This window comes from Microbulbifer sp. (assembly GCF_036563125.1).
GTDB lineage: Bacteria > Pseudomonadota > Gammaproteobacteria > Pseudomonadales > Cellvibrionaceae > Microbulbifer.
The window spans coordinates 1-41,828 of sequence record NZ_DATCMV010000060.1; the positions used below are offsets into that span (position 1 = coordinate 1).

30 protein-coding genes and 1 pseudogene are annotated in these 41,828 nt (G+C 59.8%); 17 read left to right on the forward strand and 14 right to left on the reverse strand.

Going from position 1 to position 41,828, the window contains the following annotated elements; genetic code table 11:
• Positions 1 to 435: 3-isopropylmalate dehydratase small subunit (locus VIL80_RS04490; protein ID WP_527250104.1), on the forward strand; the 435-nt coding region annotated here is incomplete at its 5' end.
• A 231-nt stretch (positions 436 to 666) separates the two neighbouring features.
• Positions 667 to 1,833, forward strand: coding sequence for a PI-PLC domain-containing protein (locus VIL80_RS04495; protein WP_332034954.1), 1,167 nt, complete (start codon positions 667 to 669; stop codon positions 1,831 to 1,833).
• Between the two features lie 219 nt (positions 1,834 to 2,052).
• On the opposite strand, the gene VIL80_RS04500 is transcribed toward VIL80_RS04495, so the two are convergent.
• The 4 genes from VIL80_RS04500 to VIL80_RS04515 are packed head-to-tail and all read right to left on the reverse strand — an operon-like array spanning position 2,053 to position 5,602.
• Positions 2,053 to 3,726 (reverse strand): phytoene desaturase family protein, encoded by a 1,674-nt coding sequence (locus tag VIL80_RS04500; protein ID WP_332034981.1) that lies wholly within the window; start codon positions 3,724 to 3,726, stop codon positions 2,053 to 2,055.
• Entirely contained in the window at positions 3,687 to 4,493 is an 807-nt protein-coding gene (locus tag VIL80_RS04505) for an ABC transporter permease (protein ID WP_332034955.1), read from the reverse strand. Before VIL80_RS04505 ends, VIL80_RS04500 begins: the two co-directional genes overlap by 40 nt.
• Entirely contained in the window at positions 4,490 to 5,110 is a 621-nt protein-coding gene (locus tag VIL80_RS04510) for an ABC transporter ATP-binding protein (RefSeq protein ID WP_332034956.1), read from the reverse strand. The genes VIL80_RS04505 and VIL80_RS04510 overlap by 4 nt, the downstream gene beginning before the upstream one ends.
• A gap of 39 nt (positions 5,111 to 5,149) precedes the next feature.
• Positions 5,150 to 5,602: a DUF2214 family protein gene (locus tag VIL80_RS04515; RefSeq protein ID WP_332034957.1), complete on the reverse strand. Its 453-nt coding sequence runs from the start codon at positions 5,600 to 5,602 to the stop codon at positions 5,150 to 5,152.
• A gap of 191 nt (positions 5,603 to 5,793) precedes the next feature.
• Here VIL80_RS04515 and parC point away from each other — a divergent pair, with 191 nt between their 5' ends.
• Entirely contained in the window at positions 5,794 to 8,043 is a 2,250-nt protein-coding gene (parC, locus tag VIL80_RS04520; RefSeq protein WP_332034958.1) for a DNA topoisomerase IV subunit A, read from the forward strand.
• Between the two features lie 89 nt (positions 8,044 to 8,132).
• Here the strand turns inward: parC and VIL80_RS04525 are convergent, their stop codons facing one another.
• Positions 8,133 to 10,583: an efflux RND transporter permease subunit gene (locus VIL80_RS04525; RefSeq protein ID WP_332034959.1), complete on the reverse strand. Its 2,451-nt coding sequence runs from the start codon at positions 10,581 to 10,583 to the stop codon at positions 8,133 to 8,135.
• A gap of 14 nt (positions 10,584 to 10,597) precedes the next feature.
• Positions 10,598 to 11,707 (reverse strand): WD40/YVTN/BNR-like repeat-containing protein, encoded by a 1,110-nt coding sequence (locus VIL80_RS04530; RefSeq protein WP_332034960.1) that lies wholly within the window; start codon positions 11,705 to 11,707, stop codon positions 10,598 to 10,600.
• Between the two features lie 275 nt (positions 11,708 to 11,982).
• On the opposite strand from VIL80_RS04530, the gene VIL80_RS04535 reads away from it, so the two are divergent.
• The 6 genes from VIL80_RS04535 to VIL80_RS04560 all read left to right on the forward strand — a co-directional run bounded on the left by VIL80_RS04535 (position 11,983) and on the right by VIL80_RS04560 (position 19,684).
• A complete protein-coding gene (locus VIL80_RS04535; protein WP_332034961.1) occupies positions 11,983 to 13,020 on the forward strand; it encodes an AraC family transcriptional regulator in 1,038 nt (345 codons plus the stop codon).
• A 193-nt stretch (positions 13,021 to 13,213) separates the two neighbouring features.
• The gene (locus VIL80_RS04540) at positions 13,214 to 15,070 is read left to right on the forward strand and encodes a DUF1302 domain-containing protein (RefSeq protein WP_332034962.1); all 1,857 of its coding nucleotides are present in this window, start codon (positions 13,214 to 13,216) and stop codon (positions 15,068 to 15,070) included.
• A 12-nt stretch (positions 15,071 to 15,082) separates the two neighbouring features.
• Positions 15,083 to 16,456 carry a DUF1329 domain-containing protein gene (locus VIL80_RS04545; protein ID WP_332034963.1) on the forward strand — a complete coding sequence of 458 codons (1,374 nt, stop codon included), beginning with the start codon at positions 15,083 to 15,085 and terminating at the stop codon, positions 16,454 to 16,456.
• Between the two features lie 166 nt (positions 16,457 to 16,622).
• A complete protein-coding gene (locus VIL80_RS04550; protein WP_332034964.1) occupies positions 16,623 to 17,069 on the forward strand; it encodes a MarR family winged helix-turn-helix transcriptional regulator in 447 nt (148 codons plus the stop codon).
• Positions 17,066 to 18,145 carry an HlyD family secretion protein gene (locus VIL80_RS04555; protein ID WP_332034965.1) on the forward strand — a complete coding sequence of 360 codons (1,080 nt, stop codon included), beginning with the start codon at positions 17,066 to 17,068 and terminating at the stop codon, positions 18,143 to 18,145. Before VIL80_RS04550 ends, VIL80_RS04555 begins: the two co-directional genes overlap by 4 nt.
• Before the next feature lie 15 nt (positions 18,146 to 18,160).
• Positions 18,161 to 19,684 (forward strand): DHA2 family efflux MFS transporter permease subunit, encoded by a 1,524-nt coding sequence (locus VIL80_RS04560; RefSeq protein WP_332034966.1) that lies wholly within the window; start codon positions 18,161 to 18,163, stop codon positions 19,682 to 19,684.
• A 195-nt stretch (positions 19,685 to 19,879) separates the two neighbouring features.
• Here VIL80_RS04560 and VIL80_RS04565 read toward each other — a convergent pair whose 3' ends face one another.
• The 3 genes from VIL80_RS04565 to VIL80_RS04575 form a co-directional block, all read right to left on the reverse strand.
• Positions 19,880 to 20,302 (reverse strand): DUF2147 domain-containing protein, encoded by a 423-nt coding sequence (locus VIL80_RS04565; protein ID WP_332034967.1) that lies wholly within the window; start codon positions 20,300 to 20,302, stop codon positions 19,880 to 19,882.
• A 146-nt stretch (positions 20,303 to 20,448) separates the two neighbouring features.
• A complete protein-coding gene (locus VIL80_RS04570; protein WP_332034968.1) occupies positions 20,449 to 21,933 on the reverse strand; it encodes a protein adenylyltransferase SelO in 1,485 nt (494 codons plus the stop codon).
• A complete protein-coding gene (locus VIL80_RS04575; protein ID WP_332034969.1) occupies positions 21,930 to 23,420 on the reverse strand; it encodes a Ppx/GppA phosphatase family protein in 1,491 nt (496 codons plus the stop codon). Before VIL80_RS04575 ends, VIL80_RS04570 begins: the two co-directional genes overlap by 4 nt.
• A 174-nt stretch (positions 23,421 to 23,594) precedes the next feature.
• Between VIL80_RS04575 and ppk1 the strand changes: the two genes are divergently transcribed.
• The gene (gene ppk1, locus VIL80_RS04580) at positions 23,595 to 25,643 is read left to right on the forward strand and encodes a polyphosphate kinase 1 (protein ID WP_332034970.1); all 2,049 of its coding nucleotides are present in this window, start codon (positions 23,595 to 23,597) and stop codon (positions 25,641 to 25,643) included.
• Between the two features lie 25 nt (positions 25,644 to 25,668).
• On the opposite strand, the gene VIL80_RS04585 is transcribed toward ppk1, so the two are convergent.
• Entirely contained in the window at positions 25,669 to 26,178 is a 510-nt protein-coding gene (locus VIL80_RS04585; protein WP_332034971.1) for a hypothetical protein, read from the reverse strand.
• 100 nt (positions 26,179 to 26,278) lie between these two features.
• Positions 26,279 to 28,042 (reverse strand): bifunctional isocitrate dehydrogenase kinase/phosphatase, encoded by a 1,764-nt coding sequence (aceK, locus tag VIL80_RS04590; protein WP_332034972.1) that lies wholly within the window; start codon positions 28,040 to 28,042, stop codon positions 26,279 to 26,281.
• Positions 28,043 to 28,111: 69 nt separating this feature from the next.
• Here aceK and VIL80_RS04595 point away from each other — a divergent pair, with 69 nt between their 5' ends.
• Together VIL80_RS04595 and VIL80_RS04600 are read left to right on the forward strand one after the other, a co-directional pair.
• Positions 28,112 to 28,720, forward strand: coding sequence for a MarC family protein (locus tag VIL80_RS04595; protein ID WP_332034973.1), 609 nt, complete (start codon positions 28,112 to 28,114; stop codon positions 28,718 to 28,720).
• A 126-nt stretch (positions 28,721 to 28,846) separates the two neighbouring features.
• Positions 28,847 to 30,589: a cation:proton antiporter domain-containing protein gene (locus VIL80_RS04600; protein ID WP_332034974.1), complete on the forward strand. Its 1,743-nt coding sequence runs from the start codon at positions 28,847 to 28,849 to the stop codon at positions 30,587 to 30,589.
• A gap of 211 nt (positions 30,590 to 30,800) precedes the next feature.
• Here the strand turns inward: VIL80_RS04600 and VIL80_RS04605 are convergent, their stop codons facing one another.
• Positions 30,801 to 30,947, reverse strand: a complete 147-nt coding sequence (locus VIL80_RS04605; RefSeq protein ID WP_160154582.1) for a lmo0937 family membrane protein — start codon at positions 30,945 to 30,947, stop codon at positions 30,801 to 30,803.
• A gap of 225 nt (positions 30,948 to 31,172) precedes the next feature.
• Here VIL80_RS04605 and msrP point away from each other — a divergent pair, with 225 nt between their 5' ends.
• Together msrP and msrQ are read left to right on the forward strand one after the other, a co-directional pair.
• The gene (gene msrP / locus VIL80_RS04610; protein ID WP_332034975.1) at positions 31,173 to 32,183 is read left to right on the forward strand and encodes a protein-methionine-sulfoxide reductase catalytic subunit MsrP; all 1,011 of its coding nucleotides are present in this window, start codon (positions 31,173 to 31,175) and stop codon (positions 32,181 to 32,183) included.
• Positions 32,183 to 32,797 carry a protein-methionine-sulfoxide reductase heme-binding subunit MsrQ gene (gene msrQ / locus VIL80_RS04615; protein ID WP_332034976.1) on the forward strand — a complete coding sequence of 205 codons (615 nt, stop codon included), beginning with the start codon at positions 32,183 to 32,185 and terminating at the stop codon, positions 32,795 to 32,797. Before msrP ends, msrQ begins: the two co-directional genes overlap by 1 nt.
• Before the next feature lie 149 nt (positions 32,798 to 32,946).
• Here the strand turns inward: msrQ and VIL80_RS04620 are convergent, their stop codons facing one another.
• Complete coding sequence (locus VIL80_RS04620) at positions 32,947 to 34,908, reverse strand: PhoX family protein (RefSeq protein ID WP_332034977.1); 1,962 nt, start codon at positions 34,906 to 34,908, stop codon at positions 32,947 to 32,949.
• A 208-nt stretch (positions 34,909 to 35,116) separates the two neighbouring features.
• Here VIL80_RS04620 and VIL80_RS04625 point away from each other — a divergent pair, with 208 nt between their 5' ends.
• From VIL80_RS04625 to VIL80_RS04635, 3 genes are all read left to right on the forward strand, one after another.
• On the forward strand, positions 35,117 to 37,705 hold the full coding sequence (locus tag VIL80_RS04625; protein ID WP_332034978.1) for a TonB-dependent receptor: 2,589 nt from the start codon (positions 35,117 to 35,119) through the stop codon (positions 37,703 to 37,705).
• 174 nt (positions 37,706 to 37,879) lie between these two features.
• Positions 37,880 to 39,811 carry a phytase gene (locus VIL80_RS04630; RefSeq protein ID WP_332034979.1) on the forward strand — a complete coding sequence of 644 codons (1,932 nt, stop codon included), beginning with the start codon at positions 37,880 to 37,882 and terminating at the stop codon, positions 39,809 to 39,811.
• Between the two features lie 96 nt (positions 39,812 to 39,907).
• A complete protein-coding gene (locus VIL80_RS04635) occupies positions 39,908 to 40,822 on the forward strand; it encodes an aldo/keto reductase (RefSeq protein WP_332034980.1) in 915 nt (304 codons plus the stop codon).
• A gap of 384 nt (positions 40,823 to 41,206) precedes the next feature.
• Here VIL80_RS04635 and VIL80_RS04640 read toward each other — a convergent pair.
• Positions 41,207 to 41,828, reverse strand: a pseudogene (locus VIL80_RS04640) (hypothetical protein); the annotation flags it as partial.

A 41,828-nucleotide genomic window follows, 5' to 3' on the forward strand; every position in this document is an offset into this window, starting at 1 on the left:
GCCATCAGCCGCTACACCTTCTCGCGCATCGACGACACCTTCTACAAGCGGGCAAAGCAACTCGATGGCGACAGCTTCGTGATTGGCGGGGAAAACTACGGCCAGGGCTCCAGCCGCGAGCACGCCGCAATCGCGCCGCGCTATCTCGGTGTGCGCGCGGTAATTGCAGTTTCCATGGCCCGCATCCATCGCCGCAACCTGATCAACTTTGGCATCGTGCCGTTGCTGTTCCAGAAGGCAGAAGATCTGGCGCGCCTTAACCAGGGCGACTCGCTTGCGTTGGAAAATTTCCCCGGCCAACTGCAACTGGGAAGAGAGGTAGACGTGCGGCTCGCCGACGGCAAAACCCTGCAAGTGACTCATGACATGAGTGAGGAGGAAGTGGCGACTGTGCTTGCAGGTGGATTGATCAATCAGGTAAAAAAACAGATTTGAGCGGAATAAGTTGGTACATCTGCACCACTTGCGCCTTCCTTGCCATGTGACTTTTCCCATCGCAAATGGGATTCCCGCCTGAGCGCCCTGTTGGCGTATTTTATAACGTGACCCCGTTGGTTATATGTGGCTAGATTGCGTCACATCGACGCCGTGTTTGTCAAAAAATCCTGCACGAATGGCGCCTGGAGATGGGGAATCGGAAATCGTTTTTGCTCAGGGAGAGAACAAATGGAAATCAATTATTACCGGCTTGGGCCGCATCGCCGTCTGCATGAAATCATCTTCGCCGGTAGTCATGACGCCTCAATTACCTCCGGGAAAAGCCATGTGCAGACTCAGGACCTGGATATCTATGGTCAGGCGAAAGTCGGTGTGAGGCTGTTTGACCTGCGCATTCTCGCATTGGGGGACAAGCATGGCGCGTCACTGCTGGGATATCACGGTAAAGGCGAAAAAGCGAAAAAATTGCACATGCACAGTGATCATACCGGCAGGAATCACGATGTTTCTGTGAGTCCCGGGATGAAAATGGGGTCGGCCGGGTTGAAGCTTTCGAACATGCTCAATCAGGCGAAACGTTTTGTTTCGGAACCGGATACCCGAAACGAATTTCTGATATTGAAGTTCGACAAGTGTAAAAACTGGCAGTTGATCGCTGAAACCTGCATTTCCATTCTGGGAGATAAAATTTATATCAAGAATAATGAAAAGGAATTCGGGAAGTTAACCCTTGGTGAGATTGCGGGCAAAGTCATTTGTGTGTTTAGTGAGGCTGCATTTGCAGAAATGAACATCGCTTCCTTTTATCCAAAGGGTATCCTCAGTTTCCGTTCCGTGAAGGCGAACTCGGGTGAGGGTTCGGCCTATAAAGCGAATTACCCGGGTATGCAGTACTGCGGCAAGGGCGGCACCAGGTGGTGGGCCGCATGGAAGACCAATCAGGGCAAACTCAAGGAGAACTACTCCAAACAGGAAATGATGATGCTGGATATGGCCTGTGCCAATGACATCAACTCACCCAATGTACTGGGGATGATGTACTGGACCGCAACCGGTTCTACCAGCAGTATCCGCACGCGGGATGAACACCTATGGAGCCAGACCGGGGTATTCAAGATGCACGAGCTGTGGCGCAATGGCCTGGAGCAATCCATTGGCCATCAGCTGCAGCAGGAGCGCATAAAGTACCTAACCCGCGGCGGCGTCATGCGGATGAAGGCTTTCTTTCCCAATATCATCATGATCGATTTTGCCAGCTACGATAAATGCAAAACCATTTATGGCCTGAATGCGGTCAAAGACAACCTGCTGGCGGCGGCGTTCAACAAGTATGTGGAAAACAACACCGACTTTACGGTGAAGGGGAAGAAATTCGGTAGCACGGCACTGGGGTGATGGTGATTGAAATGTCCGATACCGGAAACTGAAACTTGTCTGATTTGTTTGATCATGGTCCCCGCAGTCTCCTGTCTGCGGGGACCATGTCTTTTGGGGGTAGCGAGTAAACCGTGATGGAGGGCGAGAGCAATATGCCCGGGCTTGGCGCTGATTCCTGGCCCCCGCAGGGCCCTCCGTTCGCGGCTACAGGTTTCGGTTCCTTATCGAACCGCTCTCTCAATCCTTCAAAATTTCCCGCGCCGCATTATGTCCAGGAACACCGGTAACGCCGCCCCCGGGATGGGTGCCGGAGCCGCAGATATACAATCCTTTTATGGGCGTGCGGTAATCACTCATGCCCATAAACGGCCGGTTGCTCCAGAGCTGATCCAGCCCCAGCGCACCATGGAAAATATCCCCGCCCATGAGTCCGAACTTGCGCTCCAGATCCAGCGGTGAATGAATCTGGCGCGCGATGATGGAATCGCGGAAGTTCGGCGCGTACTCGGTGACGGTGTCGATGATGGCATCGGCGGCCTGCTCGCGCTCTTCATCCCAGCTCCTGCCGTCCGGCAGCTGCGGCGCAAACTGCTGGCAGAACAGGCTGGCGACGTGTTGCCCTGCCGGTGCCAGGGAATCATCCACGGTGGATGGAATCAGGATTTCCACAATCGGTTTTTTCGACCAGCCAAACTGCTTGGCATCCAGGTAGGCCTGTTCCAGGTATTGCATGCTGGGGCCGATCACAATGCCGGACTGGTGGTGCGGTTGCAGTTCCTTGCCGGGGCGGCAGGTGAAGTCGGGCAGCTCTTTCAGGGCGACGTTCATGCGGAAGGTGCCGGAACCGACCTTGAAGCCGCGCACCCGCCGCTGGAATTCCGGGTCCAGGTGTTGTTCGTCGATCAGCTTGCCGAACAGCAGCTTCGGGCCCACGTTGGCGATCACCTTGTGCGCGCGGTGGGTGTCGCCATTGGCAAGGCGCGCACCCTTGGCCTGGCCGTTTTCAATCAATACTTCTTCCACCTCGGCACCGGTAATTACCTCGACGCCCAGTTGTTCGGCTTCTTTCAGCATGGCCTGGGTAATCGCGCCCATACCGCCGATGGCATGGCCCCATGCCCCCTTCTCGCCGTTGACCTCGCCGAATACGTGGTGGAGGAGCACATAGGCGGAGCCCGGTGTGCTGGGGCCGGCATAGTTACCGACGATGGAATCAAACGCAAAGGCGGCCTTTACATGGTCGTTTTCAAACCACGCGTCCAGCACATCGGTGGCGCTTTTGGTGAACAGGTCCAGGGTATCGCGACGCTGTGCCATGGTGAGCTTTCTGGCGCGCATGCCGAAACTGCCGGCGCGGATCAGGTCCGTGAAGCCACCGCCCACATTCGGCGGTGTGCGCAGCAGTTCCTCCCGCAGTACATCGGCCACGGTTTCCAGCATTTCATAAAAGGCGGGCAGGGCGGCGGCGTCTTTTTCCGAGAAGCGTGCAATTTCTGCCAGGGTCTCCTGCGGATTCTTATAGAACGACAGGCTGCCGTTGTTGGAGTGTGGAAAGAAATTGTTCTGCGGGCGCAGCTTAACCTTGAGGCCGTGCTTGTGCAGGTTCAGGTCCTGGATAATCTTGGGATTTAACAGGCTGACGGTATAGCTGGCAACGGAGTTGCGAAACCCGGGGTGGAACTCTTCGGTAACCGCGGCACCGCCGACGATATCCCGGCGCTCCAGGATGGTGACTTTTTTGCCAGCCTTTGCCAGGTAACAGGCGCACACCAGGCCATTGTGGCCGCCGCCAATGATCAAGCAATCGTTCATTATTATCTTCTCTACTTCACTGGTTTCTATTTTTTTTCTGGTCTCGTTTTGTTGCCGATTCAGGTGCTTCCGTCGCTGCGCAATCGGTCCAGTCGCAATCGTTCGCGTCCGTCAAATAATCTGTGTGCACAAATCGTCACCGCCGCAAACGTGCCAAAACCGGTGCCGGCGGCAATGGTGAACATAATCAGTATCTGGTATTTCACTGCCAGCGCCGGTGCCGTGCCGGCGAGTATCTGACCGGTCATCATACCCGGTAGTGAGACGATGCCGGCGGCGGCCATGGCGTTGATGATTGGGGTCAGGCCTGCACGCATGGCCTCGCGGCGGAATTCACTCAGTGCCTGTTGCGCGGTTTCCCCAAGCATCAGCCGGTTTTCGATGACAGCGCGGGAGCGTCGGGCGCTCTCCGTCAGGCGATCGAGCGCGAGGGCGATGCCGGTCATGGTGTTACCGAGCAGCATGCCCAGCAGCGGAATCGCATACTGCGGTGTATACCAGGGCGTCGGGCCGATGACGGTGGTCAGGGTCAGTACCGTAACCGCAAATGCGGAAATAAACATCGACAGGGTGCCAATGCCAAAACTCCAGCCGCCGCGCAGGCGAAATTTCTGCCGCGCGACGACTTCGCGCCCCGCCAGCAGCAACATGACCAGCCCCATCAATGCCACCCAGTGCAGACTTCCCACGGAGAACAGCGCCTCCAGTACCAGTCCCACGAGAGTGAGCTGGATGGCGGTGCGCGCGGCCGCAATCAGCAGGGATTTACCCACGCCCAGGTGTGCGAGGAAAGTACACACCGCCAGGGCAATCACCAGCGACGCCGCCAGTGCCAGCTGCCACCAGGAGAGTTCGATCACGCTCACGACGTCACCTGCCGTTCTTCGATGCCGGAGTCGACAATGCGAAAGTGGCGATCGGCCACACGCTGGATCTGGTCTTCATGGTGGGCGACCCACAGGGTAGGGATTTGCTGCTGGCGAATGTATTCGCACAGCCAGGTTTCCACGCGCTGGGTGTTGTCCTTGTCCAGGTTTGCGGTCGGCTCGTCCAGCAGCAATGCCACTGGCTTGCGGGACAGGGCTCGGGCCAGCGCGAGTCGTTGTTTTTCACCGGAGGAGAGGCGGGCAACCTGCCAGTCAAACGCTTCTGCCGGCAGGTCCAGCTGCTGCAGTGTTTGCTCCCGGAACTGGCGGTTCAAGGTTTCGGAAAAGTGCTCACCCACGGTGTCGTGCCACCAGGCACTTTCCGCCGGCACCAGCATCACCGCACTGCGCCAGCGGTGGCCGGGCAGGGTGCTCTGTTCGGTATTGCCCAGCACGACTTCGCCGGCATGGGGTTCGAGATCGGCGATGGCGCGCAGCAGCCGGGTTTTGCCGCTACCGGAAGCGCCCGACAGGCAGACGATTTCCCCGGGCGACATCGTCAGGTCGACGGCGTTTAGTTGCCCGATCGCCACGCGGTGAAGTTGCAGCTTTGCCAAGGACAGTACCGTTTTTCTAATTATTCATTGGCATCGGGATCAGTGAATAACCCCGATACCCTTTGCCATCAATGCCGCACATAGTGCCATACCCACCAGCGCGGTGAGCTCCGCATGCACGATAAGCCGCATCCGGCGCCGCTGTTGCTCCGCCAGCTGCGGTACTTGCCCCTGCTTGAGTGACTTGCGCCAGTGCAAAAATTGCACGGTCGGGTAAATGGAGAGCAGGGCGGCGATCGCAAACAGCGTGAGCTTCGCGTGAAACGCGGCATTGTGAAAATAGTAGGCCGCACCTTTCTCAAAGTAGAAAACCCGCAGAAAGCCCACGATCAACAATGCTACCGCGGCAATGCCCAGAACCCGGTCGACGATCTGCAGTTTGCGCGCGCTCTGCAGTGTCAGGGGCTGGCCAAGTACCACCAGCTGGATGGTCAGCACCGTCGTCATGGTGAGAAAAGCCAGGTGATGCAGGAAGGCAAACAGGGCGGACATTTTCTGTACATCCATTGCTAATGGGGACGGGTAGATACCTTTACTACCGGGACGGCAGGCCGGAACGGTTGTAACAGGAAATTGCCGTTATCCGCAATCTTGCGGGGGCTGGCTCCGGGCAGCCCTTTGAACCCGCCGCGTGTTCCCGCCATAATCCCCCTCTTTACGCAGAATAACGAGACTCTCGCAGTATGACCGAGCCCTCCGTCTACGACGCCTCCGAGCGCCAGCATCTTGCGGCCTACACCGAGAAGGCGTACCTGGACTACTCCATGTACGTGATTCTCGACCGCGCCCTGCCCAATATCGGCGATGGCCTGAAGCCGGTACAGCGCCGTATTGTTTATGCCATGAGCGAGCTGGGGCTGAAGAACAGCGCCAAGCACAAGAAATCTGCCCGCACTGTGGGTGACGTGATCGGTAAGTACCACCCGCACGGCGACAGCGCCGTGTACGAGGCGATGGTGCTTATGGCGCAGCCGTTCAGCTACCGCTATCCGCTGGTGGACGGCCAGGGCAACTGGGGCTCGCCGGACGATCCCAAGTCCTTCGCCGCCATGCGTTACACCGAATCTCGTATGGGCAAGTACGCCGAGGTGCTGCTCTCGGAACTGGGGCAGGGCACCGTGGACTGGCAGCCGAACTTCGACGGCACCATGGACGAGCCGTCAGTGCTGCCGGCGCGGGTACCCAACATCCTGCTGAACGGCACCACCGGTATCGCGGTGGGTATGGCCACCGACATTCTGCCGCACAACCTGCGCGAGGTGGTGAATGCCACAGTGCATATGCTGGAGAACCCCAAGGCGACGGTATCCGAGCTGTGCGAGTACATCCTCGGCCCGGATATGCCCACCGAGGCGGAGATCATCACGCCGCGCGCGGATATGCAGAAGATGTACGAGACCGGCAAGGGCTCGGTGAAGATGCGCGCAGTGTGGACCAAGGAGGATGGCGATATCGTCATCACCGCGCTGCCATACCAGGCCAGCGGCTCCAAGGTGCTGGAGCAGATCGCCGCGCAGATGCAGGCGAAAAAACTGCCGATGGTCGCCGACCTGCGGGACGAATCTGACCACGAGAATCCCACCCGCCTGGTGATCGTGCCCAAGTCCAACCGCGTGGATCTGGACCAGGTGATGAACCACCTGTTCGCCACTACCGACCTGGAGAAGAGCTACCGGGTCAACATGAACATGATCGGTATCGACGGTCGCCCGCAGGTGAAGTCTTTGGACAAGATCCTGTCCGAGTGGCTGAGCTTCCGCACGGTTACCACACGCCGGCGTCTGCAGTTCCGCCTCGACAAGGTCGAGAAGCGCCTGCACCTGTTGGCCGGTTTGTTGATCGCGTTCCTCAATATCGACGAGGTGATCGAGATCATCCGCACCCACGACGAGCCGAAGCAGGAGCTGATGCGCCGCTTCGAGCTGTCCGACGTGCAGGCGGAATACGTGCTCGAAACCAAGTTGCGCCAGTTGGCGCGACTTGAGGAAATGAAGATCCGCGGCGAGCAGGCGGAGCTGGAGAAAGAGCGCGAAACCCTCACCAAAACCCTGGAGAGCGAGCGCCGTCTCAAGACCCTGATCAAGAAAGAGCTGCTGGAAGCGGCGGACGAGTTCGGCGATGACCGCCGCGCGCCCATCGTCGAGCGCGAGGAGGCCAAGGCCTTCAGCGAAACCGACCTGCTCACCAGCGACCCGATCACCGTGGTGCTGTCCGACAAAGGCTGGATCCGCCAGGCCAAGGGTCACGATATCGATCCCACCTCGCTGAGCTACAAGGCCGGCGACAGCTTCAAGTTCGCTGCCCACGGCAAGGGCAACCAGATGGCACTGCTGCTCGACAGTACCGGGCGCAGTTACTCCATCGCCTCCCACACTCTGCCGTCGGCGCGCGGCCAGGGTGAGCCGCTGTCCGGGCGCATCAACCCGCCCTCCGGTGCCACCTTCGAAGGCCTGCTGATGGGCAACGACGACCAGAAGGTGCTGTTGGCGAGTGATGCCGGTTATGGCTTTATCGCCACCTTCGCCGACCTGCAGTCGCGCAACAAGGCCGGTAAGGCCATGCTGAGCCTGCCGCAGAACGCGCGAGTGCTGCCGCCGCAGGAAATCAAGAATCCGGACGCCGCACTGCTGGCGGCGGTGTCCAGCGAGGGCCGCATGCTGGTGTTCCCGGTGTCGGAACTGCCGGAACTGGCCAAGGGCAAGGGCAACAAGATCATCAACATCCCGTCGGCCCGTGCCGCCAGCCGCGAGGAAATCCTCGTGGGTATCGCGGTATTGGAGGGCGACGACCAACTGATCATCCACGCCGGCAAGCGCCACACCAAGATCAAGGTCTCGGAACTGGAGCACTATCAGGGCGAACGCGGCCGTCGTGGCAACAAGTTGCCGCGTGGTTTCCAGAAAGTGGATAAAGTGGAAGTGCAGAGAAAGTAGTGGAGCACCCCATTGCTGCCGGCAGATGTCAGTCTGCCGGCCAATAAAAAAGGCAGCCAATTGGCTGCCTTTTTTATTTATTCAGGTATTCAGGCCGGTTCTGCTTCTTTTTTGTTGTCCGTGGCGGCCGGTTGGCGCTGCACAGCAGCAGCGACAGTGTTGTCCTGTGCCTGCTCCAACACCGGTTTGGCTGCGAGATTGTCGATTCGCAGCAACCAGGCGATGGCCGGTACCAGCACCAGTGCGCCGAGCATGTTCCACAGGAACATGAAGGTCAGCAGCAGGCCCATATCCGCCTGGAACTTGATCGGCGAGAAGGCCCAGGTAGCCACACCGATGGCCAGGGTCACACCGGTAAACGCGACCGCCTTGCCGGTCTGATGCAGGGTGTAGGCGTAGGACTCGATCAGGTTCTTACCGTCCGCCAGCGCCTCGCGCACCTTGGTGAAAATGTAGATGCCGTAATCCACACCGATACCGACGCCGAGGGCGATCACCGGCAGGGTGGCCACCTTCACGCCGATGCCCATCAGCGCCATCAGCGCCTGGCCGAGCAGCGAGGTGAGCATCAGCGGCAGTACTACCGCCAGCACGATACGCGGCGAGCGGAAAGTTAGCAGACACAGGGCAATGACCACACCGTAAACCCAGATCAGCATCTTGATCTGCGCCTGCTGGATCACGTCGTTGGTGGCCGCTTCGATACCCGCGTTACCCGCGGCCAGCAGGAATTCCACCGAGTCCGGGGCGCGCTCGGCGTTGAACTCGCGCATCGCTGCGACTACGCGATCCAGGGTTTCTGCCTTGTGGTCGTTGAGGAACACCAGCACCGGTGCCATGGTGCACTCGGCGTTGATCAGGCCCTCCGGCGCCTTGGCAACCGAGGCGTTGGTGATGAACTGGTTGCGGTTGAGGCCGTACCATTTCAGCGAGCCCTCGTTCATGCCGAAGTTGCCGAACTTGGATACGTCCGCCACCGAGGAAACTTTCTGCACGCCGGGCACATTGCTCAGATGCGCGGAGAGCTGATCCATCCACACCAGGTTGCCATAGGCAACGCATTGTTCTGCTTCGGTCTGCGCCATCACCACAAATACGTCGGTGCTGGTGCTGTAGTTTTCCACCAGATAGGCGTTGTCGCGGTTGTAGCGGGAGTCCGGGCGCAGTTCCGGGGCACCGGCGTCGAGGTCGCCGATTTTCATGAACTGCGAGTAATAGGCACCGGCGCCGCACAGTACCAGTGCGATGGCCAGCACCGCCTTGGCCTGAGCGGGACGCGCGAAGCGGGCGAACAGGCGCTCCACCAGCGACGCCTTGTCCTGGTTGGCACGCGCATAGGCCAGGCCGCCCTTGGACACACCCACATAGCTGGCGATGATCGGCAGCGCCACCAGATTGGTGACGATAATCACCGCCACCCCGATACTCGCGGCGATCGCCAGCTCGCGGATCACGCCGATGTCGATCACCATCAGGGTGGTGAAACCGATGGCATCACTCACCAGCGCGGTGATACCGGCCAGGTACAGGGAGCGGAATGCGAGGCGCGCGGCAGTGATCTTGTCGGCGCCCTGCACGGTGTTGTGCAGCACCGCACTGATGATCTGCACCCCGTGGCTGACGCCGATAGCGAACACCAGGAACGGCACCAGCATGGAGTAGGGGTTGATGCCGTAGCCCAGCAGATTGAGCACGCCGAGCTGGCAGAACACCGCGAAAATGGAGCAGGCGAGCACCGCAAAGGTGCTGCGCAGGCAGCGGGAGTAGAGCCACAGCAGTACGAAGGTAATGACTACCGCCAGCACGAAGAACAGCACCACCTGTACGGCGCCGTCGATCAGGTCGCCGATGACCTTGGCAAACCCGACAATGCGGATCTGTACCTGGTCACTGCTGTATTTGTCGCGCACATTCTGCTCGAGGAAATCCGACAGTTCTCGGTAATCCAGCGGCTTTCCGGTTTCCGGATTCACGTCCTGCAGCGGGGCGAGAATGATCGCGGAGTGGAAGTCATTGCCCACCAGCACGCCGACCTGGCCGGACTTGAACACGTTGGCCTTGAGGCGCGCGATCATCGCTTCACTGCCGTCGTAGCCGTTGGGAATCACGGCACCGCCGACAAATCCTTCCTCGGTGACTTCCTGCCAGCGCACGTTGGGTGTCCACAGGGACTTCATGCCGTCACGGCTGACACCCGGCACATAGAACACCTCGTCGGTGACCTGCTTCAGCACTTCCTGGAATTCCGGGGTGAAGATGTCACCGTCCTTGCTCTCGACCACGATACGCACCACGTTGCCGAGGTCCGCGAGCTCCTGGCGGTAGTCCATGTAGTTGTTGATGAACTCGTGGTTGCCGGGAATCATCTTGGTGAAGCTGGCTTCGGGGCGCACCTGCAGTCCCTGCCAGGTCAGCACCATCAGCAGGGCGGCGAGTACTGCGAGTACTGCGGCGCGGTGGCCGAACACCAGAGATTCGAAAAAGGCCTCGGTCCGCGACCCATGTGCGGCGGACTGGGGTTTTGGGATTGGATTGTTCATGACTTGCCGCTACCTCAGTTCATCTTCCATGCGGTTACGCCGAATTGGCCCGCCAGAATCAGTTGTTCTCCCTGTACCGCGACCGCCGAGAAGGCGGCACCGGAGGGGTGTTTGCGTACGGTTACGGTATCCGGTTGTGCAACCGGGAAACTGGCGACGATGCCGCCGTGTCCCACCAGCACCACATTGCCCTGGGCGTCGATGGTGCCGCCGAGCAGGCTGGCGCCGGCTTCGATCTTGTGGTGCTGCCAGCTCTCGCCGCCATCCTCGGAAATGAGCACATGTCCCTGCAGGCCGAAGGCCACAAGGTTGGCTGAACCGGGCTGGGCGATAATGCCGAACAGACTGCCGTCGTAGGGCAGGTCCATGGCCTGCCAGCTGTCGCCGTTATCGCGGGATACAAAGCCGAGGCCACTTTCACCAACCACATACAGGCTGCCGTCATCGCTGCGAATGAGCGCGTTCAGGTGGAAGCGATCGGGGTTGTCGAGGCTCGCGCTTTGCAGTTCCCAGTGCTTGCCGCCGTTGTCACTGCGTAGCAGGGTGCCATAGGCACCGCAGGCAAACAGTCGCTCGCCGCCGGCGGCGACAATGCTGAGCAGGGGCTTGTTGGGGCCGGACTCCAGTTCAGCCTGAGTGTCTTCCAGGTTGAATCCGGTCTCTTCCAGTTGGAATTCCAGCTCCTCCACATCGGCATCCTGCGCAGGGTTGTCCACGGCGTCCTGGAGTTCTGCGTGGCGGCGTTCCAGCGCGGCGATTTGCAGGCGGGTCAGGTCGTATCCGTCAAAGGCCTTTTGCCACTCACCACCCGCCTCGCGGCGCAGGATGGCGGCGTCGTGGCCCACGGCTACCGCGCTGCCATCGGCAAGGGTGGCAATGGCGGTGAGGCCTACGCTCACCGGGGTCTGCAGCTGTTGCCATTGACCATCTGGCTGCCACTGCAGCATTAGGCCGCGCTCGCCGGTAAGCAGGTAGCCATCGGCGTGTGGGTACAGATTGGTGATGACATTGCGGGTGGCGTGGGTGCTCTGGGGCGCCGGTGTCTGCAGTAATTCGACGTTGGCGCTGGCGGCCAGCGCATGGGATGCCACCAGGGTCGACAGCAGAATTCGGGAAAGTCTCATAGGTCGCGTAACTGGTTATTATTCGGTCGCCTGATTATCTGGCAGCTGTTAAAGTGCCCGATATGTCATTCGCGCCAATTTGTTATCCCGTCCCGCATCTAGGCGCCCCGAAAACTGTGACCTTAATTTCTCCTGCGGTCATAGTCTTGCATGCCGAGCCCGCGGAGAATGGTAGATTAGACGCCCAATTCCGGCGAGTAATGTCAAGCCGTGTGCGGGCTCCGTTGTTAATCTCTTGCGCTGGTGACAGTTTGTCGCTGAGGTAGTTACGCAAAGTGAATATCGAACATGCGGTCATGGGGGGCTGGCTGATCCCGTTTGTGCGGATCATGCAGTCCTACCGTATCGACATCCGTGCCGCGCTGGCGGCCTGCGAAATCGACCTGGAAGAGGTGGGCAACCCCGATTCCCGGGTTACGCTCTCCAAGCTGGTGAAGTTACTCGGGTATGCCAGTGAGCTGGCGCCGGAAGACGATCTGCGGGTGCGGTTGGCGGAGAACTTTCATCCGGGGGTTCTGCATGTGCTCGGCTACGCGATGATGTCGGCGCCGACCCTGTACGACAGCCTTCAGTATGTGGTGCGTTATCGACGCATCGTATCCAGCCTCTGCAATGTGCGCCTGCAGGACGTTCCCGGCGGGTTCGAGTTCAGTATTCGCCCGGTGCGCGCAGAGCAACGGGTGGTACCGGGGCTGGGGCTGCGCGAGGCGGAAGTGTTGCTCGCGTCGCTGGTCAAATTTTCCCGGGATCTTGTGGAGCGCGACCTGAAACCGCTGTGTGTCTTCCTGGAGGCCGAAGGGCCGCAGCAGGGGAACGATCGTCTGCAGGCTTTTTTTGGTTGCGAAATCAAATACGGTCACGCCTACAACGCGGTGGTGTTCTGCCGCGAAGATGCGACCCGTGCGCTGCTCACCCACAACAGTCTGGTGGCGCGCAATCATGAGACCATGCTGGACGAGTATCTCGCCCGTGTCGACAGAAGCGATCTGGTGAACCTGATCCGCTGCAAGATCTACGATTGCCTCCCGGGCAGTACGCCGGCGCAGGCGCAGGTGGCGGATATGCTGGGTATGAGCCTGCGCAATCTGCAGCGCCGGTTGAGCGAGCAGGGCACCAGCTACAAGGATATTCTCGAGCAGACCCGCAAGCGGCTGGCGATCAAATATATTGATGAGGCGCACCTGTCGCTGGGAGAAATTGGCTATCTGGTGGGGTTTGCCTCGGTGACCAATTTTAACCGCGCGTTCAAGCGTTGGACCGGCGTCACCCCCGGCGAATACCGGGATGCGCAGGCCGCGCGGCAGGTGAACTGACGCGCCCACTCTCCTCTGCACCAGGGCAGTGCGCCGTGTTACCACTGCCCTGATCCTTTCTCTATTTACCGCAAAAAACAAAGTCTCCCGCGGCGCGAGCGGATAACAGGTTGGCGCGCTGCGCCAATGGAAGGGGATCGACCTGTCGGGCGCCCCGTGTCAATTTCTCCCCAGCAAGAATGGGAGAATACCAATGCAGATAAAAATAAAATTACCCGGTTTCAGTCGCGCTCTGCTTGCCGCAGCCATTGGCTCGGCGCTGGTGCCTGCGCAGGCGGCCGAGTTTTACTTTGGCGAGAATGAAGACATTTCACTGCGCGTCACCTCGCAGCTGGATGTGGGTGCGAGCTGGCGACTGAACGATGCGGACTCCGACTTTATCTCATTCCAGAACGGAGGCACCGGGTTCACGCCAACCACCGATGACGGCAACCTCAACTTCGCCGGTGGAGAGACCTTCTCCAAAATCATCAAGGGTGTGCACGACCTCGAATTGTCCAAGGACAATTTCGGCGTGTTCATGCGCGTCAAATACTGGTACGACAAGGAGCTGGAGGACGAGAACCGTCCCCACGGCAACAACGCCAACGACTACATGGCGGGTACGCCGCTTTCCGACGAGGGCTTCTCCGACTTCGCGAAGTTCTCCGGTGCCGCGCTGCTGGATGCCTACACCTACCTGGATACCGAAGTTGCGGAAATGCCCCTGAGCCTGCGCGTTGGTCGCCAGGTATTGAGCTGGGGTGAAAGTACCTTTATCCAGGGCGGCATCAACTCCACCAACCCGTTTGACGTGAGCGCATTCCGTCGCCCGGGCGCCGAACTCAAGGAAGGCCTGTTGCCGGTGGGCATGGGCTACTTCAATGCCGGCGTCACTGAAAACCTGAGCGTTGAGGGCTTCTACCAGTACGAGTGGGAAAAAACCCAGATCGAGGGATGTGGTACCTACTTCTCCTCCGCGGACTTCGCCGCCGACGGCTGTAACCGCGTGACCATCAGCGTACCGGACCAGACCGCCGTGGCGATGGGGCTGTTCGCGGATCGCGCGCCGGACCTGGAGCCGAAAGATGGCGGCCAGTACGGTTTCGCTGCGCGCTATTACGCCGCCGCTCTGAATGACACCGAATTCGGTGTCTACTTCATGAATATCCACTCGCGCATGCCGATGATCAATGCGGTGCGCACCGCAGTCCCGGTGACCGGCGCGACCAATCAGGACGGCAGCCCGCTGATCTTTGTGCCTGAGGCCCTGGACCCGACTGGCGGCCAGCTGTCCGCGCTGAACCCGGCCTACATGATCAGCTTCCCGGAAGACCTGAAGCTCTACGGCCTGAGTTTCTCCACCAATGTGGCCGGTGTGGCCCTGTCCGGTGAGGTGTCCTACAAGCCGGATACCCCGGTACAGATCAACGGTGCAGAACTCCTCAACGGCGCGCTGTCGGAAAGCCCGATCTTCGCCTTTACCAGCCGTGTCAACGAAGTCGGCTACGGCGAGGTGGTACAGGGTTACGACACCTTTGACCAGACCCAGGTACAGGTCACCGCAATCAAGTTTTTCGAGCGTGTACTCGGTGCATCGCGCCTGTCCCTGATCGGCGAGGTGGGTGTTTCCATGCTCGATGGCGTGGAAGACTCGGATCAGCGCTACGGCCGCAACACGGTGTTCGGTCTCGGCGACTTCGACCTGGGCAACGGAATTAACTGTACCAACCTGGTGGCCGCGGGACAGATTGCTGGCGACTGCCGTGCCGACGGCTTCGTCACCGACACCGCCTGGGGCTACCGCGCGCGCGCGGCCCTGGAATACCCCAACGCCTTCGCCGGTGTTTCCCTGAACCCGACCCTGGCCTGGTCCCACGATGTATCCGGTTACTCCGCGGAGCCCGGCCAGCAGTTCAACGAGGGAGCCAAGTCCCTTGGCCTGTCGGTCGAGGCGGTCTACAAGATGAAGTACAGCGCCACCCTGGGCTACACCGCGTTTGACGGCGGCAGTCACAACACTCTGCAAGACAAGGACTTCGTCTCCTTGAGCTTCAAACTCTCCTACTAAGAGGTAGCGGACATGAAAAAGACCATGCACAAGAAAATGACTGTGGCAGCGACGCTGCTGGTGTCCTTGATGGCCGGCAGTGCCTTCGCCAAAGTCTCTGAGCAGGAAGCGGCAAAACTGGGTGATTCCCTGACCCCGCTGGGCGCGATCAAGGCCGGCAATGCGGAGGGCACCATTCCCGCGTGGACCGGCGGCCTGGTGAGCGGTGGTGAAGTGAAAAGCGGTGACGCAGGTCGCCCGGTGAACCCCTTCCCGGATGACAAGCCGCTGTTCGAGATCACCAACGCCAACCTGGCGCAGTACAAGGACAAACTGAGCCCGGGCCAGCTTGCCCTGTTCAAGAAATACCCCGACTACCGCATGCCGGTGTACCAGACCCGCCGTACCGCCGCTTACCCGGAAAATCTGTACGACGTGGTGAAGGCAAACGCGATGAATGCGGAGCTGGTTTCCGGCGGTAACGGCATCACCAACTTTGACACGGTGATTCCGTTCCCGATGCCGCAGAGCGCGCTGGAAGTGGTGTGGAACCACATCACCCGTTACCGCGGCGGCGCGGCGGTGCGCAACACCACCGCAATTCCGGTGCAGACCGATGGCTCCTTCGTGCCGGTGAAATTTACCGACCAGCTGGTATGGCCGGAATTCCTGGCCGACGGACGCAGCGCTGATGGCGACAGCAACGTACTGTTCTACTACCTGCAGCAGATCACCGCGCCGGCGCGTCTGACCGGTACCGCGCTGCTGGTACACGAAACCCTGGACCAGGTGAAAGAAGCCCGCCGCGCCTGGGTGTACAACTCCGGCCAGCGCCGTGTGCGCCGCGCACCGAACGTGGCCTATGACGGCCCCGCGGAAGGTACCGACGGTCTGCGCACCGCGGACAACCTGGACATGTATAACGGTGCCCCGGACAAGTACGAATGGAAACTGATCGGCAAGCAGGAACTGTATGTGCCCTACAACAGTTACAAAATGCTGGATACGTCGCTGAAGTACGATCAACTGGTTGAAGCCGGTCACCTGAACCCGGAGTACCTGCGCTACGAACTGCACCGCGTGTGGGTGGTGGAAGCGACCCTGAAAGAAGGTGAGCGCCACATTTACGCCAAGCGCACCATGTATATCGACGAAGACACCTGGGGTGCCTCCGTGATCGACCACTACGACGGTCGCGGTAACCTGTGGCGTGTGGGCGAAGGCCACCAGGTCATGTTCTACGACGTGGATACCCCCTGGATGTCAGCAGAAGCCCTGCACGACCTGGACTCCGGCCGCTATCTGGTAACCGGTCTCGCCAATGAGGAGCCGAAGTTCATGGAGTGGGGCAAGAAAGCCAACCGCACCGACTTCTCCTCTTCAGCGCTGCGCCGCATCGGCCGCTGATCCAGCATCTCATCTCCTTTTCTTGGGGGCCGGCATTGCCGGCCCTTTTTTGTTTCCACGTTCTGTTTTTCCCCATCCTGGTGCTCAGTACAGGCAGATGGCTTGCCAAATTTATAAGCATGCTTACAATAAGCGCCCTCAAAAAGCGTGACATAACAGTAATTCCGTGAATAAAACCGACATCGCATCGCAGTTGGGGTTCGAGCTGCACACTGCTGCCCGCCTGCTGAAGCGCAATTTCGACCGCCGCGCCAAAACCCACGGCCTCACCCGCGCCCGCTGGCAGGTGCTCTGGATTCTGAACAAGGACCAGGGCATGAAACAGGCGGCGCTGGCCGAGCGCATGGATGTGGCGCCGATTACCTTGACCCGCCAAATAGATCTGCTGGAAGCGGAGGGCCTGGTCGAGCGCAGGCCCGATCCCCAGGACCGTCGCTGTTTTCGTATTTTTCTCACCGCCGCGTCGGCACCCGTGCTGGAAAACCTGCAGGGGCTCGCCGGGGAAACCCGTGCCCAGGCGCTCGCCGGCATCAGTGGGGAAGAGCAGCGGCAACTACTGCAATTACTGAATCGGGTGCGTGAAAACCTGAGCCGAGAGGAGACTGTGGAGTGACTGAGGTTGTGAATCAGGATGTAAAGAAAGCCAAATCCCGCCCGCTGGTTTTCGGGCTTGGTCTCGCAGTCGCCGGCGCGGTTGCCGCCTGGTGTATCTGGGGTGGCGGCAGCAGCGTGCACACCGATAACGCCTATGTGAAGGCGGACAAACTGTCCCTCGCCCTGGAGGTGAGCGGTATCGTCGCCGAGGTGCCGATCAAGGCCAACCAGCACGTCAACAAGGGCGACCTGCTGGTACAGCTGGATGACACCACTTTCCGCCTGGCGGTGGCAGAAGCCGAAGCCAATCTGGCAATGGTCAAGAATCAGGTGCACGCGCGGCAGGCGGATTACGCCGAAGCGGATGCGGAACTGCAGCAGGCGCAGACCGATGCGGAATTCTACCGCCGCCAGCTGGAGCGCAACGAAAAGCTCGGCAAGGTGGCGCTGTCGGAATCCCAGCTGGACGAATCCCGCCAGAAACTCGAGCAGGCCCGCGCAAAAATTGCCATCAACTCGGAGAAACTTGCCAGTCTGCGCGCGGAACTGGGCGGTAACTCCCAGGTGCCGCTGGAACAGCAGGCGGATGTGATGGTTGCCCAGGCCCAGCTCGACAAGGCCCGCTACCAGCTGTCGCGTACCCGTATCGTCGCGCCGGTATCCGGGGTCATCGCCAACGAAGCACCACAGGTGGGTGAACTGGCCGCCATGGGGCTGTCCGTGGTGACATTGCTCGCCACCGATGAAATGTGGATCGAGGCCAACCTCAAGGAAACCCAGCTCGAGCATGTGCATGCGGGGCAGCAGGCGGAAGTCACCGTGGATGCCTATCCCGGGGTGAAATTCCAGGCTCTTGTAGAGAGCCTGAGCGGCGCCGCCGGCAGCGAATTTGCCCTGATTCCTGCGCAGAATGCCAGCGGCAACTGGGTGAAAGTGGTGCAGCGGGTGCCGGTGCGCCTGCGCCTGCTGCCCGCGGAAGATGCCCCGGTACTGCGCGCCGGCATGAGTGCGGAAGTGGTGATCGACACCTCCGAAGACAAGAAACTGGTCTCCGCCCGCGCCGCCAATGGCGGTGACAGTCGCGTCGTACTGTAAGCGGGCGCCGCAAACATGAGTCAGATGGCAAAACCCGGTGCCCTCGCCGCGCCGGGAGTGCAGGCGAGGGCCGCCGGTGGCAGCGAGCTGCTGATCGCACTCAGCGTGATGCTGGCCACCATCATCCAGGTGCTCGACACCACCATCGCCAATGTGGCGCTGCCGCACATGCAGGGCAGCCTCGGCGCCAGCAGCGACCAGATCACCTGGGTGCTCACGTCCTACATCGTCGCCGCCGCCATCATGACCGCACCGGTGGGCTATCTCGCCCAGCGCTTTGGACGGCGCCAGCTGTTCCTGTGGTCGGTGGGCGGCTTCACCGTCACCTCCATGCTCTGCGGCCAGGCCAGCAGCCTGAATGAAATGATCCTGTGGCGGTTGCTGCAGGGCGTGTTCGGCGCGTCGCTGGTGCCGCTGTCCCAGGCCACGCTGCTCGACACCTACCCCAAGGAAAAGCACGCATCCGCAATGGGCATCTGGGGCGTTGGCGTGATGATCGGCCCAATCCTCGGGCCAACCCTGGGCGGCTGGCTGACCGAGTACTACTCCTGGCGCTGGGTGTTCTACATCAACCTGCCGTTTGGCATCCTCTCCATGCTCGGGATCTACTTCTATGTACCCGAGACCGAAACCCGCAAGCTGCGCTTCGATGCCTTCGGCTTCGCCATGCTGGCGCTGGCGGTGGGTGCCCTGCAGATGCTGCTGGACCGAGGCGAGCAGGTCGAATGGTTCGAGGCGCTGGAAATCCAGCTCTATGCCATCGCCGCGGCACTGGGCCTGTACCTGTTTGTGATGCACTCACGTACCACCAGCAATCCGTTTCTGTCGCCGGAGCTGTTCCGCGACAAGAACTATGCGTCCGGTGTGGTGTTTATCTTTGTGGTGGGCATCACCCTGCTCGCCACCATGGCCCTGCTGCCGTCCTTCCTGCAGCAGTGGAAGGGCTACCCAGTGGTGACCACCGGCCTGATCCTGATGCCGCGAGGCATCGGTACCATGATCTCCATGATGCTGGTGAGCAAGCTGATGAAGCACTTCGATGCGCGCGCACTAATCCTGCTGGGCATGGGACTGATCTCTTTATCCCTGTGGGATATGACCGGCTTCAGCCTGCAGGTGAGCCAGCACGACCTGATCGTGAGCGGCATTGTGCAGGGGCTGGGGCTCGGCTTGGTGTTCGTACCCATCTCCACTTTGGCCTATGCCACCCTGGAGCCGCGCCTGCGCGGCGAAGCCACCGCACTGTTCAGCCTGTCGCGCAACCTCGGCAGCAGTATCGGCGTGTCCATTGTGATGGCGGCGCTGACGCGCAACCTGTGGATAAACCAGCAGCAGCTGGGCGAGCGAGTACAGATCCCACCGGGAATGAATATACCGTCGCCAGATCAGCTGGGAGCGCTACCGGCAGAGCTGATGACCACCATTACCCAGCAGGCGGCAGAGATCGCGTATGTGAACGATTTCCAGATGCTGATGTGGATCAATATTGCGGCGATGCCGCTGGTGCTGTTGCTATCTAATCCGGATAGGAAAAGCTAGCAGGCTTCGTAATTGAGCAGGTGTACAGAACTTTGAATCGAAGGGCTGGTACAGGGGCGTGGGGTTTCGGAAGCGTCGGCGACAGGGACGTCGCCGACGCAGTGTACAGGGATGTATTTAAGGGGGGCGCCTAGCCCGGTTCCGAAACCCCACGCCCCTGTTCCAGACCGCCAATAATCTTGAGAGAGACTTGAGTTAATTAGCCGGATACCACGTCTGGGTACGGTAGAAGAATCCGAGATAGCCCCGCACCATCAGGTTGCCACCTTCTTCCCACATCTTGCAGTCGTATACCTTGCCCTTTACCGGGTCCAGAATCTGGCCGCCCTCGTAAACATCACCGGTCTTCACCATATTGGTGATGATATCCATGCCGACGAGCTTCTGACCCTTCTTGTCACCGGGGCAGGCATCGCACACGGTGTCGTCCGGCTTCATCAGCAGATCCACAATACGGCCGTAATATTTGCCGCCCTTCTCATAGATCTCCACGATCGACTTCGCCTGCCCGGTTTCATCGTCGATGGTTTTCCAGCGCCCCACCACATCGGCAACGGCGAGTTGGGTAAAGAGCAGGCTGGCCAGTGTGAGCAGCAGAGTTCTGGTAAGGGTCGTCATGGCTGTATCCATCGCTGAAATTAAGAAGTGACCATACCTCAAGTGGCGGTCAAATTCTGTTTCATGGTTCCAAGTTGAGTGTAGCCGCTGGCCAGGGGCGCGCATGTGGCCGTGTCATGGCCCATCCATTGGTGTTCGAGCAAAACTCACGATGAGCAACTGATCGGAAGGTGTTTGCCGGACTCCGGCGGCGCAGCCGCCCAGCTTTCAAATCCGGGATGCTCCGCAAATGGCGACTGCAGCAAAGCAAAAATGACTTCCAGCGGTTGGAAATCCCCGGCCTCCGCCGCCTCAATCACCCGCTGCGCCAGATAATTCCGCAACACAAACTTGGGGTTTGTGCACAACATATCGCGGCTGCGCTCCTCCGCAGAACGGCTCTCCTTGTGCAACCGCTGGTCGTAGTGCGCAAGCCAGCTCCCCAGCGCCGCATGCTGCGAAGGAGAAACAAGTTCCTCCAGTGACGTAGCCGGCCGCTCTCCGCAATAGCGACTCAATGCGCGGAAAAACAGCGAGTAATCCACCCGCCCGGATTCCAGCAACTGCATCAGGTCCGCACACAACTGCTGGTCGCCCTCGTCCTCCAACGCGAGCCCAAGCTTGCGCCGCATCATTCCGGAGTAGAACTCAATCAACAGCGGCTGATACTGCCCCAGGCAATCCTTCAGTGTCTCGACATCCAGCAGTGAAGAAAACGCGTGGGCCAGCGCGTTCAGGTTCCACAGCACCACGCCCGGTTGCGCATCAAACGCGTAGCGTCCGGTGTGGTCCGAGTGGTTGCAGATAAATCCGGGTTCATAGTCATCCAGGAAACCGTAGGGACCAAAATCAAACGAATCCCCGATAATCGACATATTGTCCGTGTTCAACACCCCGTGCGCGAAACCCACCGACTGCCAGCCGGCCACCAGCTCCGCACTGCGTTTCACGGTAAACCGCAACAGTGCCTCCGCCTGCACCTGTACCGGCTCATCGGCAACCTCCGGCAGAAACTGCGCGCACACAAAGTCCACCAGTTTGTGTTGTGCTTCCAGCTGGCGGGTGTAGAACAAATATTCAAAATGTCCGAAACGCACATGCGAGCGCGCCACACGGATCAGCGCCGCACCGGTTTCCAGTTTCTCCCGCGCCACCGGCTCCTGGCTTCCCACCATGCACAGCGCACGGGTGCTGCGAATGCCCAGCGCCGTCAGCGCCTCACCGGCGAGATATTCGCGGATGGTGGAGCGCAGCACCGCGCGGCCGTCGCCAAAGCGTGAGTAGGGCGTCTGCCCCGCGCCCTTCAAATGCAGGTCCCAGCGTTTGCCGCCGTGCTCGATTTCCCCCAACAACAGCGCGCGCCCGTCACCGAGTTCAGGGTTGTAGCTGCCGAATTGGTGCCCGGTGTATTTCATGGAAAATGGCACACTGCCATGGAACAGTTTTGTGCCGCTGCCGAGCAGCGCCCAGTCCGGGTTATTGACCTCCCGCGGATCAATCCCCAGCAGCTCCATCACCGCCGGATTGACGTGAATGGTGTGCGGGTTCTGCAGCGGGGTGGGCGGCAGCGGGGTGCCAAACACCGGGCCGAGATCGGCGTAGTGATGCTGCAGCTTCAGCTGGTCGAGGGAATGAAAATCGGGATTGCTCACGAGGTGCTCAGGGTCAGTTTGATGTTCTTTTCGGCCCAGCATTCTACTTCCAGTTCCAGCAGGTCCTCGATGGCCGGGTACTGGTACAGCCACTGCTCTGGAATCTCCAGCTGATAACCGGGGCCGTCGGCGGCAAGCACCAGACCATCGATGTCGCGATCCACGTGGTCCCGGTGCACGATGCAGGCGAGGCGCAGGCACAGCAGCAGATCATTGTTGGGATGGAAGCCGTAGTGCTCCTGAATTGCCTTGATATCGCCGCGCTGGTTGCGCACCAGATAGGACAGGTTTTCCTGTTCGCTACGGCTGAAGCCCGCCATGTCGGCGTGCTCGATCATATAGGCGCCCAGCTTGCGGAAGCTACTGTGGGAGAGCGCCAGGCCGATTTCGTGCAGGTCGGCGGCCCAGCGCAACATGCGACGCTGGCTCATCGGTGAATGCGGGTTCAGCTGCGCGAAGAATTGCAGCGCGGTACTGGCCACCCGGGTGGCCTGCTCGCGGTCGATTTCTCCGCGCTCTACCAGGGTGTTGACGGTGTCCGCACGCCGGTCGCCGCCGTGGGCGCGTCCGGCCAGGTCGTGGACAATACCCTCGCGGATCGCATACGGGGAAACGTGCATGACCTCGATGTCCAGTTCTCGAAAAATTCCGTGCAGAATTGCGAGACCGGAGGCGAACACCGGCCGGCGTTCCGGATCCAGGTATGGCAGGTTTATCGCGTCCACGGTTTTGCAATCCGCCACCTTGTCCGCGAGCTTGTCCAGGTCGTTGCGATGGATGGGCAGCAGTTCGCCATCGTTCAGGATTCGCGCCACCGACTTGATGGTGCCGGAGGCACCGATCACCACCGCATCGTCGGCGATATGCCGCAGCTCCTGCAGCTCGGCCTGGGCTGCGCGGCGGGCGCGCACAAAATTGTTGCGCTTGCCGGCGTCGATCTTGCCGCTGTCAAAAAAACGGCGGTTGAACGCCACGCAACCCATATTCACGCTTTGCAGCTGGCGCGGGCTGTCCATACCGCGCACCAGTTCGGTGGAACCGCCGCCGATATCCACTACACAGCGCAACCGCGGCGGGCCCTCGGCTGCGGCCATTACCCCGGAAAAAATAAGCCGGGCCTCTTCCACCCCGGAAATGATCTCGATGGGGGCACCGAGAATGCCCTCCGCCGCCTCCAGAAAACCATCCGCCTGAGTGCTGGCGAGGCGCAGGGTATTGGTCCCCACCACCCGCACATTGTCCGCGGGCAGATCCTGAATCACCGGCGCGAAACGCCGCAATGCTTCCAGCGCCCGCTCCGCCACCTCGGGTGCCAGGTTGCGCTCGCTGTCGAGGCCCTCGGCCAGCCGGACCATCGCGCGGTCGGTGTGCAGGCGCACCATGCGTTGTTCACGGAATTCTGCTAACAATAAGTGGAAGCTGTTGGAACCCAGGTCCAGCGCCGCATAGCGTTCGTGGTTGGAATCGGCGTTGTTGTCACTTGTCATGTTTTTTCTTGTCAAATACCTGAAACAAAAATGTAGCAAACTGCGCAGCCATCAGTTTGCCACCAGCGTGTCCATATAAACTTGAAAACCATAGAAACGGCATTGCCATTCGGCTTTATGTCCAATGATGACGCGGGGAGTAGCGAAAGTCTCCCCGAAAAAACACCAGAGAGTATGGCAAAAGACATCCCCCTGTACCCCAAAGAGCTCAGCTGGCTCGCGTTCAACGCCCGGGTACTGCAGGAGGTGGAAGACGAGAGCGTGCCCATTATCGAACGGGTACGCTTTCTTGGCATCTTTTCCAACAATCTCGACGAATTTTACCGCGTGCGCGTGGCGGACGTGCGGCGCCTGGCCACCTTTGCCAAGGGCAGCGCACAGAAAGATCAGTTTGGTGAACTGCTGGGGAACATCAATGAAAAGGTGTTGCGCCTGCAGGCGCGCTTTGGCAACGCCTATGGCAAGGTGCTGAAAGACCTTGGGCGCAACAATATCCACCTGATCAGTGAGCGCCAGCTTACCGATAACCAGCGCGCGTACGTGGAGGAGTTCTTTCACCGCGAAGTGTTGCCGGAGCTCGAACCCTTCTTTATCGACGACCGCGAAACAATGCCGCTATTGAACGAAGCGAGCATTTACTTCGGGATTTATCTCGAACTTGAAGACGGCAGCCTGCGCTTTGCCGCGCTGGAAATTCCCACGGATATCCTGCCGCGCTTTATCGCCATTCCCCACCGGGAGAAGAAAAGCGAAAAAGTGTATATCGTGCTGGACAATGTGATCCGCGCCTGCCTGGTGGACGTGTTCCGCTACGTGATGCCCATAAACAAGGCATCCGCCTACACCTTCAAGATCAGCCGCGATGCGGAGCTGGAGCTCGGCGAGCACGTTACCCAGAACATTGTCGACCGGGTGGCGAAGTCACTGAAAAAACGCAAGCAGGCGGAACCGGTGCGGCTGGTGTACGACTCCACCATGCCGGAGGCGCTGCTACAGCTGATCAAGAAAAAGCTCAAGATGGGCAGCTACGACAGCTTCACCCCCGGTGGCCGTTACCACAATTCAAAAGACTTCATGAGTTTTCCGGCGGACAGCCGGCAGCACACCTATCGCAGAATCAAGCCGCTGCCCACCCTGCCGGACAGTGCGAATATTTTTGCCTGGTTACGCGAGCGCGACCGTCTGTGCTACTACCCGTATCACGACTTCCGCGTGATCACCAAGCTGCTTGCTTCCGCGGCCATCGACCCCAAGGTGCGGGAGATTCGCATCAATCTGTACCGGGTGGCAAAAAACTCCCGGGTGGTGGCAGCACTGGTCAACGCCGTGCGCAACCAGAAGCAGGTGACCGCGGTAGTGGAACTGCAGGCGCGCTTTGACGAGCAGGCCAACCTGCACTGGTCCAGTGAGCTGAGCGATGCGGGCGTGGAGGTCATCTACGGTGTGCCGGGCCTCAAGGTGCACTGCAAGCTGATGTCGATCGTGCGTGAAGAAGACGGCCGCGACCGCTACTACAGCCACTTCGGTACCGGTAACTTCAACGAAAGCACGGCGCGCTTTTATTGCGACTTCAGCCTGCTCACCAGCGACAGCAAGCTTGGCGAAGACGCCTACCGGGTATTCGACTTTATCAAGCAGACCCACCTGCTGCCGGACTACCACCATATCTGGGTTTCCCCGCACTCCAATCGCCCGAACCTGCTCGCTGCCATCGACCGCGAAATCTCTGCGGCGGTCGCCGGCAGGCCGGCGGATATCTTTATCAAGTGCAACAACCTGGTGGACTCGGAGGTGATCGAGCGCCTGTATCGCGCCGGTGAGGCCGGCGTGCGGGTGCGCGTCATCGTGCGCAGCATGTGCGCGCTGGTATGTCAGACAAAAGGTATTTCTGAAAATATCGAAGTGATCAGCCTGGTGGACAAGTTCCTTGAGCACGCCCGCGTATACGCCTTCCACAACCATGGCGAGCCGCAGGTATATCTGTCTTCCGCCGACCTGATGACCCGCAACCTGGACCACCGGGTGGAGGTTACTTTCCCGCTGTTGTCGGCGGAACATCGAAAAACGGTGCTGGATATTCTCGAGTTGCAGTGGCAGGACAACCAGAAGGCGCGGCTGATGGATGCTGACCAGAGCAACAGCCTGATCGCCAATCGCAACAGTACGCGCAATGTGCGTTCACAGGATGCGATTTACCGGTATCTCAAAAAACGGGAAGTTTGACCGCAGTGTTGCCACAGCGTAAAAATCAGTTTTTGCTAAACCCCACCAGAGTCCCATTGTCGAAGGAAAAGCGGTAACCCTCGCCGACCTTCAGGCGCTCCTTGCAGCGGGACTCGATGGTGATGCGCGGAAACTGGGGGGTGACCACCCAGGTGGTAAAATCGTCCTCTGGACCGCGCTTGATCAGCCAGTAATAGTCACCGTGCTGACAGGCGCCTCGCTCCATACAGTTGTCATAGCCCCACACAAAGGCCTGAACATCGTACTTCGCCGGCAGGTTGGCGGCGGGCTGGAAGGGTTGTCTGGGGTTGTCGGTGAATTGGTAGAGATCGTCAAACTTCAGCAGGGTGTAGCCCTTGGCGCGGACCTCACAGCTGGCGGCATGCAGTGCCACGCCGGCGGCGGCTTCCGGCGGCTTCGACTTGTCGGTCTTGGGTTTGCCGTCCATTTCACTGGGCAGGTAACCACAGCCCGTCATGGTCACGCTGCATAGCGCCACACCGACGCACAGGGCGCCACAGCCGAAATACCGCACTTCCAACCTCCATCGGTACCAAACCGCTCCTTTTACTATAGCCACACTTCCGCTTCAGGCTGGCGGGCCGTCGGCACAGGAGTCACCGTTGCTTTTGACGCTATGAGCCGCTGCGCTTGATCGGTAAGCGGCGGAAGCGCACCTTGCGGCGGTAGGGGAAGGTGCTCTCCACGCGACCGGCGCGAATGCGCTCCTGCAACCGCTGCCAGTAGCGGTAATCGTAGAGGTCGCTGTGCTGGTCCTCGAAAGCCTTGCGGGCCACCGGGTTGCCGGAAAAAAACAGGCGGAACTCTTCCGGGAACACATCCGCTTCCGCCACCGTGTACCAGGGGCGGTCCGCCAGCTCCTGCTCCGCGGTGTGCGGTTCGGGAATCTTGCGGAAATTGCACTCGGTGAGCGGACAGAGTTCGTCGTAATCGTAAAACACCACTCGCCCGTGACGGGTCACGCCGAAGTTTTTCAGCAGCATATCACCCGGGAAAATATTCGCCGCCGCCAGCTGCTTGATGGCGTTGCCGTACTCCTCCATCGCTTCTACCGTCTGCTGTTCGTTCGCAGTGTCGAGATACAGGTTCAGCGGTTCCATGCGCCGTTCCACATACAGGTGCTTGATGATGACCCACTTGTCGTCCATCACCAGTTTGCTCGGCGCCAGCTTCTGCAATTCTGCCAGAAGCTCCTCGCTGAAGCGGTTGCGATAGAAAATGAAGTTGGTGTACTCCTGGGTATCCGCCATGCGCCCGACCCGGTCGGCGCGGGATACGAATTTGTATTTGTCCTTGACGATTTCCTCGGTGACGGTTTTCGGCGCATCGAAGCGATCCTTGATGACCTTGAATACCACCGGGTAGGAGGGCAGGGTAAACACGCTCATCACCATGCCCTTGATACCGGGGGCGATAATGAACTTGTCGTTGCTCACCTTCATGTGCGCGAGGATGTGGCGGTAGAACTCGGTCTTGCCGTGCTTGTGGAAACCGATGGAGTTGTACAGCTCGGATTTTTCCTTGAGCGGCATGATGGTGGACAGGAAGCGCACAAAGCGCGAGGGAATCGGTGCGTCCACCATGAAGTAGGAGCGGGTAAAACTGAAGATGATACTGGCGGAGTCGTTGTCGTAAATCACCGTGTCCACAAATACCTGTCCGCGCCCGTTGTTCAGGCAGGGCAGGATCAGCGGGATTACCTCGCCGGCAAACATTAGACGACCCACCAGGTAAGCCGCCTTGTTGCGGTAGAACACGGATTCCAGCATGTCCACCCGCACCCGCTGCTCGTCTTCTTCGGTTTCCAGTTTACCCGCCAGTGGTCCTTCGCGCAGGGCGCCACAGATATGGTCGAGGTCGCGCTCCAGGTCTTCCCAGGGAATTGAAAAGCCGTAGTCGGCGAGTATGTCCTCGAACATCGCACGCAGCCCATCGCGACCGCTGTAGCTGATGTAGATGCTGTAGTCCCGCAGTGGCTTTTCGTCCGGCGCACGGGAGGATTTCACAAAGATATGGCTGTCGTGAATATGCGCGTGCTGGAACTGGCTGCAGAACACCGAGTTGAAAAATGTCTCGGCGATTTCGTAATTGTTGTTGTTGGCGATCAACTGCGCGTAAGTTTCCTTGGCCTGACCCCACAGCTCCAGCTGGGTGGTGTCCTTGCTGGTGACCGAGTGCACCAGTTTCAGCACCTGGTTTACTTTCACCTTGTAAAGGTCGATGCGTTCCTTATTGGCGTCGTGCACGCCCGGCCAGGCCGCAGTTTCAAAACGCGCCTTGGCTCCCAGGGTAATATTCTGGAAATCCGCGAAGTACGCATCAAAGCCATTGAGAATTGTTTTGGCAATGCGGCGAGCGGTCGGGGAGTGGTTTGTCATGCACTAGACTCAGTTGAATCGGTTTTCATACCATGTAGCCGATGTTAGCACGGACCTCAGGGGGGCCAATTGAACGATTGGATCAGCAGCTTTGTCTTTTTCTTTGCGGTTATTGATCCCGTGGGCACGCTGCCAGTGTTTATTGCGGTCACCAGCCGGCACGAAGACTGGCAGCGCCGCAAAATCGCATTCCTCGCAGTGGCAGTGGCCACTGGCATCCTGCTGTTTTTCCTTATCTTTGGTCAGTACCTGCTGGAAGCGATTGGTGTGCCACTGTCGGCCTTCCAGGTAGCGGGGGGCATAGTGCTGTTTCTGTTTGCGCTGACCATGATTTTTGGCGAGGGCAAACCGGAGCGTGAGGTGGAGCTGATTCGCAGTGGGCATGAAACTGCCATTTTCCCCCTGGCGATTCCTTCCATTGCCTCACCGGGAGCGATGATGGCGGCGGTCGTGTTAACGGATAACCACCGTTTCGACCCCATTCACCAGGTCAATACCGCCAGTGCCATGTTTGCGGTGCTGGGGATCGTTCTCGTGTTGCTGCTCACCGCCAACTGGATCTATCGCTGGATCGGCGATGCCGGTGCCAGTATCGTCAGCCGGGTCATGGGGCTGATCCTCGCCTCTGTCGCCACCACCAATGTTCTGTTGGGTATTCAGCAGTTTTTCCTGATGTGAACTGGTTGTTGCTCGGGGCTTATGCAGGCAAATAGCGGCGGAGTGGTGCGGTAATTCATTTTCAGCGCACACTGCCCGGTATTACCGCATTGCCCGGGCTGGCTGTGAGTAATTGTTGGGGACACTGTGCACCACGATATTTCTCTGATCACCACCATTTCCGTGGCCCTGGGGCTGGCACTGCTGCTCGGCTTTGTGGCCGCGCGCCTGCGCCTGCCAGCGCTGCTCGGCTACATGATTGCCGGCGTGATCATTGGCCCCGCCACCCCCGGGTTTGTCGCCGATATGGCGCTGTCACAGCAGCTGGCGGAGATCGGCGTGATTTTGCTGATGTTTGGTGTTGGGCTGCACTTCTCCCTCTCCGACCTGATGGCGGTGCGGCGTATCGCCATTGTCGGCGCGCTGGCGCAGATTGTGGTGGCGACCCTGCTGGGTTTCAGTGTGGCACGCTGGTGGGGCTGGGAGGCTGGCGCAAGCCTTGTGTTCGGCCTGGCGCTGTCGGTGGCCAGTACCGTGGTACTGCTGAGAGGGTTGGAGGCCCGCGGCCTGCTGGACAGTGTCAATGGGCGCATCGCCGTCGGCTGGCTGGTGGTGGAGGATCTGGTAATGGTGCTGGTGCTGGTGATTCTGCCGGCACTGGCGGGCTGGCTGGGCGGCACCGCGGTTGACGCTGGCGCAGACGGGATTACCGGTGCCGACGCCGAAGCCGGGAGTATCGGACTCACCATCGCCACAACCCTCGGCAAGGTGGGCGTGTTCGTGGCACTGATGCTGGTGGGCGGTCGCCGGCTGTTTCCCTGGCTGCTGTGGCAGGTGGCGCGCACCGGCTCCCGCGAACTGTTCACTCTGGCGGTGGTAGCCACCGCCATGGGCATCGCCTATTTCTCCTCGATCATCTTCGGCGTGTCTTTTGCGCTCGGCGCGTTTTTCGCCGGGATGGTGTTGCGGGAGTCCGCGCTCAGCCACCGCGCCGCCGAGGAATCACTGCCGCTGCGGGATGCTTTCGCGGTGCTGTTCTTTGTCTCCGTGGGTATGCTGTTCGACCCCGGTATGCTGATCGCATCGCCGGCGAAGGTACTGGCGGTGGTGGCGATCATCGTGTTCGGCAAAACACTGGCGGCGTTTGTACTGGTACTGCTGTTCCGCTACCCGCTCAATACCGCGCTCACGGTGTCCGCGAGCCTGGCACAGATTGGCGAGTTCTCATTCATTCTCGCAGCGCTGGGAGTGTCGCTGGGGCTGCTGTCCACGGAGGGGCAGAACCTGATCCTCGCCGGTGCACTGATTTCCATCGCGCTGAACCCGCTGCTGTTCAACGCGGTTGAACCGCTGCAGCGCTGGATTCGCGGGCGCTCGTCACTGGCCCGGTTTATGGAGCGCTCGGCAGACCCGCTGGCGGAGCTGCCCATGTCCACGGACCTGCGCAAGCTGACGGGGCACGCGCTGGTGGTCGGTTACGGTGACGTGGGTTCACGGGTGACCAGCGCGCTGTCGCAGGCCGGCATTTCTGTGGTGGTGGCGGAGCAGAACCGCGAGCTGGTGGAGCAACTGCGGGAGCGGGGGATGGCGGCAGTTTCCGGCGATGCGGCGCAGCCAGAGGTGCTGATCCAGGCCCATGTGGCGCGCGCACGCCTGCTGATCGTCACTATCCCGGACACACTGCGCACTCGCCGGATGATGGAGACCGCGAGACTGCTGAAACCGGATATCCAGGTACTGGCGCGCGCCATTGGGGACGAGGACGCACACCTGCTTACCCGCGACGGCGCCGCGGGGGTGTTCGTGCGCGAGCAGGAACTGGCGCGAGGCATGAGCCTCAGCGCCATGGCGGTGTTCGAATCCGGCGCGGCACCGGAGAGCGAGCACTAGTCAGTCGGGTAGTGCGGTGGCCGATGCCATGCGGGCGAATCCCGAGGGCGTAGGGCCGGGCCTTAAGAACAAAAGATCAGATACAGGACATGAGTCCGATACTGGTGTTGCTCAAGCACAATGCCGACGCGCGCATGGATTGCGGCGCCGGCGTAGAAAAGCCGTGGGAGTAAACTCGCCCAGCCGCCGCTGGCAGGCAGCGAGTGGTAGGTTACGGTCCGCGCCCCCGCACCAACCGCAGGATCAGTAGGATCACGGCGATGACGAGTAAAATGTGCAGGAAACCACCCATGGTGTAGGAGCTCACCAGCCCCAGTAACCAGAGCACAACCAGAATAACGATAATCGTCTCAAGCATTTGTGCTACCTCGTATAGGCTACCAGCCGAGGCTCAGGAAAAGAGCCGACTGCAGTGAGGAAACAGTAATTTGCCGTTCGCCGCACCACAAAGAAAATCATTCCACATTTCGATTGGGTATAAATGTGCGCGAAACTATTGTGAACAAAACTATAAGTACGCGCTCTTATAACTCTGAAGCCGCTGTTCCGACCCGACGGAATCACCAAAAGGAGAACCCAAACCATGCTGATCAAGACGCCCGCTCGCAGTGCCCTTGGCGAAATCCAAACCACGCCCGAGGCAGCGTATGTTTCCCGCCGCAGTGTGATCCGCGGGCTCGGCGCCGGTTTGGGTGGGTTACTGCTATCCGGTAGCGCCAGTGGCCTGGACCTGTTTGCTGCTGACAAAAAAGAAGCAGCCGGTGAAGCGCCGCGTAAACCGCTGGATTTTTCCCCGCAGCGGCCGGTCCCGGACCTGGTTCTTACCCCGGAGGCCAAGGTCACCAATCACAACAATTTTTACGAATTTGGCACCGGCAAGACGGACCCCGCGCAAAACAGCCAGGGACTGAAAACCGAACCCTGGACCCTGACCGTGGAGGGCGAGGTGGAAAAGCCGGGCACCGTGGACGTGTGGAAGCTGATGCACGACATCGGTCTTGAGGAGCGTATTTATCGCATGCGCTGTGTGGAGGCCTGGTCCATGGTTATCCCCTGGGTGGGGTTTGAACTCGGCAAGTTCCTTCAGCGCTTCCAGCCCACCAGCCGCGCAAAATACGTCGCATTCCAGACCCTCTATGATCCCGAGCAGATGCCCGGCCAGCGCAACCGCTATATAGGTGGTGGTGTGGATTACCCCTACGTGGAGGGGCTGCGCATCGACGAAGCCATGCACCCGCTTACCATCCTCTCGGTTGGCCTCTACGGCAAAACCCTGCCACCACAGAACGGCGCGCCGATCCGCCTTGTTGTACCGTGGAAATACGGCTTCAAGGGCATCAAGTCCATTGTCAAAATAAAGCTCGTGGAAAAAATGCCGCCCACCAGCTGGAACAAACTCGCCCCCAATGAATACGGCTTTTACGCCAACGTGAACCCTGATGTCGACCACCCGCGCTGGTCCCAGGCCAGTGAGCGCTTTATCGGTCCCGGCGGCGTGTTCGCGGTCAAGCGCCAGCCGACACTGCCGTTCAACGGGTACGGTGAGGAAGTGGCGTCGCTGTATAAAAACATGGACCTGCGGAAGTTCTATTAGTGGCTGCTATCTCTAAGAAAGCCTTTGCGGCTCTGCTGCAGATTGGTGTACATCTCGGTGCTCTGTTGCCGCTGCTGTGGTTGTTTTATGCGATCAACGCGGGACATCTCGGCGGCGACCCGGTGGTGGAACTGATCCACTACCTGGGTATGGGCACCATTCGTTTGCTGTTGCTCACGCTGCTGGTTTCCCCGCTGGCGAAATCACTAAATTTCGGTCAGCTGAACCGGCTGCGCAGACCTCTGGGGCTGTGGTGTTTTGTCTGGGCGAGCCTGCATTTCAGCACCTGGCTGGCACTGGACCTCGGTCTCGACTGGTCGCTGATCGGCGAGGAACTGGTCAAGCGCACCTATATCCTGCTGGGCTTTACCGCCTGGTTGATCCTGCTCGCGCTGGCAATTACCTCGATACCGGCACTGCTCAGAAAGATGGGCAAGAACTGGAAGAAACTGCACGGTTTACTTTACGTCGCGGTATTACTGGCCTGCTGGCATTTCTGGTGGTCGGTAAAAAGTGGCTGGATTGAGCCGGCGATTTACTTGGCTGTTGCACTCTTGTTGCTGGTTTGGCGGCGAGCTTCCGTTAAACGATGGATTAAATCATGGAGATACTGATAGGCCATTAAGCTTCCAGGCGAGTGCTGTGGCGATACTGCAGTGGCTCGAATCAAGTGTTATTGAATCGAAGCGCATGGGCTTGAATTTAAGGACTGGTGGCGGGGATGGGCCGCCACCATGCCAGCTAAAGAACTTCTCAAAAATTATCAGCTACCCACCGCGCCACCATCCTCGCGACGAATCGCCAACACCGAGGGCCGCGGCGGCAAACTGGGGTCATTGTCCGGCCAGCGGTGCAACGGATTGTCGAACGTGGACCGGCGCACATCAGCCGGATGCTGTACCGAGACAAACAGGGTGGTTCCGTCCGGGGTAAATTCCGGCCCGCAGATTTCCGCCCCCTGCGGGCAACCAAAAAAGTGCTTCGGTGCCGCGCGCAGTTCGCCGTCGGTCGCCATCGCCCAGAGCCCATCGTGAAAGCCGAAGCTCTCACAACCGTCAGTTGCAATCCACATATTGCCTTTGGGATCAAACGCCACATTGTCTGGGTTGGTGAACCAGCCGTTGGCTGAAATCGTGCCCGGGATTTGCTGGCCGTAAGCACCGCGCTGCGCCGGATTTTCCGCATTGGGGTTGCCTCCCAACAGAAAGGTATTCCAGCGAAACGTATCGCTCACGTGATCCCGCTCACCACTGCGCCCCGGGGGTACAATTTCCAGCACGTGGCCTGCGGAATTGCGCGCGCGCGGATTTGCCGCATTCTCATCGCCCGGTGCGCGCTTGTTGTTTTTTGTCAGCATCACATAGGTGCAGTCGTTTACCGGATTGGTCTCCACATCTTCCGGCCTGTCCATCGGTGTGGCGCCGATCAGTTTGGCTGCGCGTCGGCAGTCGATCAGCACATCCGCCTGATTGCGAAATCCGTTTTCCGGCGTCAGCGGACCCCGACCGAATTGCAGCGGCAGCCATACACCGGCACCGTCTTCGCGGAACTGCCCCGCATACAGTGTGCCCTCGTTGAGGAGGGCGCGGTTGTGCTGGTTTTCCCCCGGGCGATAAATACCGGAGGAGACAAAACGGTACACAAACTGGTGTTCATCGTCGTCACCGCCGTAAGCCACAATCGGCTGGCCCGGTTTACTCACCAGGGTAAAACCCTCGTGCTCGAAGCGACCGAGCGCGGTGAGTTTGCGTGGCGTGGACTGGGGATCGTAGGGGTCGTATTCCACCATCCAGCCGAAGCGATTTGGCTCGTTCGGCTCCACCGCGATATCGAAGCGGCGGTCGTAGTCGCCCCAATTGCGGTTGTCCGGGGAAATGCCAAAAGCGTGGTGATTGCGCGCTTCCACTTCGTCCGCGACATTATCCGGGTCGCCCTGAAAAGCGCCGCCAAAACCTTCCTCTGCAATCAGTACCGTGCCCCAGGGGGTTTTACCGCCGGCACAGTTGCCGACCGTGCCGAACACGCGCTTGCCGCTGGGATCCTCGTTGGTTTGCAAACGTGGATCGCCGCCGGCGGCGCCCACAATATCCATGGCGGTGGTGAGAGAAATACGGCGGTTGTAGGGGCTGCCCACTACCGGCTGCCAGCCGCCGGAGGTTTTCTCGATTTCCACAACACTGTGGCCACAGGCCTGCTGTTCCACCGCGATATGCTGGTCGCTGGTGCCGCGGATGGAGCTCACCTCGGTATATCCTGCGAACATCAGGTGCGGCTGGGTGTACTCGTGATTGACACACAGCAGGCCGCGCTCGCTGTTCCTGCTGAGGCAGTGCTTATCGCCCTCGCCGGGCCCGGCCTCGGGGTCCAGAGGCATAAACGCGATGAAATCGTTGTTGTAGCCAAAGCGGCGCGATTGTTCTCCAGCGTCGAGTTTTTCCGGCGCGAAACTGCCGGCAAAGGCATCCAGAGGATCACCCCAGCGCAGCAGCAGGTCCGTGGCGTAGCCGTCGGGAATATGGTGGCGGTGATCCAGTCGGTGGGGAATTTCTGTAAACGCCAGGTTCTGTCCGGTGGCGCTTTTTTTATCCGCACTGCAGCCGCTCAGCAGGCTGGCACCGCCGCTGGCAGCGGCGGCTGCGGTAACAGTACCGAGGGTTTTGAGTAGTGTGCGCCGGCTGGGATCGTGCGGCGCGGTGTCCGGAGTTTTCGGGTTATTGTCTGTCATAAATTATTCACCTGGCTGCAATATTTCCCTGGCCTGTTTGCGGATAGTCCAATTTTAGGCAATCGCCGCCGTGGCCGTTTTCACGTTGCCCCCAGCGTAGCGGCGCTATATGACAAATTTAAAAAAAGCGTCACGCAATTTTCACATCCCGAGACTAGCCTGCGCCCCATCAAAAAATAACCGCCAGTAAAAAATGGGACGGGCAGCCATGACTAACACTGTATTCAACTTCAAACTGGTGGCGCCGCTTGCGGCAGCCATCATCAGTATCAATGCTGCTGCACAGGAAGCGCCGGTAGCGCAGGGTGAGCCGATGGAAACCATCGTGGTCACCGGCCAGGCGGCCAACGCCCGCAGCGATATCGAGCGCCAGCGCGACTCCAACAAAGTGGTCGCCGTACAGACTTCCGAGGCCATCGGCGAACTGCCGGATGCCAACGTGACCGAGGCACTGCAGCGTATGGCTGGCGTGTTTATTGCCCGCGACCAGGGTGAAGGCCGTTTTGTTGGCGTGCGCGGCATCGACCCGAACCTGAACGCTTCTACCATCAACGGCATGAGCCTGCCGGCGCCGGAAACCGACAGCCGCGCTGTGGCGCTGGACGTAATTCCATCCGACCTGCTGGCAAGCCTCGAAGTCTTCAAGACTTTGACCCCGGATATGAGCGCCGACTCCATCGGTGGCGCGATTGAGATCAAAAGCATCAACGCGCTGGACAAGCCCGGTCAGACATACAGCGTCAATATCGAAAACGGCTACAGCGATCTGCAGGGCGAAAACAGCCCGAAAATTTCCGGTAAATACACTAACCGCTTTGACCTTGGCGGCAGTGAGCTGGGTGTGGCAATTGCCGCCAGCCACCAGGAGCGCAACTTCGGCTCCGAGAACATTGAAACCGACGGCGTGTGGGAGAGCATGGAAGCAGCGGATGGCACCGAAGCCATCGGCGCCCCGGAGATCGAGCAGCGCGACTACACCATCACCCGTGAGCGCACCGGCCTCGCCGCCAACTTCGACCTGAAGGTGTCCGACAACAGCCAGCTGTATCTGCACACCCTGTACTCCGATTTCTCCGACGCCGAAGAGCGTCAGCGCAACTCCTTCAAACTGGACAAGGGCGACCTGCAGACCATCAGCGCGAACTCCGCCACCTGGTCCGATGCCACCCTGGACAAGTCCCTGAAAGATCGTAAGGAGGAGCAGGAAATCCTGTCGCTGGTATTCGGTGGCGAGCACAACCTGAACGAATGGGGCATCGAATATGCCCTGGGTTACTCCCACGCGGAAGAGGCCGAGCCGCACCGCCGCGACACCGGCTTCGAGCAGAAAGACCTGGAGCTTGGCTACACCTCCGCCGGCGACATCCCGACCCTGTTTGCCAGCGACGCAGGCATGGACGCTTCCCAGTTTGATTTGGATGAAATTGTCATCGAAGACAATTACACCGAAGACGAAGAAGTCAGCTTCCGCATCGACGTGCGTCGCGATATCGAAATGGCAGGTAATCCATCCGAGCTGAAGTTTGGTCTGCAGGAGCGCCGACGTGAAAAATCCGGCGACCTGAACGCCACCGTGTACAGTGACTTCGGTGGCGACTACACCCTCGCCGACTTCGTCATGAACGATGTTGATTACGGTCTCGCCGACTTCGGCCCGGGCATCAACAAGGCGAAACTGAATGCTTTCATCAATGAAAACCTGAGCAGTTTCGAAATCGACGAAACCGAGACCGCGCTGAGCTCTGCGCGCGATTATGCGATGAGCGAGGATATCTCCGCGTTCTACGTAATGAACGACATCGACTTCGGTCGCGCCAACCTGGTTTACGGTGTGCGCTATGAAACCACGGACTTCAGTGCCCAGGGTTACAGCGTTGCCGAATCCTCCGAGGCGATCGAGGGGGCCGAGGAAATTGCGGAAGATGTTTACGCCACCGAAGTAAACTTCAAACGCAGTTACAGCAAGTTGTTTCCGAGCGTGAACTTCAAGTACGACTACACCGACAACATCGTACTGCGCGCGGCCTACACCGAATCCCTGTCGCGCCCGTCCTTCGGCGACCTGAATCCGTCCCCGGAAGCGATCGAATACGACGAGGGCGAGCTTGAAGTGGAAACCGGCAACCCGGCACTGGATCCCTACGAGGCACAGAACCTGGATTTTTCCGTGGAGTACTACGCGGACAAGCTGGGTATGTTCTCCGTGGGCGTATTCCACAAGAACATCGACAACTTCATCGTCACCGCGGATGTATCCAGCACCGTCGACCCGTCCCAGTACGTGGGTGCGCTGGCGGTGGATGAAGCGCAGATCTACCAGCCAATCAACGGCGACAGCGCCAAGCTGACCGGTGCGGAACTGTCGTGGACCCAGGGCTTCGACAACGGCCTGCTGCTGCGCGCCAACGCCACCTTCACCGATTCCGAAGCGAGCCTCGGCCTCGGTACAGATGCGGAGCGCAGTGACAAGATCAGTCTGCCGTCGCAGGCGGACCTGGTGGGTAACTTCATTGTCGGCTACGAGCAGGATGCGCTGAGCCTGCGCCTGTCCACCACCTTCAAGGGCGAGCGCCTCTTGGAGGTGAACATGGAGGACGAAGCCTACGACCTGTATGAGGACAACCACATGCAGGTGGACTTCTCTGCCAAGTATCGCTTCAACAACGGCCTGAAGCTGTCCTTCAGCGCGGTGAACCTGACCGATGAACCCTTCTTCACCAACAACTCCGGTTACAACGGGGTCTACGAAGAATACGGCACTTCCTACGTGCTGGGCCTGACTTACTCGAGCTTCTGAGTTTCAGGTTGACTGGCAGAAAGCCCGGGCACCAGGGGCGCCCGGGCTTTCTGCTATTTTTTTACATGGGATTCGACCGTCATCCGTTTGACATGGTTTTGTCATCGGTGGGGCGTATTTTTGTGCCGGGCGTGGTCGAAGCCGTAAATCGGCTCTTTGCAAAGCGTGAGTACTATGACGCGTAAATCATTAATTTTTTCCGCTGCGGCGCTGGCTCTGGCCGGTGTGCTCGGTGGCTGTGGCCCGCAGATCGACAAGTCCGTGGCAGCCCACAAACCCCTGACACCGCAGGGTGCATTGGACCTCAGTAATGTGGTTTCCAGTCAACTGGCACCACTGGTGCTGGGAGGGGCCGATTACCTGTTGCTGGCCAGTGAAAAGCGCGGCCTGGTGCTGGTGAGCGCCGAAGGTGAAGAAAAACTGGCGCTGGACGGCGGCAAGGTGGAGCGCTTTGCCCTGCAGCAACTGGAGCAGGACCGCTGGTTGATCGCAGTCTACGACGAAGACAGCGGACAGCTGCAGCTGCGCCTGCTGGACCTGGAGCAAGGTAGCCCGCGTATCCGCTATCTTGCCGCCATGGCCACTACCGCGCCGCAAGTGGCCCTGTGTTTCTCCCGCCAGGCGGAACGCACACACCTGTTTGCCATCGACGAAAACGGTCTCGGCCATGAGTATGTGGTACACCCCCGTGAGCAGGCCTGGGAATTTACGGGTGTGCGTCCGCTGTATTTCGGTGAGCAGGTTTCCTCCTGTGTGGTGGATGACCGCAGTGGCAAGCTGCTGGTGGCACAACCGCCGTTGGGAATCTGGAGCCTGAATACCGATGCGGAAATGGATGAGGACCGCCAGGTGTTTGCCACCTCCGCAGCACTGGGCGCCGATGCATTCGGCGGCCTGTGGCTGGACAATATCAGCGGCAATCTGTGGCTGACCTCCGGCGATCGGGTGTTGGCGTTCAATATCAATAATCCGGGGCAACCGCATTTTGTCGAATCCCTGGCGGATATGGAGCCGGTTTCGGCGGCGGTGCAGCGGGACTCGCTGCTGGCTCTTGAGGAAGAGAGTGATCGCGTGCAGCAGTTTGCAGTGAGGCTGCCGGCGCCCGCGGCGGAGATGCAAACGTTCCGCGGCCCGGTGGAAATCCCGCGGGTGCGCGCCAGCGGCCAGACCGCCCCGGTGCAGTCCGGTGGTGACGCGGCCGACGACCCCGCCATCTGGGTCAACCCGGTCAACCCGTCCGCGAGCCTGATTCTCGGCACCGACAAGAAAAGCGGTCTCAGTGTCTACAAGCTGAGCGGCGCGCTGGTGGAGCACTTCCCGGTCGGTCGCGTCAACAATGTGGACCTGCGCCCGATCCAGCACGGCAAATATGTCGCCATTGCCGCCGCCAGCAACCGCACCGACCCCGGTATCAGCCTGTTCGGCATCACCGGTGAGGGCAAGGTGGAAGACCTGGGGCTGCGCAATCTGGACATGGGCGACCCCTACGGCCTGTGCGTTTATCGTCGCGGCGCCGACCTGATGGCCTGGGTATCGGATAAGGACGGCCCGGTGCAGCTGCTGCAGATTGCCCCGGGAGAGGGCAATGTGGACTGGCGCCTGCACAAGGTCGCCGAGCTCGAGGTGAATAGCCAGGTGGAAGGCTGCGTGGTGGACGACGAGAAGCAGATGCTGTTCTTCGGCGAGGAAGACGGCGGCATCTGGCGCCTCGATATCGCCGCGTTTCTCGCCGGCGAAGCCAAGCCGCAGCTGATTGCGCCGGTGGATGGCGAGCGTCTGGCGGCGGATGTCGAGGGCATGGGCCTGTACCATGCCGGCGACAAGAGCTATCTGGTGGTGTCCAGCCAGGGCAACAACAGTTACGCGCTGTTCAGCCGCGACGGCAGTCAGTTTATCGGCCACTTCAGGGTGGATATCAATCTGGACAAGAGTCTGGACGGCAGTTCGGAAACCGATGGCCTGGAAGTTTCCAGTGCCTCCTTCGGCGACCAGTACCCGCAGGGGCTGCTGGTGGTGCAGGACGGCCGCAACCGTATGCCGAGCCAGACGCAGAACTTCAAGCTGGTGTCGTGGGCGGATATCGCCGAGACCCTGCAGCTGAAATAGGTTCCACGTTAACGTCGGCCTGTCCCGGGGGTGGAGTTTTCCCCCGGGTATTTATGCGAAAATCCGCCGCTATCGTTTGATCCGGCGGATTTTTTTATGCAGCGCATTTCCTCCTCCCTCGTTCCCGAGTTTTCTTTTTCCCGCATCGCGTTTGGCCTGTGGCGCCTGACAGACTGGAATTATTCCCCGCGCGAGCGCGTTGCCCTGTTCGAGCAAATGCTGGACCTGGGGGTGACCACCTTTGATCTCGCGGATATTTACGGAGATTACCGCTGCGAACAGTTTTTCGGTGAGGCGCTGAAGCTGAAACCGGAACTGCGCGCGCGCATGGAAATTGTGAGCAAGTGCAGCATCCGCCTTGCGGGAAATACTTCCGGTGCGCGGATCAATCACTACGACACCAGCGCCGCGCATGTGCGTGCGGCGGTGGAAACCAGCCTGCGGGATATGGGTATCGAGCAGATGGATCTGCTGTTGCTGCATCGCCCGGATCCGCTGATGGACGCGGACGCGCTGGCGGCGGTGCTGGAGCAGCTGGTAACTGAGGGCAAGGTGAAGCATCTCGGTGTTTCCAATTTCCTGCCGCACCAGGCCGACCTGCTGCAGTCGCGCCTGTCGCTGCCGCTGGTGGCGAACCAGATTGAGGTGTCCCTGCTGCATTCACAGCCGATGTTTGACGGCCAGCTGGATCACTGCCAGCAGCATCGGATCATTCCCATGGCGTGGTCGCCGTTTGCGGGTGGTAGGTTGTTTGCCGGAGAGGATGCGGACTCGGCGCGGGTGCGGAGTTGCCTGCAAGCGCTTTGCGAAGCGCGTGGTTTGAGCGCGGAGTCGGGCATTATGCAACTGGCGTTAGCGTGGTTGCTGATGCACCCGTCTCGAATGGTTCCGGTTTTGGGGAGTGGCAACCCTGAGCGTCTCATTGCTTCGCTTGAGGCATTGGATTTGGAGCTGGATCGGGAGGAGTGGTTTGAGTTGTTGCGTGCGGGGCGTGGTAGGGACGTGGACTAAGGAGGTTACGCTCACCTTCAGTGGTAGTGCTTCTTAAGCTGGTGAAGTGGCACCGGATCACTGGGGATGTATTTTTGAAACCGCTGTGAATACATCCCTGTACGCTGCGTCGCAAACATCCCTGTTTGCGACGCTTTCAAAAACACATCCCCAGCACTCCGGCTTCAATTCGAATTTCTGTGCTTCGTAAGCAGGCGGTGATTCGGAGCACAGGAAGGAAATGCGAAGGCGCTGTCGCCGGGGGAAGTTTGCGGGACCGTCTGCGGCCTGGATGGCCGCAGCCGAGCCCCCATGGATGGGTTTACGGCGTGTCCCGCAAACTTTCACCGGCGGCAGGGCCGCCACCGGACGCACTACGAAGTTCTCTCAGGTGCGAAGTGAGGTCTACCCAGCGTAAGCGTTCTCCGGCACCAGATCGTAATTCACATCCCCGAGGTCGAATTGCTCAAGCGGGGCGAGATGCATGGGTACGCGGTAGCAGCGCAACAGCTCGCCGTCGCGGCGGTCCATCACCTCGAGGTGGTCGCCGGCAATGCCGTGCAGCAGGCGTTCGAATTCGGTCATCGCCGAGGCAATTAAGGTCTTGTATCCCAGCTCGTCGCCAAGCTTGATGTAGCGCGCTTCGCTGCCTACCTGCTCGATGCGCAGCCAGCCCGGTCCGCGTTCTGCGCCGGCCACACCGAGTACTAGCGGGCCCAGCTGGTCCTGGCACAGGGGGGCAAGGTTGTGCACGGAAGGCTCAGGTTCCGCTTCAAGTCCAACCCACACCCAGCCCGGCAAACCGATACGGGTCAGGTGCCATTCCGACAGCCACACCGTCTGGTCGTCATCCACCCGGAACTCGCTGTATTCGCGCTGCCCATTGCGGCTCGCCAGGGTCACATTCGCGTGCGGGTTTTCCTTGCGGAAATTGTGCAGTTGCTGGGTCATTTCGTAATTCACTTCCCACTGCTTCTGCAACCGCCACTGCATCGGGTACTCGCCCCACTCGACGATGTACTCCTCG

Bases quoted from the DNA above. Each gene is read 5' to 3' on its own strand.
- VIL80_RS04545 (WP_332034963.1), top strand. From the start codon at position 15,083: ATGAAAAAGACCATGCACAAGAAAATGACTGTGGCAGCGACGCTGCTG.
- parC (WP_332034958.1), top strand. From the start codon at position 5,794: ATGACCGAGCCCTCCGTCTACGACGCCTCCGAGCGCCAGCATCTTGCG.
- VIL80_RS04605 (WP_160154582.1), bottom strand. From the start codon at position 30,947: ATGCTTGAGACGATTATCGTTATTCTGGTTGTGCTCTGGTTACTGGGG.
- VIL80_RS04525 (WP_332034959.1), bottom strand. From the start codon at position 10,583: ATGAACAATCCAATCCCAAAACCCCAGTCCGCCGCACATGGGTCGCGG.
- VIL80_RS04575 (WP_332034969.1), bottom strand. From the start codon at position 23,420: ATGACAAGTGACAACAACGCCGATTCCAACCACGAACGCTATGCGGCG.
- VIL80_RS04625 (WP_332034978.1), top strand. From the start codon at position 35,117: ATGACTAACACTGTATTCAACTTCAAACTGGTGGCGCCGCTTGCGGCA.
- VIL80_RS04620 (WP_332034977.1), bottom strand. From the start codon at position 34,908: ATGACAGACAATAACCCGAAAACTCCGGACACCGCGCCGCACGATCCC.
- VIL80_RS04565 (WP_332034967.1), bottom strand. From the start codon at position 20,302: ATGACGACCCTTACCAGAACTCTGCTGCTCACACTGGCCAGCCTGCTC.
- msrP (WP_332034975.1), top strand. From the start codon at position 31,173: ATGCTGATCAAGACGCCCGCTCGCAGTGCCCTTGGCGAAATCCAAACC.
- VIL80_RS04560 (WP_332034966.1), top strand. From the start codon at position 18,161: ATGAGTCAGATGGCAAAACCCGGTGCCCTCGCCGCGCCGGGAGTGCAG.
- VIL80_RS04495 (WP_332034954.1), top strand. From the start codon at position 667: ATGGAAATCAATTATTACCGGCTTGGGCCGCATCGCCGTCTGCATGAA.
- ppk1 (WP_332034970.1), top strand. From the start codon at position 23,595: ATGGCAAAAGACATCCCCCTGTACCCCAAAGAGCTCAGCTGGCTCGCG.
- VIL80_RS04540 (WP_332034962.1), top strand. From the start codon at position 13,214: ATGCAGATAAAAATAAAATTACCCGGTTTCAGTCGCGCTCTGCTTGCC.
- VIL80_RS04635 (WP_332034980.1), top strand. From the start codon at position 39,908: ATGCAGCGCATTTCCTCCTCCCTCGTTCCCGAGTTTTCTTTTTCCCGC.
- VIL80_RS04515 (WP_332034957.1), bottom strand. From the start codon at position 5,602: ATGTCCGCCCTGTTTGCCTTCCTGCATCACCTGGCTTTTCTCACCATG.
- aceK (WP_332034972.1), bottom strand. From the start codon at position 28,042: ATGACAAACCACTCCCCGACCGCTCGCCGCATTGCCAAAACAATTCTC.
- VIL80_RS04630 (WP_332034979.1), top strand. From the start codon at position 37,880: ATGACGCGTAAATCATTAATTTTTTCCGCTGCGGCGCTGGCTCTGGCC.
- VIL80_RS04530 (WP_332034960.1), bottom strand. From the start codon at position 11,707: ATGAGACTTTCCCGAATTCTGCTGTCGACCCTGGTGGCATCCCATGCG.